The 51,729-nt window shown below is 66.8% G+C and carries 56 protein-coding genes, 1 tRNA gene and 1 pseudogene (1 of these 58 running past the window's edge); 14 read left to right on the forward strand and 44 right to left on the reverse strand.

The features are described from left to right. From glmU to EXQ71_01400, 3 genes are all read right to left on the reverse strand, one after another. A protein-coding gene (glmU, locus tag EXQ71_01390) for a bifunctional UDP-N-acetylglucosamine diphosphorylase/glucosamine-1-phosphate N-acetyltransferase GlmU (GenBank protein ID MSO86157.1) crosses the window boundary here: on the reverse strand, positions 1–857 show its 5' portion. 193 nt of this gene lie to the left of the window's left edge; the window shows 857 of its 1,050 coding nt (coding positions 1–857); the start codon lies at positions 855–857; its stop codon lies off the left edge, out of view. A 123-nt stretch (positions 858–980) separates the two neighbouring features. Continuing rightward, positions 981–1,394 (reverse strand): hypothetical protein, encoded by a 414-nt coding sequence (locus EXQ71_01395; protein ID MSO86158.1) that lies wholly within the window; start codon positions 1,392–1,394, stop codon positions 981–983. Between the two features lie 53 nt (positions 1,395–1,447). Beyond that, positions 1,448–1,523 (reverse strand) — tRNA-Gln (locus EXQ71_01400). Between the two features lie 156 nt (positions 1,524–1,679). On the opposite strand from EXQ71_01400, the gene EXQ71_01405 reads away from it, so the two are divergent. Then, positions 1,680–1,781, forward strand: a complete 102-nt coding sequence (locus tag EXQ71_01405) for an AURKAIP1/COX24 domain-containing protein (GenBank protein ID MSO86159.1) — start codon at positions 1,680–1,682, stop codon at positions 1,779–1,781. A gap of 95 nt (positions 1,782–1,876) precedes the next feature. Here EXQ71_01405 and EXQ71_01410 read toward each other — a convergent pair whose 3' ends face one another. The 6 genes from EXQ71_01410 to EXQ71_01435 form a co-directional block, all read right to left on the reverse strand. Next, complete coding sequence (locus EXQ71_01410; protein ID MSO86160.1) at positions 1,877–2,509, reverse strand: 4-(cytidine 5'-diphospho)-2-C-methyl-D-erythritol kinase; 633 nt, start codon at positions 2,507–2,509, stop codon at positions 1,877–1,879. 105 nt (positions 2,510–2,614) lie between these two features. Further along, a complete protein-coding gene (gene rsmA / locus EXQ71_01415) occupies positions 2,615–3,640 on the reverse strand; it encodes a 16S rRNA (adenine(1518)-N(6)/adenine(1519)-N(6))-dimethyltransferase RsmA (GenBank protein MSO86161.1) in 1,026 nt (341 codons plus the stop codon). After that, positions 3,513–3,923, reverse strand: a complete 411-nt coding sequence (locus EXQ71_01420; GenBank protein ID MSO86162.1) for a resuscitation-promoting factor rpfe — start codon at positions 3,921–3,923, stop codon at positions 3,513–3,515. The genes rsmA and EXQ71_01420 overlap by 128 nt, the downstream gene beginning before the upstream one ends. 355 nt (positions 3,924–4,278) lie before the next feature. Next, a complete protein-coding gene (locus EXQ71_01425; protein MSO86163.1) occupies positions 4,279–5,037 on the reverse strand; it encodes a TatD family deoxyribonuclease in 759 nt (252 codons plus the stop codon). A 25-nt stretch (positions 5,038–5,062) separates the two neighbouring features. Beyond that, on the reverse strand, positions 5,063–5,851 hold the full coding sequence (locus EXQ71_01430) for an LPXTG cell wall anchor domain-containing protein (GenBank protein MSO86164.1): 789 nt from the start codon (positions 5,849–5,851) through the stop codon (positions 5,063–5,065). Positions 5,852–5,970: 119 nt separating this feature from the next. Then, positions 5,971–7,176, reverse strand: a complete 1,206-nt coding sequence (locus tag EXQ71_01435; protein MSO86165.1) for a DNA recombination protein RmuC — start codon at positions 7,174–7,176, stop codon at positions 5,971–5,973. Positions 7,177–7,271: 95 nt separating this feature from the next. Here EXQ71_01435 and EXQ71_01440 point away from each other — a divergent pair, with 95 nt between their 5' ends. Continuing rightward, entirely contained in the window at positions 7,272–8,387 is a 1,116-nt protein-coding gene (locus EXQ71_01440; protein ID MSO86166.1) for an amidase, read from the forward strand. Between the two features lie 39 nt (positions 8,388–8,426). Beyond that, positions 8,427–8,882 (forward strand): hypothetical protein, encoded by a 456-nt coding sequence (locus EXQ71_01445; GenBank protein ID MSO86167.1) that lies wholly within the window; start codon positions 8,427–8,429, stop codon positions 8,880–8,882. 9 nt (positions 8,883–8,891) lie between these two features. Here the strand turns inward: EXQ71_01445 and EXQ71_01450 are convergent, their stop codons facing one another. Further along, entirely contained in the window at positions 8,892–9,731 is an 840-nt protein-coding gene (locus EXQ71_01450; protein ID MSO86168.1) for a rhomboid family intramembrane serine protease, read from the reverse strand. A gap of 168 nt (positions 9,732–9,899) precedes the next feature. Between EXQ71_01450 and EXQ71_01455 the strand changes: the two genes are divergently transcribed. Continuing rightward, entirely contained in the window at positions 9,900–10,226 is a 327-nt protein-coding gene (locus tag EXQ71_01455) for a hypothetical protein (GenBank protein MSO86169.1), read from the forward strand. 102 nt (positions 10,227–10,328) lie between these two features. On the opposite strand, the gene treS is transcribed toward EXQ71_01455, so the two are convergent. From treS to EXQ71_01475, 4 genes are read right to left on the reverse strand one after another with little or no spacing between them, the layout of a single operon-like run. Further along, positions 10,329–11,999, reverse strand: a complete 1,671-nt coding sequence (gene treS / locus EXQ71_01460; GenBank protein ID MSO86170.1) for a maltose alpha-D-glucosyltransferase — start codon at positions 11,997–11,999, stop codon at positions 10,329–10,331. A gap of 8 nt (positions 12,000–12,007) precedes the next feature. Next, positions 12,008–12,814, reverse strand: coding sequence for an enoyl-CoA hydratase/isomerase family protein (locus EXQ71_01465; protein ID MSO86171.1), 807 nt, complete (start codon positions 12,812–12,814; stop codon positions 12,008–12,010). Between the two features lie 10 nt (positions 12,815–12,824). Further along, complete coding sequence (gene meaB / locus EXQ71_01470; protein MSO86172.1) at positions 12,825–13,763, reverse strand: methylmalonyl Co-A mutase-associated GTPase MeaB; 939 nt, start codon at positions 13,761–13,763, stop codon at positions 12,825–12,827. A 23-nt stretch (positions 13,764–13,786) separates the two neighbouring features. Beyond that, positions 13,787–14,077, reverse strand: a complete 291-nt coding sequence (locus tag EXQ71_01475) for a NifU family protein (GenBank protein MSO86173.1) — start codon at positions 14,075–14,077, stop codon at positions 13,787–13,789. Between the two features lie 120 nt (positions 14,078–14,197). Here EXQ71_01475 and EXQ71_01480 point away from each other — a divergent pair, with 120 nt between their 5' ends. From EXQ71_01480 to EXQ71_01495, 4 genes are read left to right on the forward strand one after another with little or no spacing between them, the layout of a single operon-like run. Next, complete coding sequence (locus EXQ71_01480) at positions 14,198–15,508, forward strand: hypothetical protein (protein MSO86174.1); 1,311 nt, start codon at positions 14,198–14,200, stop codon at positions 15,506–15,508. Further along, positions 15,505–15,702, forward strand: coding sequence for a hypothetical protein (locus tag EXQ71_01485; protein ID MSO86175.1), 198 nt, complete (start codon positions 15,505–15,507; stop codon positions 15,700–15,702). The genes EXQ71_01480 and EXQ71_01485 overlap by 4 nt, the downstream gene beginning before the upstream one ends. Before the next feature lie 26 nt (positions 15,703–15,728). Continuing rightward, positions 15,729–17,243, forward strand: coding sequence for an MFS transporter (locus EXQ71_01490; GenBank protein ID MSO86176.1), 1,515 nt, complete (start codon positions 15,729–15,731; stop codon positions 17,241–17,243). Between the two features lie 9 nt (positions 17,244–17,252). Then, positions 17,253–18,053 carry a murein L,D-transpeptidase gene (locus EXQ71_01495; protein MSO86177.1) on the forward strand — a complete coding sequence of 267 codons (801 nt, stop codon included), beginning with the start codon at positions 17,253–17,255 and terminating at the stop codon, positions 18,051–18,053. Between the two features lie 17 nt (positions 18,054–18,070). Here EXQ71_01495 and EXQ71_01500 read toward each other — a convergent pair whose 3' ends face one another. Genes EXQ71_01500 through EXQ71_01510 form a run of 3 tightly spaced genes read right to left on the reverse strand, consistent with a single transcriptional unit; the run spans position 18,071 to position 20,161 of the window. Beyond that, complete coding sequence (locus EXQ71_01500) at positions 18,071–18,667, reverse strand: dienelactone hydrolase (GenBank protein ID MSO86178.1); 597 nt, start codon at positions 18,665–18,667, stop codon at positions 18,071–18,073. After that, complete coding sequence (locus EXQ71_01505) at positions 18,664–19,359, reverse strand: hypothetical protein (GenBank protein ID MSO86179.1); 696 nt, start codon at positions 19,357–19,359, stop codon at positions 18,664–18,666. The genes EXQ71_01500 and EXQ71_01505 overlap by 4 nt, the downstream gene beginning before the upstream one ends. A gap of 49 nt (positions 19,360–19,408) precedes the next feature. Beyond that, positions 19,409–20,161 (reverse strand): hypothetical protein, encoded by a 753-nt coding sequence (locus tag EXQ71_01510; protein MSO86180.1) that lies wholly within the window; start codon positions 20,159–20,161, stop codon positions 19,409–19,411. Between the two features lie 74 nt (positions 20,162–20,235). Between EXQ71_01510 and glpX the strand changes: the two genes are divergently transcribed. Continuing rightward, on the forward strand, positions 20,236–21,228 hold the full coding sequence (gene glpX / locus EXQ71_01515) for a class II fructose-bisphosphatase (GenBank protein MSO86181.1): 993 nt from the start codon (positions 20,236–20,238) through the stop codon (positions 21,226–21,228). A gap of 12 nt (positions 21,229–21,240) precedes the next feature. Here glpX and EXQ71_01520 read toward each other — a convergent pair whose 3' ends face one another. The 20 genes from EXQ71_01520 to rpiB all read right to left on the reverse strand — a co-directional run bounded on the left by EXQ71_01520 (position 21,241) and on the right by rpiB (position 38,702). Further along, positions 21,241–22,062 carry a hypothetical protein gene (locus EXQ71_01520; protein ID MSO86182.1) on the reverse strand — a complete coding sequence of 274 codons (822 nt, stop codon included), beginning with the start codon at positions 22,060–22,062 and terminating at the stop codon, positions 21,241–21,243. A 154-nt stretch (positions 22,063–22,216) separates the two neighbouring features. Next, positions 22,217–23,440 carry a hypothetical protein gene (locus tag EXQ71_01525; GenBank protein MSO86183.1) on the reverse strand — a complete coding sequence of 408 codons (1,224 nt, stop codon included), beginning with the start codon at positions 23,438–23,440 and terminating at the stop codon, positions 22,217–22,219. Continuing rightward, complete coding sequence (locus EXQ71_01530) at positions 23,437–23,727, reverse strand: hypothetical protein (GenBank protein MSO86184.1); 291 nt, start codon at positions 23,725–23,727, stop codon at positions 23,437–23,439. The genes EXQ71_01525 and EXQ71_01530 overlap by 4 nt, the downstream gene beginning before the upstream one ends. A 20-nt stretch (positions 23,728–23,747) precedes the next feature. Further along, a complete protein-coding gene (atpC, locus tag EXQ71_01535; protein MSO86185.1) occupies positions 23,748–24,155 on the reverse strand; it encodes an ATP synthase F1 subunit epsilon in 408 nt (135 codons plus the stop codon). Next, positions 24,152–25,609, reverse strand: a complete 1,458-nt coding sequence (atpD, locus tag EXQ71_01540; GenBank protein MSO86186.1) for a F0F1 ATP synthase subunit beta — start codon at positions 25,607–25,609, stop codon at positions 24,152–24,154. Before atpD ends, atpC begins: the two co-directional genes overlap by 4 nt. Positions 25,610–25,626: 17 nt before the next feature. Continuing rightward, positions 25,627–26,595, reverse strand: coding sequence for a F0F1 ATP synthase subunit gamma (locus EXQ71_01545; GenBank protein MSO86187.1), 969 nt, complete (start codon positions 26,593–26,595; stop codon positions 25,627–25,629). A gap of 3 nt (positions 26,596–26,598) precedes the next feature. Continuing rightward, a complete protein-coding gene (locus EXQ71_01550) occupies positions 26,599–28,194 on the reverse strand; it encodes a F0F1 ATP synthase subunit alpha (protein ID MSO86188.1) in 1,596 nt (531 codons plus the stop codon). Between the two features lie 34 nt (positions 28,195–28,228). Beyond that, on the reverse strand, positions 28,229–28,759 hold the full coding sequence (atpH, locus tag EXQ71_01555; GenBank protein MSO86189.1) for an ATP synthase F1 subunit delta: 531 nt from the start codon (positions 28,757–28,759) through the stop codon (positions 28,229–28,231). Next, positions 28,753–29,472, reverse strand: coding sequence for an ATP synthase F0 subunit B (gene atpF, locus EXQ71_01560; GenBank protein ID MSO86190.1), 720 nt, complete (start codon positions 29,470–29,472; stop codon positions 28,753–28,755). Before atpF ends, atpH begins: the two co-directional genes overlap by 7 nt. Before the next feature lie 11 nt (positions 29,473–29,483). After that, a complete protein-coding gene (atpE, locus tag EXQ71_01565; protein MSO86191.1) occupies positions 29,484–29,684 on the reverse strand; it encodes an ATP synthase F0 subunit C in 201 nt (66 codons plus the stop codon). 81 nt (positions 29,685–29,765) lie between these two features. Continuing rightward, a complete protein-coding gene (gene atpB / locus EXQ71_01570) occupies positions 29,766–30,425 on the reverse strand; it encodes an ATP synthase F0 subunit A (protein MSO86192.1) in 660 nt (219 codons plus the stop codon). 95 nt (positions 30,426–30,520) lie between these two features. Further along, complete coding sequence (locus tag EXQ71_01575) at positions 30,521–30,970, reverse strand: ATP synthase subunit I (protein ID MSO86193.1); 450 nt, start codon at positions 30,968–30,970, stop codon at positions 30,521–30,523. After that, on the reverse strand, positions 30,970–31,263 hold the full coding sequence (locus EXQ71_01580; protein ID MSO86194.1) for an AtpZ/AtpI family protein: 294 nt from the start codon (positions 31,261–31,263) through the stop codon (positions 30,970–30,972). The genes EXQ71_01575 and EXQ71_01580 overlap by 1 nt, the downstream gene beginning before the upstream one ends. 153 nt (positions 31,264–31,416) lie before the next feature. Beyond that, positions 31,417–31,875: a hypothetical protein gene (locus EXQ71_01585; GenBank protein ID MSO86195.1), complete on the reverse strand. Its 459-nt coding sequence runs from the start codon at positions 31,873–31,875 to the stop codon at positions 31,417–31,419. Positions 31,876–31,925: 50 nt separating this feature from the next. Continuing rightward, on the reverse strand, positions 31,926–34,004 hold the full coding sequence (locus EXQ71_01590; GenBank protein MSO86196.1) for a hypothetical protein: 2,079 nt from the start codon (positions 34,002–34,004) through the stop codon (positions 31,926–31,928). Between the two features lie 10 nt (positions 34,005–34,014). Next, positions 34,015–35,352: a hypothetical protein gene (locus EXQ71_01595; protein ID MSO86197.1), complete on the reverse strand. Its 1,338-nt coding sequence runs from the start codon at positions 35,350–35,352 to the stop codon at positions 34,015–34,017. 4 nt (positions 35,353–35,356) lie between these two features. Then, the gene (locus tag EXQ71_01600; GenBank protein MSO86198.1) at positions 35,357–35,749 is read right to left on the reverse strand and encodes a hypothetical protein; all 393 of its coding nucleotides are present in this window, start codon (positions 35,747–35,749) and stop codon (positions 35,357–35,359) included. 137 nt (positions 35,750–35,886) lie between these two features. Beyond that, positions 35,887–37,002 carry an undecaprenyl/decaprenyl-phosphate alpha-N-acetylglucosaminyl 1-phosphate transferase gene (locus EXQ71_01605; GenBank protein ID MSO86199.1) on the reverse strand — a complete coding sequence of 372 codons (1,116 nt, stop codon included), beginning with the start codon at positions 37,000–37,002 and terminating at the stop codon, positions 35,887–35,889. A 3-nt stretch (positions 37,003–37,005) separates the two neighbouring features. Further along, the gene (locus EXQ71_01610; GenBank protein MSO86200.1) at positions 37,006–38,253 is read right to left on the reverse strand and encodes a serine hydroxymethyltransferase; all 1,248 of its coding nucleotides are present in this window, start codon (positions 38,251–38,253) and stop codon (positions 37,006–37,008) included. Further along, positions 38,250–38,702, reverse strand: a complete 453-nt coding sequence (gene rpiB / locus EXQ71_01615) for a ribose 5-phosphate isomerase B (protein MSO86201.1) — start codon at positions 38,700–38,702, stop codon at positions 38,250–38,252. Before rpiB ends, EXQ71_01610 begins: the two co-directional genes overlap by 4 nt. A gap of 170 nt (positions 38,703–38,872) precedes the next feature. Between rpiB and EXQ71_01620 the strand changes: the two genes are divergently transcribed. After that, on the forward strand, positions 38,873–40,369 hold the full coding sequence (locus tag EXQ71_01620; protein ID MSO86202.1) for a hypothetical protein: 1,497 nt from the start codon (positions 38,873–38,875) through the stop codon (positions 40,367–40,369). On the opposite strand, the gene EXQ71_01625 is transcribed toward EXQ71_01620, so the two are convergent. Next, positions 40,366–40,806, reverse strand: coding sequence for a cyclic nucleotide-binding domain-containing protein (locus EXQ71_01625; GenBank protein MSO86203.1), 441 nt, complete (start codon positions 40,804–40,806; stop codon positions 40,366–40,368). The genes EXQ71_01620 and EXQ71_01625 overlap by 4 nt on opposite strands. 47 nt (positions 40,807–40,853) lie before the next feature. Continuing rightward, on the reverse strand, positions 40,854–41,534 hold the full coding sequence (locus tag EXQ71_01630) for a threonylcarbamoyl-AMP synthase (GenBank protein MSO86204.1): 681 nt from the start codon (positions 41,532–41,534) through the stop codon (positions 40,854–40,856). Positions 41,535–41,583: 49 nt separating this feature from the next. Here EXQ71_01630 and EXQ71_01635 point away from each other — a divergent pair, with 49 nt between their 5' ends. Beyond that, entirely contained in the window at positions 41,584–42,642 is a 1,059-nt protein-coding gene (locus tag EXQ71_01635; GenBank protein MSO86205.1) for an alcohol dehydrogenase, read from the forward strand. Here EXQ71_01635 and prmC read toward each other — a convergent pair. The 5 genes and pseudogenes from prmC to EXQ71_01660 form a co-directional block, all read right to left on the reverse strand. Further along, entirely contained in the window at positions 42,639–43,502 is an 864-nt protein-coding gene (gene prmC / locus EXQ71_01640; GenBank protein MSO86206.1) for a peptide chain release factor N(5)-glutamine methyltransferase, read from the reverse strand. The genes EXQ71_01635 and prmC overlap by 4 nt on opposite strands. Next, complete coding sequence (gene prfA / locus EXQ71_01645) at positions 43,499–44,563, reverse strand: peptide chain release factor 1 (GenBank protein MSO86207.1); 1,065 nt, start codon at positions 44,561–44,563, stop codon at positions 43,499–43,501. The genes prmC and prfA overlap by 4 nt, the downstream gene beginning before the upstream one ends. 163 nt (positions 44,564–44,726) lie before the next feature. Beyond that, on the reverse strand, positions 44,727–45,767 hold the full coding sequence (locus EXQ71_01650) for a hypothetical protein (protein MSO86208.1): 1,041 nt from the start codon (positions 45,765–45,767) through the stop codon (positions 44,727–44,729). Between the two features lie 631 nt (positions 45,768–46,398). After that, positions 46,399–46,602: pseudogene (locus tag EXQ71_01655) on the reverse strand (50S ribosomal protein L31). Positions 46,603–46,682: 80 nt separating this feature from the next. Next, the gene (locus tag EXQ71_01660; protein ID MSO86209.1) at positions 46,683–48,416 is read right to left on the reverse strand and encodes a transcription termination factor Rho; all 1,734 of its coding nucleotides are present in this window, start codon (positions 48,414–48,416) and stop codon (positions 46,683–46,685) included. 189 nt (positions 48,417–48,605) lie between these two features. On the opposite strand from EXQ71_01660, the gene EXQ71_01665 reads away from it, so the two are divergent. Genes EXQ71_01665 through EXQ71_01675 form a run of 3 tightly spaced genes read left to right on the forward strand, consistent with a single transcriptional unit; the run spans position 48,606 to position 51,563 of the window. Then, complete coding sequence (locus EXQ71_01665; protein ID MSO86210.1) at positions 48,606–49,448, forward strand: ABC transporter ATP-binding protein; 843 nt, start codon at positions 48,606–48,608, stop codon at positions 49,446–49,448. After that, positions 49,442–50,260, forward strand: a complete 819-nt coding sequence (locus EXQ71_01670) for an ABC transporter permease (GenBank protein MSO86211.1) — start codon at positions 49,442–49,444, stop codon at positions 50,258–50,260. The genes EXQ71_01665 and EXQ71_01670 overlap by 7 nt, the downstream gene beginning before the upstream one ends. A gap of 52 nt (positions 50,261–50,312) precedes the next feature. Then, positions 50,313–51,563 (forward strand): CapA family protein, encoded by a 1,251-nt coding sequence (locus EXQ71_01675; GenBank protein ID MSO86212.1) that lies wholly within the window; start codon positions 50,313–50,315, stop codon positions 51,561–51,563. Positions 51,564–51,729 lie beyond the last annotated feature (166 nt).

Here is a 51,729-nt window from a genome sequence, read left to right on the forward strand (position 1 = left end):
TCGACACCCCGTCCAATGGTGGTGAGACCTTGGAGGATCGTGCCGGGGAACAACGTGACGTCGGCGGCGAGCACCACGGTGGTGTCGATGTAGGTAGCGGAGGGGTCCACCATGGTGACGCCCTTGGCCAGCCAGGCGGCGTTGATGCGACGGCGGAGCCCGGCTTCGGCATGGGCGAGTTGGGCACGGTCGTTGATGCCATGGGTCTCGTCGGGATCGCCCGCCATGAGCGTGACCACTCGATGGCCCGCGTCGGTGAGTACCTCCACCACATCGGTGAGGTAGTACTCGCCCTGACTGTTGTTGGGGTGCACCAGCCGCAGGGCAGGGGCCAGCAGACTGCGCCGGAAACAGAAGATCCCCGTGTTGATCTCGCGGATCTCAAGTTGCTCAGCAGTGGCGTCTCGGTGCTCCACGATCCTCGCCACGCGCTCGTCCTTACCCACCCGCACGATGCGGCCGTACCCGGTGGGATCTTTGAGATGGGCGGTGAGCATCGTGCAGGCCGCCCCGGATGCACGATGCTCGGCCACGAGGGTGTCGATGGTGGCGGGACGCAGAAGGGGGGTGTCGCCGGGCAGCACCAGCACATCGAGATCGTCGTCGAGATCGTCGTCGGGCAGACCGGTGAGGCCCACGGACACCGCGTCGCCGGTGCCCAGCTGGCGGGTTTGCTCCACGAATTCGAGCCGGAGGCCAGCACTGTCCTCGGTGAGTTTCTTGGTCACTCGCTCGGCCTCATGGCCCACCACCACCACGGCCCGACCGATCTCGGCGGCGGGGAGGGCATCGAGGACGTAGAGCACCATCGCCCGGCCACAGAGCAGATGCAGCGGCTTCGGACGGGTGGATCGCATGCGCGATCCCTCGCCAGCAGCCAGTACGACAGCGGATAGGTGGCGTTCACTCACCCCTCTGGTCTACCCCGCCCGGGCCACCCGCTCCCGTTCTATAGATCCCTCGGCACCAAAAACGGGCTTCTAGGGGGCGAATCGTTCCGCATCCACCACGCCAGGCACCACCTGCACATAAAAGCGGCCGTCGAAACCGTCGGCGCGCCGGGTGTCAATGCTCACTACCGTTCCGTCGGTCAGTTGGAGCGACACCGCATCCGCCGTGCCCGCCGACCGGCCGAACACCACCGTCTGGCCGCCGAAGGTGGCGTCTTGTGGCGTCAGGCTGCAAGCACCGGCCAGTTGCACGCCGTCGGCGTACAGGAACGTGCATGTCTCGCCGTCGACGTCGCGCTCGGCGGTTACCCGCCACTGCGTGGCCGCGAGCGCGCCCTCGTCGAGAGTCACGGACTTCTCGGCGTTGGGATCTTCCTGCTGGTTGAGGACCGCCCCGATGACGATGCCCACGACCACCACCACCGGGAGGAGAAGGGCGATCATCAAACAACCTGGGCCCGAGGGCGGCGCGCGCCGGGAGGGGTCGGCGGGATCCATGGCTCGGGGGGGAGGGATCGAACCTCCAACATCCGGCTCCAAAGGCCGGTGTTCTGCCAATTGAACTACCCCCGATCGGTGGCCTCAGGATACGCCCCGGGAACCCCAGTGCACGTTTCGGCCAGGATCACCGCCGCGCCGGAGCCCGCCGGCGCTTCGTTGCGGCGGCCGACGAGACGATGGGCCGGCGTTGGCGTCGACCATGGCGTCACCGATAGCGTGGCCAGCCTCATGGGTTCATTGATCAAGAAGCGCCGTAAGCGCATGCGCAAGAAGAAGCACAAGAAGATGCTGAAGCGCACGCGTTTCAAGCGCAGAGCAGCCGGCAAGTAGCCGACTCGCTCCCCCGCACAACCGATCTCGGTGACCGACCGCCCCTCCCACGGGGCGGTCGGCGCGCGTAGGGCCCGCTGGTGACCCCGGGGCGGTCAGGCCCGGATCGTATGGGCCACCACGAAACCGTCGCCTTCGTACGCTCCCTCCACGAACCAGGTGCTGCCGCTGCCGGTGAGCACTGGGGTGTGGCCGGTGGCGTCGCCGAGGCGATCGCGCCAGTAGGCGAGTTCGGGGGCCACGGCCAACGCGGCGGGTTCGAGATCGTTGGGGCCTTCCGCTCGCGGCCCCCCGAGGTTGTCCCAGGCCCGGTACACCGTGGCGGTGGCGCAGTACACCGGCGGGGTGAGCAGGGTAAAGGTGATAGGCAGAAACGCTAAGGGCTCCAGACATTCCCCCATGCCCGTCACCCGAGCCCGGCCGCCGAGCAGGCAAAACGGCACGTCGGCCCCGAGGGCGGCGGCGAGGGTGCAGTCCGTTTCACCGGCCCAGCGCAACACCGCGGCGGCATCGGCTGAACCCCCGCCCAGCCCGGCGCCCGAGGGGATGCGCTTGTCCAACCGCACTCGGGCGGTCCGCCCCACTGCCGCCAGGGCTCGTCGTACGAGGTTGTCATCCCCGGCCGACACATCGGCCCCACCCCCGATCAACTCCAGGCCATCGCCGTCGGTAAAGGTCAAGGTGTCGGCGAGGTCGATGGTGACCATCTCGGCCTCAATCAGGTGCATACCGTCGGGCCGTACCCCCACCACCCGCAGCGACCGGGTCAGTTTCGCAGGAGCGAGCACCCCCTCAGCGTAGAGCCGAGGGCGGGGCGGAGGGTAACGAGCGAGTCAGGGATTCGCCTCGGCGGCCAGGCGGAGCCAATCGGCAATCACGAGTTCTTCGGCGCGCGCCTCAGGACGGATACCAGCGATGGCGAATGCCTCCGGCGTCACCATCTCGGCCAGGGAGCGCCGCAACATTTTGCGGCGCTGGCCGAAGCCCGCTTCCACGAGGCTGAACACCACCCGGCGTTGGGCATCATCGCCGGCCGGCTCGTGCCGTCGGATCGCCACGAGGGCCGACTCCACCCGCGGCGGGGGGATGAAGACGCCGGGCGACACTTTTCCCACCACCTCGGCGTCGGCCCACCAGGCTCGGCGCACCGACGGGATCCCGTAGGCCTTCGTCCCCGGCGTGGCGGCCAGGCGCTCCCCCACTTCAAGTTGCACCATCACCAGCATGCGGTCGATGGCGGGAACGGTGGCGAGTAGGTCGAGCACTACGGGGGTGGCGATGTTGTACGGCAGGTTTGCCACCAGCGACCACGTTCCCTCGCCCAGTTGGGCGGGCCAGTCCATCTCCATGACATCGGCTTGCACCACCGTCGCCCCCACCGGCTCCACGACCGAACGGAGGATGGGCACCAGGCGACGATCGATCTCGATGGCGGTCACCACCGCGCCCGCCTCCACCAAACCAAGGGTGAGCGACCCCAGTCCGGCCCCGATCTCTACCACCCTGTCACCGGAGCGCACCCCCGCCAGCCGCACGATCTTGCGGATGACGTTGGCGTCGGCCAGAAAGTTTTGCCCCAGCGCTCGCGATGGCTCTACCCCACCCGTCGCCAGCAGCGCCCGAATCTCCGTCGGCGAGTGCGTCACGCTCTGAGCCTGCCAGAGTCCGGCCCGGCGCCCGGGGTTGAGTGGCGGCGGCCCCGATGGTGAGCCACGACAAGGGGCGCGGGGGTCAGAGGAAGCCGAGGGAGCGAGCGCACGTGGGCCACTGGGCCCAGCCGCCGCGTGCCTGCAGGACCATGCCGCGCTTGATCTGTTCCTCCCGCGACGCCTCGTGCGGATAACCCACACCACCCACATCAGCCCACATAGTCAGCGAGAACTGCAGGCCACCGAAGTAGCCGTTGCCGGAGTTGATCGCCCAGTTTCCGCCAGCCTCACACTGCGCCATCCGATCCCAGTTGGCCGGATCGTTCGGGTCGGCGGGGCCGGCGGTCGCCGGGGGCGTCGTCGTGGTTGGCGCGGGGGGAGCGGCCACGGTGGTGGGCGGGGCGGCCACCCGCGCCCGAACCGGCGCGGTGGGTGCGGGGGCGGTGGGCGGAGCGGGGGCCACCGTGGTCACGGTGGTGGAGGGCGCCGGCATGGTCGTGGTGGTGGAGGACGCTGCCAGGGCAGGCTCGAGGGCCACTGGGGCCGCGGGCACATCTTCGGTCTCGGCGGTGGCGGGGAGGTTGTCGATCACCAACAGCGGCAGCGCCGCGAGGGTGACGGCGAGGGCCAACGCCATTCGACTGCGCCGCACGCGCACCGCGGGGGCCCCTTCGCCGGCGTCGGGATCCATGCCCGGTTCGCCAGGGAGACCCGGAGGATTGACCCCGTCCAACTGAGTCGGGGGGCGACGAGGGAACTTTGCTGACATGACGTTCCAACATTACGCGCGCCCGTAACACAACCGCAAACTACCACCTTGTGATTTCTTGAACGACTGGTAAGAGGGGTCAGTCGGGGGGTAGCCGGTAGATGGCGTGGGCCGTTTCCCAGGTGGCAGCCGCAACATCTTCGGCGGCGAGGCCCTTGAGTTCGGCGATCCGAGCCCCCACCTCGGTGACCCACGCCGGCTGATTCCGCTTCCCGCGATGCGGTACCGGAGCAAGGTACGGGCTGTCGGTCTCCACCAAAAGAGCATCGAGGGGACACAAGGCGACCGCGTCGTGGAGGGCGACGGCGGAGGGAAAGGTAACGATGCCGCTGAAGGACAACACGGCGCCGAGATCAAGACAGCGGCGGGCCTCCTCGGGGCCGCCGGTGAAGCAATGGAAAACGGTGCGTTCGGGCACCCCCTCCGCCGCCAGGATGGCGAAGGTTTCCGACCACGCCTCCCGGGTATGGATCACCAAGGTGAGGTCGTGGGTGTGGGCCAGGGCGATCTGGGCGGCGAAGACCTCTACCTGCTGCGTCCGCGGGGAGTGGTCGTAATGGAAGTCCAGACCGCACTCCCCCACCCCCACCACCTCGGGTTCGCCCAGCAGTGCCTCGAGCCCGTCGATTCCGCCGCTGGCCTCGTGGGGGTGCACTCCCGCAGTGGCCCACACCACCCCGGGATGGCGCCGGGCGGTGGCGAGGTACGCGCGCGACTGCTCCACGTCACACCCCACGGTGATCAACCGTTCCACTCCGGCGACCCCGGCCGATGTCACCTGCTGGGCGGCCACCGCCGGGTCGAGATCAAGGTGGCAGTGGTCGTCGATCCAGCGCATCAGGCAAGGGTAGGACTTCGGTTCCCTAGCGATGGGGCCCAGGGGGTGCCGTGGCGCGCCTCAGCCGGAGACTGACCAACCCCGCCAAGATCAAAACCCCTCCCATGATGGTGAGGGGCAGCGACCCGCTCGGCCCCGTGGCGGGCAGGGAGCGGGTGATCACCAACGCCAGCACGCCCACCGAGGTAGGGGGGCTCTGCTCGATCACGAGCGCAGTACCAATCTCGATTTGCTCTTCGGTGGCGGTGGTCGGGATGGTGGTGGTCGGGATGGTGGTGGTCGGGATGGTGGTCGTGGGGGTGGAGGAGGAGGTGGCCCCGCAGGTGTGGCTCAGCACGATGGATGACTCCGGCGAGTCAGGGGTGTTGTAGGAGGCGGCGTCGTGCACCACCCCGGACCAGGGGGTGTACACGTAGGCATCGTGCCTGCTCGGATCAGCGATGAAATTCTCGGCGGGACTGAAGGTGGCCCACTGCTCGGTGGTGCGCGCGGTGAGGCCCGCCAACGTCACCTCGTGGCCGTCCAGGGTGAAGGCCACATCGAGCGAGGCCACCTCGGCGGGAGCGTCCAGGATGAAATGCCAGGCGGTCCATCCCGCCACCACTGCCGCCGAGGGACATTTCTGCGAAGTCTCCAACGAGGACGCCGCAACCCCTCGTTGACCGATGCCGAGGTACGAATGGTAGCCAGGCCCGAATACCGGCGGGGCCTCCGCCGAGGCCGGGACCGCCCAAACCCCCAGCACAGTCAGGAGTAAGCCCACCACCAATGCCGCTTGAGCGAGGGGTACTCGAGCAGGGACTGCCACGGCCACGCGCCAACCTCTTTCATTTCACAAGAACACATACTGCGATCGACGATAGAAACTTGGTGCCTCCCCGTCAACAGCCAGGCGGGTGGGCGCCGCCGAGGCCAGTGGGCAACCAGGGTCGCTCATCCTACCTCCGCCATCCCCCACGGATCGTCGGGGTTGAGGGGCCCGAGCTCGATCGACGGCACGGGAAGCTCTCGTTCTCCCCGCAGACCATCGATGCGGCTGAGTTGGCGTTCAAGTTGGCGACGCCGCGGGCCGGCCACGTCTTCGAGGGCCCGCTGGGCGAGATCGAACCGTTTGGAAACCCCATCGAGGGCCTCGGAGAACTTCGTCCATTGTTCGCTGAACCCCACCAGGCATCGAAGGATCTCGTCGGAGGTCCGGGTGAGTCGGGTTTGTTCCACCGCCTGACGGATCACGGCGAGCACCGCAAACAGACTGACCGGAGAGCACAACACCACCTTCTGGCGCAGGGCCACATCGATCAGATCCGGGTCCTGATCGTGGATGAAGGCCCACACGCTCTCGTTGGGGATGAACAGCAGCACTTCGTCCAGCGTGATGTCGGGATCGATATAGCCGCGGGTAGACAGTTCCTTCACCCGGTGACGGACATCACGCAGGAACGCCTTGGCGGTGGCCGCCCGCTCCCCGTCGGTACCGGCCTCCAAATGTCGTAGGTAGTTGTCGATCGGAAACTTCACATCCATGTGGAGCACCCGCTCCCCTGGGAGCAGAAACGTGACATCCGGAATGGCACCACCGGCGATCGCCGTCTGCTTTTTATAGGTAACCCCCTCCACCATGCCGGCTAGGCGCAACACGTCGTCAGCCATGCGCTCGCCCCACTGGCCGCGCGCTTTTGGGCTAGCCAACGCCTCGCGCAGATGCCCGGTGGTCTCGGCCAGCCGAGTGGTAGAGGCGGTAGCCGCCTGGAGACCGGCCACCAGTTGGCCGTGCTGCTGGGCCCCTTCCTGCTGCAGGCGAGCAACCACATCGCCGAGGCGTTCCAACTGGGCGGTAAGGCCCTCCACCCGCTTCTCGAAGGCGCTGGCGCGCAGATCCAACTGGCGGCTGCCGCTTTGCATCGAATCCCCCAGTTTTTCGCCAGCCATTTGCGCGGCCATGCCGGCCGCCGAGGTAACGGTGTGCTCGCGCTCGTGGCCGAGGGTGGCCGCTAGAGCAGCCGATTGCTCCTCGAGGGCGGCGGCCAGACGGGCATCGGCCTGATGGGCACCGGACCGGGCGGCCGCCAGCCCCACGACCAGTGCCACCCCAATCACCCCCAGCACGCCCAACAGGACCAAAACGACAGAAAGTTCCATAGGCGCAGTATGGGCGGCGGGTGTGACAACCCTGGCCGGTCTCCTCTCCGGGTTGGTGGGTAAGGCCGCCGCTCGGGCGCGTAAAGTGAGCCGGAATGGCTACCTGGATACTGCGCCTCGACGATGAGCGCAGTGGCGTACGGGTGGCGATCAAAGATCTCATCGATGTGGCGGGCGCGCCCACCACCGCAGCGTGCTCGGCGGTGGCCTCTACCGCCGCCGCCGCCACCCAGGATGCGGAATGTCTGGCGGGGCTGCGCGCCGCGGGGGTGGCCATCATCGGAAAAACCAACCTCCATGAACTGGCCTTCGGAGGCACCGGAGTGAACGCCGCTTTCGGCACCCCGGTGAATCCATTCGACCCGGCGTGCATCCCCGGCGGCAGTTCCAGCGGAAACGCCGTCGCGCTCGCCCATGGTGAGGTGGATATCGCCATCGGCACGGATACTGGCGGTTCGATCCGCACTCCCTCGGCGTGTTGCGGCACCGCCGGCCTCAAGACCACCTGGGGCCGTGTCTCCACCATCGGCGTCTGGCCCCTCGCCCCCTCACTGGACAGCATCGGCCCGATGGCACGCGATGTGGGCGGCCTCGTGGACGGCATGGCCCTGCTCGAACCTGGCTTCGCCGCCGGGGCGACCACGACGGTGATCGGGCGAGTTCGGCTCCCCGGGGTGGATCCGAACATCGAGACAGCCATCGACAACCTGCTCGCCGCCGCCGAAATCACGGTGATCCCCATCACCCTGCCGGGCTGGGACGCGGCGATCCAGGCCGGACGGGACATTCTCCAGTACGAAGCGTGGCAGCAAGACGGGCCCCTGTACGACCACCATCGGGCCGGGTTGGGCCCGGACATCCAAGCGCAACTACGCCAGGCCCAGGCCGTGACCGGGGCTACCTATCGCAAGGCGCTGGTCCACCGCACGCGGTGGCGCTCTGAATTAGCCGCCGCCTTCCAGCAGGCACCCGTTCTGGCGTGGCCCGCCATGGTGGAGTTCCCACCCCTCCTCGATGCCCCCACCCCCAATACCCGCGGCGCGAGCATCGGCGTCAACCTCGCCGGTCACCCCAGCCTCGCCCTTCCCATTCCCGCCGCCGGGCGTTTCCCGGCCAGTCTGCAACTCGTCGGCCCCGATGATACCGAGGGTCGACTGTGCGGCACCGGCTTGGTGCTCGAAGCCGCCGCCGCCACCGTGCGCTCCGCCTGAGGGCCGACACCGGCAACCACCGCGGCACGACCGGCGGAGATGGTGCGCCGATACCCTTGCAGGGTGACCCACATTCGTATCGGCACGATCCTCGACGCTTCCCCCGAGGCGGTATGGGCCGATGTCAGCCAGATCGCCAGCCACGTCGACTGGATGGCCGACGCCATCGCCATTCGTTTCACCTCGCTTACCACCGCCGGGGTGGGAACCACCTTCGAGTGCAAAACCAAAATCGGTCCGTTCAAACTGACCGACGTGATGGAGATTACCGAGTGGGAACCGGCGCGGGTGATGGGGGTTCGTCATTCCGGGGTGGTCACCGGCACCGGTCGCTTCACCCTGCAGCCGGTAGCAGGGGGCGGCACCACCTTCGAGTGGAGCGAAACCCTGGTGTACCCGATCTGGCTGGGCGGCCCAGTGGGGGCCTTCCTCGCCGCCCCGCTACTCCGCTGGGTATGGCGTCGCAACCTCTCCCGCTTGGCCGCCCGCTTCTAAGCCCGCCCGCTACCCCGCGCCGGCGAGGACGATCGAGGCACTACCGGCCACCAACCCAATGGCCACCACTGCACCCACGATCACCGTGGGGTCCTTCAACACGCGCGGACCAAAGTCGGTGAGGACCCAACCGGCGAGGAAACCCACGATCAGGCCACCCACATGCCCCCCCACGGAAATGTTGGGCACGGCAAAAGTAAAGACGAGGTTCAACATGATGGTGGCACCCAGCCCGGAATCCATGATGCTGATGCCCCGGGCGCGGAACACCGCCACCGCCACGCCCATGAGCCCGAACACCGCTCCTGAGGCTCCCACCGTGAAACTGCTGGGATCGATGATCATCACCCCGAGGGCCCCCCCGAGCATCGCCACGAAATAGAGGAGTACGAACCGGCCTCGGCCCACAACTGGCTCGAGCAACTGCCCCAATCGATAGAGCACGAACATGTTGAACGCCAGATGCAAGAAGTCGGCGTGCAGGAACCCCGAGGAGACCAGCCGATACCACTCGCCGTTGGCCACCCCGAAGGCCGATAGCCCCTCCCCCCCCGAAACCAGGCCACCGTTGCGGATGAACGCTCCCTTCGTAGTGCCGCCGGAACCTATGCCAACGAGGTAGACCATCACGTTCATCCCGATCAGCATGAAGGTGGCCACCGGCCTCGGCGGCCTCAGGGAGCGGGCACTGATCACCTTCTGGGCGCCCTGCTTCGTGCATTCGGGGCAGTGGAAGCCCACCGATGCCTGATGCATGCAGTCGGGACAGATCGGCCGATCGCAGCGCTGGCAGATCACGCCCGCCCGACGATCCGGGTGGCGGTAACAGGTCTGGATGGCGGTATCCACGAGGGTGAACGCTAGTGGGAGGGCCCCGCGACGAGGTGTCAGGACCACGACGGCAGACGCATTGCGAGACTGTGTCGGGATCGACGCCGAATCTTCATGCAACCTTTCGGTCCATTTGGAGTCTGAACCGGCGAGTGGAGAAGTCGTCACCGCCCTTAGGAGGTCGGAATGTATAGCTTCGCAATCGTGGTCATGTTGGCCCTCGCTACCTTGAAACTGGTCGACTTTGTGGTCGACAACGTGCCGGGCATCGAGCGCTTTCGCTCACTCGGTACCTTCGTAGTGGCCATCGGCGCCGTGTTGATACTGGACTACTCGCTCTTCGAAGGCTTCGGCATCGAGGTGCGCGACGAGCGCACCGGCCTGTGGATGACCGGGTTCCTCGTGGCGGGCCTGACCGTCGCCTGGCGAGCCATGTTCACCTGGCTCACCCATGAGCGGGCCGCCGGAGACGAGACCCTCGGCGTGCAGTCGCCCATCCGTCGCGTCGCCTAACGCCACTACGGGTTGCTCCCACCCGAAGGGCGGATCGCAGCAGCGGTCCGCCCTTCGGCGCGTTCGGGACCCGCAGCCAGGAAAGACTTGGTGGCCCCGTTGTCACCTCGTGGCGGGTGATCCGGGATGGTCCAGAATGAACCAGTACCAACCGTGCGGGGCCAGCGTGATGACGTAGGGCAATGCACCAATAGGCGGGAAGGCCACCCCGCCCGTGACCTCGACGGGAATCTGACCGGCCCAGTCGGACAGCATCAACTCGCCGAGTTGCCGAAGCCGGCTGAGGTTATGAACGCACAGCACGCTCTGGTGCTCGTCGCGCCGCAGATAGGCCAGGACCGCCGGATTGTCAACGGGCAGCACCTCTAGGGAACCAGTGCCCAACACGGGATACTCCCGACGCACCTGGAGAAGCCGTCGCAGCCAATGCAGGAACGACGACGTATCGCGTTGCTGGGCCTGCACGTTCACCGTGGCGAAGCCATAGACCGGATCCTCCACCGCCGGTAGGTAGAGCTGTGTCGCCTCCGCTTTGGAAAAACCCCCGTTGGGGTCCGGCGTCCACTGCATCGGGGTGCGCACCCCGTCTCGGTCCCCCAACAAGATGTTGTCGCCCATCCCGATCTCATCGCCGTAGTAGAGCACCGGACTCCCCGGCAGCGACAACAACAGGGCATGGAAGAGACGGGCGAGGGTTTCGTTATTGTCCAGCAGGGGGAACAAGCGGCGGGAAATGCCCACGTTGCGGCGCATACGCGGGTCACTGGCGTACTCGGCGTACATGAAGGCACGCTCCTCATCAGTCACCATCTCGAGGCTGAGTTCGTCGTGGTTGCGCAGGAAGATCCCCCACTGGCCGCCATCGGGAATCGGCGGAGTCGCCGCCAAGATCTCGGTAATGGGATGACGGTCCTCCCGCCGCACCGCCATGAACAGGCGCGGCATGAGCGGGAAGTGAAAGCACATATGACATTCATCGCCGTCGCGGCCGAAGTAGTCCACCAACTGTTCGGGCCGTTGGTTGGCTTCGGCCAATAACACCCGGCCCGGGTAGTGCTCATCCACCAGCTGCCGGAGGCGCCGCAAGTACGCATGGGTTTCGGGGAGGTTCTCGCCGTTGGTGCCGTCCTGCTCGAAGAGGTACGGCACGGCGTCGAGGCGAAACCCATCCAGGCCCAAATCCAGCCAAAACCGCACGACGTCGAGCATGGCATCGGCCACGTCGGGGTTGTCGTAGTTGAGGTCGGGCTGATGGTGGAAGAAGCGGTGCCAGAAGTACTGTCCCCGCACCGGGTCGTACGCCCAGTTCGATGTCTCCGTGTCTACGAAGAGCACTGAGGCATCGCCCCAGCGGCGGTCGTCGTCGCCCCACACATACCAGTCGGCCTTGGGGTTGGTCTTGTCCTGTCGGCTCTCCTGAAACCAGGGATGCTGGTCAGAGGTGTGGTTGATCACCATGTCGGCGACGACGCGCATCCCCCGCTGGTGCGCTTGTTCGATCAACTCACGAACATCGTCCATGGTTCCGTAATCGGGTAGCACACGATAGAAATCGGCGATGTCATAGCCACCATCGCGCAGAGGTGAGGCGAAGAACGGAAGCAGCCAGAGGCAGTCGATGCCGAGCCACTCGAGATAGTCGAGCTTTTCGATCAGGCCGCCAATATCACCAGAGCCGTCGTTGCCGGAGTCGAAGAACCCGCGCACGAATACCTCGTAGAAAACGGCTTGCTGATACCAGCGCGAGTCGATGGGCTCGATGGGGAGCGTCATGGCTGGCTTCAGGTGCCGGTGAAGTGGGCGTGCCCGGGACCGAACTCCAGGAACGACTGCACCCCGATGCGGGCATCGTGGGTACTGAACACCTCGGCGAAGAGTTGCTGCTCGAGGTCAAGGCCACCGTGGAGAGTGATGTCCAGGCCCCGGTCGATGGCCCGTTTGGCGAATCCTTGGGCCACCACTGCTCCGGTAGCCAGGGCGGCGGCGCGCGCCACGGTCCGGTCGAATACCTCGGCGGACGGCACCACCTCATCCACCAAACCCATCGCCAACGCCTCCTCGGCCCGCACCTGTCGCCCGGAAAAGATCAGGTCCTTCGCCCGGGCCGGGCCCACCAATCGGGCAAGGCGTTGCGTGCCGCCACCCCCGGGAATGATCCCCAGGAGGATCTCCGGTTGTCCAAGTTTGGCCTTGTCGCTGACGATCCGGAAGTCGCAGGCGAGCGCCAACTCGCAACCCCCGCCGAGGGCGAATCCGGAAATAGCGGCGAAGGTGGCCCGGGGAATGTCGGCCACCGCGTTCAGTGCCCTCAGGAAACACTGCCCGATCAACTGGGCTTCGGCCCGGGTGATGACCTCCTCAGGCGCTTCCACCGAACGGAACTCAGAAATCTCGGCCCCAGCGGCGAAGATGCGGTCGCCCCCTGTGACCACCACCGCGCCGGGCGGATCGTCCCGCAAGGCCGAGGCGGCAACTTCCAACTGATGGAGTAACTCCATCGACAGGGCGTTGACTTTAGGGTTGTCGAGGCGCAAGACGGCGACGCCGTCGTCTCGGCGCTCTACGGTGACAAGGGGCAGCGGCGACATAGCCGGGACGCTACTCGGGGACAAGCAGTTGCCCGGCGGCGGTCCACGGGTCGATCGTTCGATTGACCACGGCTTCGGTCAGCTCATCGAGCGCCACCCCGGCGGTGGCCTGGGCCCGCTCGAGCAACAGCGCCATCAGAATACGGGTGAGTTCGGCTCCCACTCGGGCGGCGCGACGCGACGCCAGGGTGTTAGTCGCTTCAAGGTGGGCGCGGTGGGCCCCGATGGCCTCCCATAATTCATGTACCCCACCACCGGTGAGCGCGTGGGTAGTCACCACTGTGGGTCGCCACCCGCCGGCGTCGGTGAGATCCAGCATCCGTTCGAGGTCGCCGCGGGTTTCCTCCACCCCCGGGCGGTCTGCCTTGTTGATCACAAACACATCCGCAATCTCCAACAGACCGGCCTTGTTGGCCTGCACGGCATCGCCCCAGCCAGGGTTCACCACCACCACGGTGGTGTCGGCGGCTTCAGCCACCTCCACCTCCACCTGCCCAACACCCACGGTTTCGATCACCACCCACGGCCAACCCACGGCGTCGAGCACTCGCACGGCTTCGAGGGTGGCCAGGGAAAGACCGCCGAGATGCCCGCGAGTGGCCATGGAGCGGATGTACACCCGCCGATCGCTGACATGGTCGGCCATGCGCACCCGATCCCCGAGGATGGCTCCGCCCGAAAACGGCGAAGAAGGATCTATCGCCAGCACGGCGATGGACTCCCCCGCCCCCCGCGCCTCCATGATCAACGCATTGGTAAGCGTGGACTTTCCCGCGCCAGGCGCGCCCGTGACCCCCACTGTGTAGGCCTGCCCGGCCCACGGATGGGTGCACCGTCCCACCTCCCGAGCCACCGGGCCGCCGCGTTCCACCAACGTCAGCAAACGCGCCAACGCAGCGCGGTCGCCGGACCGGGCGCGTTGGACAAGGTCAGCGGGATCATCGGCCATGAGTGCCCAACGCTACCGAATCGTCAGAGCGACACGGGGGTGCCATCGGCGAGGGTCTCCCCAATGTTGACCACCTCGGTAACGCCTTCCACGCGGTCCTTGAGGATCCGCTCGATGCCCGCCTTAAGGGTGACGGTGGAAGCGGGGCAACTCACGCAGGCCCCTACGAGTTCGACCTGCACGATCCCGGTGGTGGCATCGGCGCTATGCAGGAAGATGTCGCCGCCGTCGGCCTGAATGGCCGGACGAATAGCTTCGATAGTGGTTTGCACCTTCTCTTCAAACACAGGGACTCCTTCAAGGGCCAGAGCCATGATCGCGCCGCGGAGCAGCACCGAACCACTTCATGAGGGTCAACACCTCCAACCCGCTCCCTGTTCCCGCTCCCTGTTCCCGCTCCCTGTTCCCGCTCCCTGCCTCGTAGGGTCTTGCCCATGTCTTCCCGCCGCGTCCCCCCTGGTGCCCGTCGCGGCCTTCTCTCCCGAGCCGTATTCGGGTCGCTCACCACGGTGGGGGCCGTGGTGATGATGGCCGCGCCGGCAAGTGCCCACAACGCCGGGGGGGATGCCCTCCCCGAGCCCCTACTCCTGGGCTATGGCGGCGCGGCCGCCCTGGTGATCACCGCATTGGTGTTGTGGGCGTGGTGGCCTTCGGCTCGTCTCGCCCGTTTCCACCCCGCCGAAGCCCGGCCCGCCCCCGATACGCCACTCGCCGGCGGGGTGGCGGGCATCCTCTTGTTGGCCCTGGTGCTCGTTATCGCACTGGCCGGTGTCAATACCCAGGCCGGCAACCCCACCCCATGGGTGGTGGGGGTTGTGTTCTGGGTGGGCCTGCCGCTGAGTTGTGTGCTCTGCGGGGATGTCTTCCGCTGGGTCAACCCCTTCGCCACCGTGGTCCGACTACTTCCCCTCGGTACCCGCCAGCCTGCCGAAAGAACCGCTCCCCCGTGGGTGGCGGCGGCCTTCCTCTTCAGCTTCATCTGGTACTTCCTCGCCTACTACCGCCCGGGGTCACCGCGGGCGCTAGCGATGTTCCTGCTCCTCTACTCGGCGGCGGCGTTGGGGACCGGTTGGCGATGGGGGCACCGATGGCTCGCCACCGGAGAGGGTTTCGGCGCGCTGTCGTCCACGGTCGCTCGGGTCTCACCCTGGGGTGCTCGGGGGCCGCTGCCGCCGGGAATCGCGCCGCTCATGACCGTGTGGCTCGGGGGCGTCACGTTCGACCTGCTGGCGGAATCGAACCGTTGGGTCGACTTGCTCGGCTCCAGTCGGGGCTGGGGGCGGACCCTGCTCGACACTGCCGGGCTGGCCTGGGCGACCCTCATGGTGGCGGCGCTCTATCTCCTGGTGGTGTGGGTGGCCGAACGGGGTCAGACCCTCCGACTCGCCGCACCCCTGGGGGTGGCCCTCATCCCCTTGGCCACCGGATGGTTCCTCGCCCACGATCTCTCGTTGCTGCTGACGGAGGGACGGAACGCCCTCATCCTTGCCTCGGACCCGCTCGGGCGAGGCAACGACCTCTTTGGGACCGTCAACGGCACCATCGACTACGGGTTGCGAACCCAGAGTTGGCTTCGCTGGAGCGAGTTGGCTCTGGTGGCGGTCGGCAATCTGGCGGCGCTCGTCGTGTTTCACGACACCGCCCTGTCGCTCGTGACCCGCTCCCGTGCGGCACGCGCCACGGTGGTCACGGCGGCCGCACTGAGCACTACGATGGGCGCCGGTGTCGTAGTGGTACTCGGGTGACGGTATCGGTGGCGCGTTTGACGCTCGTGCTGGGCCACCAAGGTGGCTGGGACGAGATGGGGATGGTCCTTGCCCCCGTGGCGCTCTTCGCCGTGCTGCTGGCCATCACTAACCGTCGCGCCAACCGCTTCGGCGCCGAAGCCGAGGCCGAAGCCATCGAATTACCTCCGCCGGACGAACCCGCACCCCGCTAAGTTCCCCTCCCGTTCCCCACTTGCCGTTGACCCTCCTCCTTCGCACCATCCCGCCGCCGGGCCTCGACCTCGCCCGCCAACCGCGCCACGACGTGGTGGTGGAGATCGCCGACGGCGCGGACCGGTTCGTCGCCATCTCAGGACCGTTCACGACCTACGAACGCATGTTGCACACCGGGGCCGATGCCACGGTGGAAGAACGCATCAACTACGAGGTGGCCCCCCTCGTCTGGGGGCCATTCCCGTGGCTCTATCGGCGCGCCCTCGCCGGCCAGGTCATCCCCGGACACCGGCCCTGGTGGTTCCCACCGGAGACCACCAATGCCCGCACGGCCACCGTGATGGGCAGCCTCACCTTGCTGGCGGTGATGCTCGGCTATCTGGGTTCGGCACTCACCCAAACCATCACCTTCGCCGCCGACGAGTTCGGAGCCGGCCGGCCCGCCCAGGGCGCCACGCTGGCGGCCGTGCGCATCGGGGTACTCGGCGCCCTAGCCCTCGCCGCCCTCGCCGACCGGCGCGGTCGTCGTCGGGTGCTGCTGTGGGCGACCACCGCCGCCTGCGGGCTCTCCGCTCTGAGCGCCTTTGCTCCCAATCTCCTGACGCTGGGCATCTTGCAGGCACTGGTGCGGGGCGCCGTCACCGCCTCGGTCATCCTGCTCACCATCGTGGCCGTGGAGGAGATGCCCTCGGGATCGCGAGCCTTCGGGATCAGCCTGTTGTCGGTCACCGGCGCGCTGGGGGCGGGTCTGGTGCTCTTCGCCCTCCCCCTCGCGGATACCAGCGCAACGGGATGGCGCGTGATCTTCGTGCTCCCCCTGCTGTTCCTCCCGGTGCTCCTGCGTATCGCCCGCGTGCTGCCGGAGAGCCAACGTTTCACGGTTCCTCATGCCCGTGCTGGCATCAAGGGCCATGGCCGCCGCCTGGGGTTGCTGGCCGCCTCAGCGTTCCTGCTCGCCTTGTTCACGGCACCGGCTTCACAGTTGATGAACGAGTTCCTCCGCAACGAACGCGGCTTCAGCGCGGCCCGCATCAGTCTGTTCCTCTTACTCACCAATACCCCCGGGGGGATTGGCATCGTGATGGGCGGTCGACTGGCCGACACCCGCGGCCGTCGACAGGTTGGCGCCATCGGCACCATTGGAGGGGTGGCGTTCACGGTGGCGATGGTCCTAGCCCAAGGTTGGCCAATGTGGGCGCTGTCGGTGATGGGATCCATAACCGGGGCGATGGTGGTACCCGCGCTCGGTGTGTACGGACCCGAGCTTTTCCCTACGTCACTGCGGGGCAAAGCCAACGGCATCATCACCATCGTGGGGGTGGGAGGCAGCGTGGTCGGCCTCCTGGCCGCCGGTGTGCTCTCCGCCCGGTGGGACGGCCTGGGCCCAGCCCTTATGGTCCTGGCCATCGGTCCGATGATGATGGCCGCATTGGTGTTGGCGGCCTATCCGGAAACGGCCCACCGCGAACTTGAGGACATCAATCCGGAAGATCAGATTTCCGCGCTGCCCCGCTCCCTGGGGGGCGACACCCAGCACTAACGTGAAGGGGTGGGCATCCATTACTTCCATGGTCGAGCCACCCTCCGGCGCGTACCCCTCGCCGCTCTCCTTTTCTTCGGGGCCTGTGCCGGTGAGCGCCCGGAACTCGGCCAATTAGGCACCACCACTACCACTACCGCCACCGTGGTCACCGAGCCCACGGCGGGGATCACCATCCCGGCCGTGGCCGCTCAGGCCCAGGGAACGTCGATTCAGATTTTTGACGACGCCACGATCGCCACCCCCACCGAGCGGTTCAAGGCCGGCGTGATCACCACTGCCGAGGCCACCTCCGCGCCGGGCATCCCCATCGTGTTCCTGGTGAAGAAGGTGGTGCCGGTGAAGGGCCGATACGAGGTGTACCTGCCCCTGCGGCCCAACGGCAGCACGGGCTGGGTAGACGCCGACGACGTCGAGGTGTCGAGCATCAACAACCGCATTGAGGTGAGCCTCACCGATCATCGGCTGCGGTTGTTCGCCGGCGATGAGATTGTGTTGGATGAACCCGTGGGTGTGGGTCGCGCCGATCGGCCCACCCCGGGGGGGGTCTACTACGTGAAGGAACTCCTCCGGCCACCGAATCAGAACGGTCCGTACGGCACCTACGCCTACGGACTGTCGGGCTTTTCTGACGTGCTCACAAATTTCAACGGGGGCACCGGTGTAATCGGTATCCACGGCACCAACGATCCCGCTGCCCTGGGCACCGACGTGTCGAGTGGGTGCATCCGTCTCGACAACAAGGTGATCAGCAGAATCGTCGAGGAGATCGGCATCCCCCTCGGCACCCCCGTGGAAATCCTCCCCTAACCCCGATCGGTCGAGACTCACGCGAGCGTGGCGGAGCTCCACGAAGCGCTGATCCACTGAGCGACCGTGGCTGCGATAAAGGAGTCCTCTCCTCGGAGGTCATGACCCTTACCCTCCACCCACACATGGGTAACGGGCCCGGGGATCACGGCCGTGTGATGCTCGAGTTCGGCGGGAGTGCCGAACGGGTCCCTGGTACCGGAGAGAAACAAACACGGCATCGCCAGCGCGGGAAAGTGTTCGACGCGGAGGCGATCCGGTTTTCCCGGCGGGTGCAACGGGTAGGAGATGAGCACCAACGCGGCGGCGAGCAGGCCATCGGCCGCCGCCATCGAGCAGATGCGTCCGCCCATGGATCGACCGCCCAGCACGATGCGCCGCCGCGCCACCCTTGCTTCCTGAGCGAGCCGAGCGGCTTCCTCCACCACACAGGCCAGCAACGCCGGGGCGCGATCAGGAGCCCGACGGCCTTGCCGCCGGTAGGGAAAGTCGCGTCGGTGCACCGGCAGGGGCGCTAACGCGTGTTCGATCGCCACCAGGCTGGGGTGATCGGCTGAACTTCCTGCCCCGGGGAACAACAGCGCCGCCCCCGCCGGGGCCTTGGGGGGGGTCATGAAGCCAGGAGGATCCGGCGCGCCTCGGTGAGATCGGCGATCCGTTGGGCGGCATCGCCGTGATCACCCCCATGGTCGGGGTGAGCGCGGCGCACGAGATCACGAAACTGGTGCTGGAGGGAAGACCGGCTGGGCACCTCAATGAGGTCGAGAATCCCCAGCGCCCATTGGACCGGATCCTGCCCGGCGCCCTGGAACCGGTGGTGGCCTCGCTCCCCGCCCGACAGGTAGCCCACGAAGCGCCCGTCGAGGGCACCCGACCACCGCATACCCAAGCGGATGCCATCCATCACTCGACCTAGCGGGCCCGGTGACAACTGGCCCGCCGAGTAGACCGCCGCCAGGATGTGCTGAGCGGCCGCCCCCTTTTCGGCAAACTCGAACTCGATGTCTTTACCGCCACCAATGAGTTGATGGACGCTGCGGGTGAGGCCCACGCGATCCTGCTGGAACCGGTACCGCAGGCGGGGTTGCGGGATCCGCATGCCCTCTTGGAGTTGACGGGTCAGGCGATCGAGATCGTCGAACAGGTCGGGGTCGAGTTGGGGTATGAAGTTGGCCACGATCCCCGCCAGGAGCAGGCCGCCGTAGCCGGGGGCGGGGGCAACGGGAAGATGCTGCTGCCCGAGGGCCACCCGGCGGGTAGGCGCGATGGGGCGCGAGTGGAAGATCTCCAACTCGGCCAGAATCACCCGCTCAATCTATCGGCCGCTGCCCGATGGGCCTCCGGCGAGCGCCACGCTAGATAACGGGACGGAGGTGGTCCCGCAGGGCCCCGGCGAGTGCCGCCACTTCATCTTCGTCGGCCTCGGGAGTCTCCATCAGAGCGACCACCGCCTGGGCCTGGGTCACCACGCCCTTCCACCAGGGGGCATCCATACCGTAGGGGGCTCCCTGCACCACGGCCTGACGCACCGCCACCGGCAGAGCTTTGCGTCCGGCCTGGTCGCTGGGATCATTGGCCAGGCGATCGGCAGCCACGAACAGTTCACTCATCACATCGATGCCGCCATCGGCGGGAAGCACAATGGCAAGGGGGTCCAGGACCACCGTCACCAGTTCGTCGGTGCGCTCTTCATGCATCACATCCACGAAGAGTTCGTTTTCATCGAGTTGGTACGAGATGCCTTCGGCCTCCAGGAAGTCCATCAGTTGTTTGCAACTGTCGTCGTCCCACTCCGTGAGGTCGTAGCCAACCGTCCCCGATGCCACCTCGGCTTCGGCATCGTCGAGGTCGGCCTCCACCTGATCCATCACTCGTTCGGTCCAGGCATCGTCGGCACTCGCCACCACCACGGTGGCCCCTTCCCAGCGGTGGGGCACCCCGAGTGTCTCCATCCGTTCCCGGAGAATGTGGCGGTCCTGCTCACTCCACTCATCGAGCACGTATTCGGTCTCCGACGGGGGTCCACCACCCATCTCGCCCATCCCCGCGATGGAGACCTCCCCTCGCTCTTCGTCTTCTTCGCCACCACCCCGCGCCAACAGTCCCATCCCCATAGCCTCGCGCAAGTGGCCCAGGAGGTGGTGCCGCTGAAGCCAACCGCCTCCGTCTTGTACCCTGAGGCATGACCGAGAAGCAGCGCCCCGACCGGAACCTTGCCCTCGAACTGGTGCGCACCACCGAAGCCGCTGCCTTAGCCGCCAGTCGCTGGATGGGCCGAGGCGATAAGAACGGTGCCGATGGGGCCGCCGTCGATGCCATGCGGATCGTGCTCGACACCGTCCCGATGGACGGCATCGTCGTGATCGGCGAGGGTGAGAAGGACGATGCCCCCATGCTCTTCAACGGGGAGCGTCTGGGCGATGGCAGCCCGATGTCCACCGACATCGCCGTGGATCCCATCGATGGAACCACCCTCACCGCGCTGGGCCGCGGCGGCGCCATCGCCGTGATCGCCGTGTCCGAGCGGGGCACCATGTTCGATCCGGGTCCTTGCATGTACATGGAGAAGATTGCGGTGGGTCCGGATTGTGTGGGCGTGATCGATATCACCCGCACCGCCACTGAAAATCTCATCGCAGTGGCCAAGGCCAAAGGTTCCGCCGTGCGCGACCTCACCGCGGTGATCCTCGACCGCCCTCGTCACGAGGACCTGATCGCCGAGGTGCGCGCCGCGGGTGCCCGAATCCGCCTCATTCCCGATGGCGACGTCGCCGGCGCCATCTCCACGGCGTGGGATGATTCCGGGGCCGACATCCTGCTCGGCATCGGGGGTACCCCCGAGGGCGTGATCACCGCCGCGGCCCTCAAGTGCATGGGCGGCGAGCAACAGGGCCGCCTCTGGCCCCGTAACGACGAGGAGCGAATGGCGGCCATCGCCAAGGGCTACGACCTCGCCAAGGTGCTCACCATCGAGGACCTCGTGGCCGGAGACAACTGCTTCTTCTCGGCCACCGGAATCACCGATGGCGAACTGCTCAAGGGCGTGCACTACGACAGTCGGGGGGCTACCACCCAGTCGCTCGTGATGCGGAGCAAGTCCGGCACCGTCCGCCAAGTCAACGCCCGCCACCGCCTGGCCAAACTGAGGAACTACGCCTCCATCGACTTCGAGTAGTCCTCAGGGGCGCTAGCCACCGGTGATGATGGCCTGACGTTGCTCTACGTCATGCTGCGCCGAGGCCCGGGCCTCCAGGCCCGCGAGCGGTAGCCAGGGACCGCCATCCACGCGATATTCCGGCACCAGATGAATCACGGCGACCACCGGGTAAGACCCGTGGCGCTGGTAGCCATGCTGCACCGTGGAGGGGACGGGATAGGTCCGGCCCAGATCGCCGCGCCACTCGTGGCCGTCACCGAAGTTCCACACCACCAAGTTTGAGAACATCCGCACATCGATGGTGACACCGAAGGCGGTAATCGCCGGGCTCGTGGCGATACCGGTGAATCCGTCGATCCAGAACCAGGACCTCAGGCCCACCAGACCGCGAATAGCCGGGTTCACCCCGATACCGACCTGGGGCACCAGCACGTCCTTCACATACCGCGACGCTTCCGCGGCGGCCACCGCATCCAAATCCACGATGTCCGACGTAGCCACCCAGATCCCGCGGAGGGTGGTGCCGTTGCAGACAAGCAACGCGAACTGGTCATCGGGATTCCGCTGCGGACTCACCGGCAATCCGTAGGGCGCCTCGGACAGGTCCGGTGCGAAGATCACCGTCCACGTGCAGCCCGACAACGGGCCCGAGGGGCCGGAAGGTCCCCCGCCTGATACCGCCCCCACGCGATACGACCCACCACTTTTGATCACCGTCACCCGCACCCCGCCATCAATGGTGCCGGCGCCGGCCTCGGCGTTGCCGCCGCTCTCCTGCGCTCCCGCTCCCCCGGCCACCACCAGTAGGAGAGCCACCGCTACCGCCAGGCACGCCGCCCGCGGGCGTGTCATCCGGCGACCCGAGGCGCGCCGGTGGATCTACCCGCCGCCGCCCATCCTCGAGCGACGGCGCGGCCCGCTCGCGTTACTGACGCCGCCCACACGCGGCCAACGATAGAACCAGTCCGGCTTTGGGCGCAACGGTCGCCGCCCCCTTTGCGGGCGGCTAGGGCACCCGCCAGGAGGTGCTCTGACAGTTGGCATTACTGGCCGCCCGCACCACCGCCGCCGGCGAGGACGGGTCCGGCCAGGGAGCATCGCGTCGGTCCTCCATCCGACAGCGCACGTCGGTGAGGACAATCCCACTCGTCACATCGGGCGCCCAACGACCCGAGCGGGCGTTGTTGACCACATCCGGGGTTGCCACCGTGAAGCCCAGCACACCGGCACTGAGTTGGGCCACCAGCAGGGCCCCGATCCAGCGGCGGGTGAGCAACGGCGAGGACCCCACCCAGAGAGCCAGCGCCGCCACGGCCGGCAGGAGATGGAGGGGCTTGAAGGGAAAACGGAAGAACAGCACTTCGGTCAGCACCCCCATGATCACCGCGAAGCGCACCACCATTGATGACGGCCACCGCCGCAAACCGTCGAGGAGACCTCGGGCGCCAACGATCAGCACCACGCCGGCGAGCAGACCGACCACCGCCAGATTCTTCGTGGCCCACCGACCGAGATGGCCCACGAAACCCGCGGTGGCGAGTTGGTTGGTGACAAAGCCCATCGTGCGATCCGCCTCCAGCCACGGAGGCAGGAAACACATCACCCCCACCACCCCAAACACCACCAGGGTGCGGGCCGTTTCCGCCTTGCGCACCCGATGCGGTGGGCGACCCGTGTATTGCGCAACGATCCAGGCCACCACCACGAGCAGCGTGGAGACCCGGCATCCGAGGGCCAGGCCCCACAACACTCCCGCCGCCACTGGCCGAGAACGCTGTGAGGCCACCGCGCCCGACAGCCCCAACCCGAGTGCCCAGGTGAAATCCCCCAGACTGGTGGCGGCAATCCAAAACCACGGGTTGGTAGCCAGCACCAACATGCCCCCGGTCCCCCAGCGGGCGCCGTCGGCCCGCAGGAGGGCCTGGATACACCACAGGCACAAGAGGGCGAACCCCAAACTGGCCAGGTTCACGAGGACCGAGCCACCGATGCGCTCCAACACCCCCGTACCCGCCTCGTACACCGCCGACCCCGGGCCCCGAGACATCTGGTAGCGGCCGTCCTCCACCAACGAACGACCCGACCGCAACACATTGGGCACGTCAATTTCGGTACCGAATCCCGCCAGGGTAAAGGGCAGGTAGACCGCTCCGCAGATGACCAGCCACGGTCCCGGCCGGTCGAACCACTCGAGGGTGGGAGGACCGGTGGGGCGGGGGACGTTGATCATTGTGGCCCCCCACCGGGAAGCACCGAGCGCTCCCAGCGCCAAACGACGCTGGAGGCATCGAGTGGCCCCAACCGCCGCGACTGCGGGTCCACGCCGACCGCCGCCCGGCGCACGGCGGCAAAAACGGTCGGAAGATCCCTCTCAGCCACCTCGATCGGGGGTACCAGGGTGAGGTGGGGCTCGATACGGCTCCGGACCTGATCCCCGAGAGCCCGGCGCAGGCCGTTTACCCAGGGAGCTACGGGTTGGGGTATCACTAAGACAACCCCGAGCCGCTGGCGAGCCACGGCTCAGGATACCGCTCGTGCTATCGGCCGGCGTTGACCGACGCGGTGGCAGTCTCGATACGCACCCGGGCCCGCCGCAACGCAGCGTCAACTTCGACGTCGTGCTCCGACCGTAAGGAGGTCTCGGCCCGCTCGGCCGCCGACCGGGCCCGATCGATGTCGATCATGCTGGCCACTTCGGCCACGTCAGAGAGCACCGTCACCCGATCGTGGCTGACCTCCACGAACCCTCCGTGGACGGCGATGATCTCTTCGGTGCCATCCTCGCCATGCACCCGCACGGTGCCGATGTCGAGGGCACCCACGAAGGGAGCATGGCCCGTCAGAAAGGCAATTTCACCACCGCCGGTGGTGCGCGCAATCACGTGATGGGCGTCACCGGTCCACAGGATGCGCTCGGGCGACACGACCTCGATGTGCAGGGTCACTTCAGGAGCTCGGCGGCCTTGGCCCGAACGGAGTCGGCGCCACCGACGTTGAGGAACGCCTGCTCCGGGAGATCATCGAGGTCGCCGTTGACCAGCTGCTCGAAGGAATCCACCGTCTCCTCAACCGGGGTGAACACACCATCGAGACCGGTGAAGTTCTTGGCCACGAACATCGGCTGCGACAAGAACCGCTGAATCTTGCGGGCCCGCGCCACCGTGATGCGGTCTTCTTCGGAGAGTTCATCGAGCCCCAGGATGGCGATGATGTCTTGCAACTCCTTGTACCGCTGGAGAATCTCCTGCACGCGGCGGGCCACGTTGTAGTGACGTTCGCCCACGATCTCGGGGGCGAGGATGGTAGAGGTGGACGAGAGGGGGTCCACCGCCGGGTAGATACCCAGAGCGGCGATATCGCGCGACAGCTCGGTGGTGGCATCGAGGTGGGTGAAGGTGGTGAACGGCGCCGGGTCGGTGTAGTCATCGGCCGGCACGTACACCGCCTGCAGGGACGTAATGGAACGGCCTCGGGTGGAGGTGATGCGCTCCTGTAGCTCACCCATCTCGTCGGCCAGGGTGGGCTGGTAGCCCACGGCGGAGGGCATACGACCGAGCAGGGTGGACACCTCGGAACCGGCCTGCACGAAGCGGAACACGTTGTCGACGAACAAGAGCACGTCCTGGTTCTTCACATCGCGGAAATACTCGGCGATCGTGAGGGCCGCCAGAGCCACTCGCAGGCGAACGCCCGGCGGCTCGTCCATCTGGCCGAACACCAACGCCGCCTTGTCGAGCACGCGGGTAACACCGTCACCCATGATCGTCTCGCCCATCTCCAAGAACAGGTCGGTTCCCTCTCGGGTGCGCTCGCCCACGCCGGCGAATACCGAAACACCGCCGAACTGCGACGCCACCCGGTTGATCATCTCGGTGATGAGCACGGTCTTGCCCACGCCAGCGCCGCCGAAGAGGCCGATCTTGCCGCCCTGCAGGTAGGGGGTGAGGAGGTCGATCACCTTGATGCCGGTGGGGAACACGATCTTTTGCGGCTCGAGGGTGTCGAAGTCCGGGGCGGGACGGTGGATGTCCCAGCGGTCCTCGATCTTGCTGGCATCGAGTTCCGCCACGTCGAGGGGCTCACCAATCACGTTGACCACGTGCCCCAGCACGGCATCACCCACGGGCATCTGCATACCGTGACCGGTGTTCGTGACGATGGTGCCGCGCACGAGACCATCGGTGGGGCGCAGGCAGATCGCTCGCACCCGGCTATCGCCGATCTGCTGGGCCACTTCGGCCCGCACCGGCAGCGGCTTGCCGTCGATGATGATGTCGAAGGCGAGCAGCGTGTTGATGGCAGGAACGGCGTCGGGTGGGAACTCAACGTCGATCACCGGGCCGGCGATAGCAACGACGCGGCCGTCTTTCAAGAGGGGCTGGTGGTCGGTCACAGTCATGGCGATGTCTCCGGGGATCAGTTTCGGATGAGAGAGGACGGGCCGATGATGGCCACGTCGAGGGCGTTGTCGGCGAGGAGGTCGGAAGAACCGGACTGACCGCCGCGCAGGGCTTCGGCACCACTGACGATCTCCATGATCTCGGTGGTGATGGCATCTTGGCGGGCCCGGTTCATGATGCGGCTGAGTTTGGTGATGAGTTCTTCGGCGTTGTCGGTGGCGGACTTCATGGCCCGCTGCTGGGCGGCGAAAAACGACGCTGAGCCCTCCAAGAGAGCGGCGTACAGACGGGCTTCGGCGTAGCGGGGCAGGAGCCGATCGAGGATCTCGCCCGGACCGGGCTCGAACTCGTAGTCCGCGGTGGGTCCTTCGGTCTTCGGGGCAGCATCGAGAAGATCGGTTTCCAGCGGCATGAAGCGCTTGAGTTGCACCCGCTGCACACCGGCGGAGATGAACTGGGTGTAACACATCTCCACCGCGTCGTACTCGCCGGCTTCGAAGCGCCGCACGACGGCGTCGGCTACGAGGCGAGCGTCTTCGTAGGTGGGCTCATCCGAGAAGCCCACGAAGGCATCGTCGATCTCGAACCCGCGAAAACGGAAGTAGCCGGTGGCTTTCTTGCCCACCGTGATGAGGCGAGTCTGCCGACCCTCCGCCTTGAGGCGCGCCATCTCGCGCTCCACGGTGCGGATGACGGTGGTGTTATAGCCACCACAAAGACCACGGTCGCCCGCCACGGCAACAAAAGCCACCGTGGAAATCTCGTCACGCTGCTGGAGCAGCGGTGAACCGCCGCCGGCTCCGGCCGCCGCCAGGTTCCGAATCACCTCGGTGATCTGCTCGCTGTAAGGACGCGCCGCATTGACCCGCTGCTGGGCTTTGAGGATCCGACTGGCGGCGATGAGTTCCATCGCCTTGGTGATCTTTTTGGTCGACTGCACCGACTTGATGCGTCGACGCAGGATCCGCTCAGCACCACCGGCCATGCGCTACTCCGATGCCTCGCCGGACAGCACGGCATCGGCCGCCACCACCGCGGGCACGGTGATCTCCACGACCACGGCGGAACCGTCTGACACCTGGAACTGATCGGCAAATCCCTGGAGGGCCGCCTCAAAGGCACCGATGTCGGCGATATCGCCGGTGGTCTTGATGCCATCGAGGATTCCGCCATGACGAGCGTGGAACCACTCGAGAAGCTCCTTCTCGAAGCGGGTCACGTCTTCCACTGGCACCGGATCGAGATAGCCGTTGGTGGCGGCATAAAGCGACACCACCTGCTCCTCCACGGGCATGGGGCTGTTGAGGTTTTGCTTCAGGAGTTCCACGAGGCGATAGCCGCGGTCGAGGGCGCCCTGCGACACCTTGTCGAGTTCGGAGCCAAAGGCGGCGAAAGCCTCGAGTTCACGGAACTGCGAGAGGTCGCCCTTGAGGGTTCCCACCGCCTTTTTCATGGCCTTGATCTGTGCGGCACCCCCCACGCGCGACACCGACTGGCCGGTGTCGAAGGCGGGGCGTACCCCGGACTTGAACAGGTCATCCTGGAGGAAGATCTGCCCATCGGTGATCGAGATCACGTTGGTGGGGATGTAGGCGGAGATGTCGCCGGCCTTGGTCTCAATGATCGGAAGCGCCGTAAGCGAGCCGGCACCGTTGGCGTCGGAAAGCTTGGCGGCCCGTTCCAGCAGGCGACTGTGCAGGTAGAACACATCGCCGGGGTAGGCCTCGCGGCCCGGCGGGCGGCGCAGCAGGAGCGACACCTGGCGGTAGGCCTCCGCCTGCTTGGACAGATCGTCGTACACGATGAGGCCGTGCTCGCCGTTCTCCATCCAGTACTGCCCCATTGCACAACCGGCATAGGGGGCGAGGTACTTGAAGGGGGCGGGGTCGGAGGCACCGGCGAGGACCACCACGGTGTAGTCCATCGCGCCGTACTGCTCGAGGGTGGCCACCGTATTGGCCACGGTGGATTCCTTGAGTCCGATGGCCACGTAGATGCACTTCACGCCGAGGCCGCGCTGGTTGATGATGGTGTCGATCGCCACGGTGGTCTTGCCCGTCTTGCGGTCGCCGATGATGAGTTCGCGTTGGCCACGGCCGATCGGGGTCATGGCGTCGATCGCCTTGATGCCCGTTTGGAGCGGCTCGTGCACGGGCTTGCGGCCGATGATGCCCGGGGCCTGAATCTCCATGCGACGGTCGTGAACGTTGGTGAGCGGGCCCTTGCCATCCACGGGGATACCCAGCGCGTCGACCACCCGACCGAGAAGACCGTCGCCCGCCGGTACCGACAGGATCTGTCCGGTGGCCTTTACGGTGGAGCCCTCCCGCACCGCCCCGCCGTCGCCCAGAATCACGGCGCCGATCGATTCCTCGTCGAGGTTGAGGGCCAAGCCCCGGATGCCCCCTTCGAACTCGAGGAGTTCGTTCACACCCACGCCCGGCAGGCCGGAGACGGTGGCGATCCCGTCGCCCACCTCGATGACGCGGCCGACCTGAGCGGCCGCCGTGGAGGGCGAGAAGCCCTCGAGGTTTTTCTTCAACGCAGCGGCGATGTCCGCCGTGTTGATGGTCAGCTCTGCCATCTGGGGTCTCTTCCTTGGTCGTCTTGGTGCGAGTTCAGAACGCGGTCTGGAGTTGTTGGAGGCGGGTCTTGACCGAACCGTCGATCACCGTGTCGCCCACCTGGGCTACGAGACCGCCCAGTACGGACGGGTCGATGATCACCTTCAGCTCCACTTTCTTGCCGGTGGCCGCCTCGAGGGCGACTACCAAACGCTGCTTCTGGTCGTCGGTGAGCTCGATAGCCGAGCGCACCTCGGCGAGTTCCTTATTGCCCTCCGCCGCGCTGAGCCGTACCAGCTCATCCACGATGGCGGCGAGGTCGCGGGCCCGACCGGTTCCCACCACCATCGACAGCAGGGCAGTGGTGATCGGGTTGGCCCGACCGCCGAGAAGATCCTCCACGATTTGCTGACGCCGGCTTACCGGCAACGCCGCATCAGTGAGGGTGGTGCGGAGTTCGTCGTTGGTCTCCAGTACCCGGGCGAAGCGAAAGAGCTCGTCTTCCACTTCCTCGAGGCTGCCCTCAGAGCGGGCCACTACCAGCAGAGCGCCGGCGTAGGCGTGCGACCGGCCCTGACTCACGATGCGCCAACCGACGCGATGTAGTCCTCGATGAGCTGCGTCTGGGTAGCGGGGTCGAGGTTCTTGTTCACGACGGCCGAAGCGGCCCCTACGGCAAGCGTGGCCAGTTCACCCTTGAGATCGGCAGTGGCTTGCACCTTGGCCGCCTCGATGTCGGTGGCGGCCCGGCTGCGGGTCTCGGCCAGTTCGGTTTGCAAGCGAGCGGCGGCGTCTTTCTTGAGCGCCTCCGCCGTTTGGCGGGCTTCGTCGATGATCCGGCCCGCCTCCGACTGGGCATCAGCCATCTGCACCCGGTAGCCATCAAGAAGCTCGGCCGCTTCGGACTTGGCCTGCTCGGCGGCATCGAGGTCGGAGCGAATGCGATCGGAGCGATCGTTCATGCCCTTCTTGATCGACGGGAAGGCGTACTTCCGCATCAGGAGGAACAACACGAGGAACGACAGCGAACCCCACACCAACTCATCGGTGGCGGGGAAGATCGGACTCGGTGCCTCGTGGCAGTCTTCCGGCGACCCGCCCTCCATGAGGATTGCGATGCACTCGGCGTCGAACCCGGAGGCACCGTTTTGCTCGGCGATTTCCTCGGCCTCTTTCGTGATCTCCTCAACCTGCTCCTCGCTGAAGTCCCCCTCAGTGGCGTACGCCGAGGGAGCAACGGCCACCAAGCCCACTGCGAGCAGGCTGCTGGCAAACATGACACGGGTGCGGATTCGCACGGTTGGCCTCCTCAGCCTGCGATGATGAACGCGAGAACGAAGCCGAACAGCGCGAGAGCTTCGGTGAAGGCGATGCCGAGGAACATGGTGGTACGCACCATGCCGGCGGCCTCCGGTTGACGAGCCATGGCGGTGATGGCATTACCCACCACGATGCCGATGCCGATGCCCGGGCCGATGGCCGCGCCACCGTAAACGATGCCTCGGCCAATGGCCGTTAGGCCAGCCTCAAGTTCGCCCGGGGCTTGCTGTGCGAGAAGTTGCAGCACGGTTGTTCTCCTTGGTTCTTTCTCTTAGTGCTCGGGATGCATGGCGCCACCGATGTACACGGCAGCGAGGATGGTGAAGATGTAGGCCTGGAGAAACGCCACCAGGATTTCGAAGGCGCTGAGGAACACCAGCAGCGCGAAGGGGAGGGCGGCACCCAGCTTGGTGGCCTCCCAGAGGGCCTGGCACAGCACCGCGAAAGTCACGAGGAGAAGATGCCCGGCGATCATGTTGGCGAAGAGTCGCACCGCGAGGGAAAGGGGGCGGGTGATCAGGATCCCCATCAGTTCGATGAAGAACACCAACGGGAGGATGGCCTTGGGCACACCGGGGGGGATGGTGGCCGAAATGAAGTACTTGATGGGACCTTGGCTCATGATGCCGGTCACGTGGTAGACGGCCCAGACCACTACGGCCAGCATCGCCGGCACGGCGATCCGGGCGTTCACCGGCATCTGGATACCGGGCATGAGGCCCCAGATGTTGCACGACAGGATGAAGGTGAACAGCGTGAGTAGGAACGGCGTGTACTTCAGGCCGTCGGGGCCGATCGTCTCCATGATGATGCCGGTCTCAACGAAGTCGACGGCAGATTCGGCAACGTTTTGAACCCCGGTGGGCACCAGTGCCTGCTTGCGGGAACCGAGAAACAGCACCGAGAACGACAGGGCGGCCGACACCCACATCAGGATGATCACCTTGTTCACGGCAAAGGCGCCGCTTCCGAACAAGGTGGGCCACTCCACCACGTGGGAGATAGGCGGGAATTCCAACCCAAGGATCACGGGACGACAGCCTCCTTGTCAGCGGTGGGCTTGAGGCCGGGGTAGGCCAACGAAGCCGAGACGTATTGCAGTTCCCAGAACAACAGACCCAGATGGGTAACGACCAGGCTGATCCCGAGCGCCACCATGTTGACCCAGGGCTCGTTGCGCAGTACGAGCAGCACGACGCACAACAGGCCCATACGCAGAGCGAAGCCGCCGAGCGAGACGGCCATGAGGGCCATCGGGGACACCTTGGCCGCCCAGGAGAGTCCCGCGGCGGCCAGAAGGAGGTTCAGCGTCACCAACGCAATCGCCACGGCCGCCGAGGCGGTGCCCTGCGGCCCCCAGATGACGGTGGCGACCAACAAGATCACCGGAGCGAACCAGACGCCGCGCTTCACCATGTCCAAGACCAGTTCGCGCTCAACCGCTGGAGTCGGGGAGAGCGGGAGGTCGGTGGCCATCATGCCCGTTCCCGATCGATCGTGGGGGCGAGCAGCTCTTGTTGCTGACGGTCCATTCGGGCGGCGTAGACGGCGAACTGCTTCCACACGATGTAGCCCAGCGTCACCAAGAACAACGCCAGCGCGAAGAGGGGGAAGGTGCCGAGCTGCCGGTCGATCCACCAGCCGAGGAGGCCCATGAGAATCGGGGACACGACCAGCTCGACGGCGGTCGACATGGAGTTGCCGAAGCCATTGTTGAGTTCGCGCTTAGCGGAAAGATCAAACACAGTTGCTTCGGACCCCAGGACCATTCGGTGCGTCTTACGACGAACGCTTGTGAAGAGATTCGCAATCTAGAACCCACAGCTCGGGGCCGACAAATCCAGCTCCCCCGCGGGCCAAGCCGGACCTTAGCCGACCCGCGACCAAAACTTCGGAGGGAGAAAAAACTGTCGTTGAGCGGGTCAGGGCGAAGCCGGTGCCGGCAGAGCAAAGGTAAGCGCGATCTGCTCGGCCAGGGAGGTGACACCCTGGGCAAAATCGGCCACCGGCGTGCCGGCCGCGGCGGCCGCCGCGAGGTCAGCCAAGGCGGCATCCGTGGTCGCCGACGCCCCTTCGGGCAACCAGATCGCCGCGCCGTAGGCCTCATCGAGTTTCGCGCCCGCCCGATCAAGGGCATCCACGATGGTGCCAGTCGACTCCCCCCCCACCCCGGCGAGGGACTGTTCGTACTCAATCGGTAGGCGCTCCAGTGCCGTGGTGGCCTGCGCGGCGCGGGCCTGCACTGCTTGCACTTCGCCCGACAAACTCGGCGAGCCCGCCCCGCCGGCGACATACCCCAGCGCCAACCCCACCACCAGGGCAGCACCGGCAATCACCAGCACACGGCGGCGGCGAGTACCGGCAGAAACGTACAGGGCCATGGGCTAGGGCTCCTTCGGGAGGCAAACGAACGGCGAACCACCAGGCACCATCATGGGCAGATAACCACCACGACGGCTGGACCGGCCTCGTGGTCTACCGCGGCTACGGCGGCGGCGAGATCCCGTGGCGCCACCTCGGTGGCCCGGTTGTCTTGGATCAGCCAGGCCGTGGGCAGGGTGGAGACGAAACCCCGCCGCCGAGTGGCCTGGCCTACGAGTGCCACCAAATCCTCCGCGCCGGTGCCACCGGCGGCGGGCAGCACTCCCCCTCTTCCCGCGACCACCGGATCGCCGAAGCGATCCAGCACCACGGTGGGCCGCTGGGCCACCGGCTCGTCATCGGTGCCGGTAGCCACCCAAAAACGCCCCACCGCCACGGGGGCTGCCGCGCCCAACTCGGCAGCGATGGCGGTGGCCTCACCGGCATCGATGGGCGAACGACCGGGCAGAGCACCGGCTGCCAGTCCCACCATGCCCGTGGCCACCGCCCGCAACGCGGCACGGTCGCCATCGAGTTCGATGCGCACATCAATGGAATCTGCCTCCGCCCCCGCCGCCACCGCCGCCTCGGTGGCTTCCCGGGCCAACGCCGCCTGATCGCTCGGCTGCGGGTTCGTGATCGATCGTTCCCGCTCCACCCGCACCAACGACAGTGCGTCACCCACCGCCGAGATGACCTCAGCGAGGTCGGGCACATGCAACCGCCACCCGAGGCGAGCGGCCACATGGCGGCCCAGCCCGCCCGCGCCGCCCCCCACGGCCACCAAAGTGGGGGCGCTCAGGCCGTACTCGTGGGCCACCGCCAGGGTCAGCGCACCCACCGCATCGGCCGCCGTGTTCAGCACGTGGCGAGCGAGATCGTCGCCACTCATCTTCACCTGCGGCCCGGCGATGGCGAAGCCCGCTCGGGCTGCCTCGCCATCGGCATGTTCCCCCGCATAGTCACCCGGCTGCACCACGCCGAGAGCCACGGCGGCGCAGGTGACGGTGAGGGCCACTGCGGTGCCGTCGGTGAGTTTCAGCACGAGACAGTCAGCGGGGTCTTCGGGCCGGGGTGCATGGAGCATCGCCACCGCGCCCACCAAGGCCGGGGCGGGTTGATAGCAGCAGTACGGCAGGCCCGCGATGTGGGCGCTGCGCGGCCCGACACCGTAGAGACGCCCCTTACGGGCTCGGATCAGCGAGCCACCCGCCACTCCGATCACCCGCACGTCGAGAGCGCGCACGGCAGTGGCATGACTAGCCACCCGCACGTAGGACAGGGCGGGCTGGCCATCTTTGATGGCGGCCACGTTGCTCGATGTGCCTCCCACCTCGATAACGATGCCTTCGGCGACGCGGGTGTGGCGGAGCACTCCCGCCACCGACGCCGCCGGGCCGGAGTAGAGGGCGCGAGCAGGCTCTCGCCGCAGGCCCGCCGGATCAGTGGCCCCTCCGTCGCCTCGCATCACCATCACCGGGGCATGGATGCCCGCCGCCGCCACCCCCGCTTCCACGTGTTGCTCCGTGCGCATGGCGATGGGCAGGACCGAGGCGTTGAGCGCGGCGGTGACCGCCCGCAACTCGAGGCCGTAGAGGCCGGTCATTTCCGAGGAACCACAGGCGGGCAAGCCACGGTCGATGGCGGCTTCCACCGCCCGGCGCTCGTCGAGGCCCCCGTCGGTGGCGAAGGCCTCCGCCACGCAGATCGTGGTGGCCCCCCCGGCGCACAATCGGTCCAGCGCCGTCGTGAGCGCGGTGTCGTCGAGGCCATGGGTGATGTCGAGAAACTCGATCACGGTGGGCAAACGACGACCAGGGGCGAGTTCTACTTTGTCCAGGCGGGTGCGCTGGGCCGCTTTGCGCAGATCGGGCTGACGGCCCATACCGAGAACCCCCACCACCGCCACATCGCCTTCGAGGAGGGCGTTCACGGCCTGGGTAGTGGAGTAGGTGATGAGCTCGACCTCCGCCGCGCCGACCACGGCGGCCACCTGGCTCACCACCTCTACCACCCCGGCGGCGGAGCCGGCCCGGTCGTCATGGGTCGTGAGTACCGCCGCCCGCGCCGCGAGGGCGCCGGTGGCCGTGTCGATACCCACCGCCTTCGTGAAGGTCCCGCCAACGTCGACGCCAATCCGCACTCCCATTGACGGAGGTCTACACGGAGACGGGTTCGACCACCGCCGGCGGGGTGGCCGGGCGGGGGGTAACGGCGGCGTGACGGCGCTTCACGAACACCGTGGCGATGGCGCCGGCGACGTAGACCACAATGAGGGTTCCCTGCGCCACCACGCTGGGCAAGGTGGGGTAATACCCCGTGGCCTGGGCCAGATAGATCGGCAGGCTCGGCCAGGAGTTGAGAAAATGGAGGTTGATGATGGCGGCCTCTTGCAGTGCCCGCATCGCATTACCGATCACCGCCACCGACGTAGCCATGACCACCACGAGAGCCACCTGCAGGAATCGCTTCACCGGAAGTTGACGCCCCATCTTGAGCACCAGCCATCCCACCACCGCCAGCACCACGGCGGCGGTCGCCATGCCGGCGAGGATCCACGCCTGGAGGCCCTCGCCGTAACTAAACAGCGCTTGGTAAAAGAGCACCGTCTCGAAGCCCTCGCGATACACGGCGGTGAAGCCCACAAAGGCGAGGGAGGCCGCCGAACCAACCGACGCCGCCTTCCACACTCGGGCCTGGAGAAACTCCATACGGCGGCGCTGATCGAGACGGGCCAGGAGCCAGAACGAGACGTAGAACAGCATGGCTACCGCCAGGATGCCCACCACCGCTTCAAGCACCTCCCGGCCAAAGGGGAGAACGGCGAAGAGCGCATCCACCAGGAAGAAGGTGACCACGGTGGCCAGGACCGCCAACCCCACGCCGTAGAGAATCGGCCGACGGTGCCGGGCGTGCTCACTCGACTCGAGATAGGCGAGCAGCACCGCCAGCAGCAACACCGCCTCGAGGCCCTCGCGCAACAGCAGCGTGAAGGACTGACCAAAGGCAATCGCCGGGGCCCCCACCCCCTTGGTGGTGAGTTGGCGCTCGGCGTCGTCGATGAGGCCACGCAGTTCCACGATGTAGGCGCGGATCTCTCCGCTACTGGCATCGTCGGCTTGAATCAGGGCCCGTACCCGGGCGAAAATGTCCTCGACGGAGAACCGGAAGTCTTGTCCGGCCACGATGTCCAGGGGGGCTTCAAGCGCCTCGAAACAGTCGAGGTAGCCCGTCTTGGCCTCGGCGAAGGCCGCCGCTCGCTGCCCGCTGTCCAACAGGCGCAAGGTGCGGTCGATCGACAGCCGCACCTCGTGCAGTTGGTTGACCGTTTCCCGCTGCGACAGGGTGGCTTGCGTGCATTCGCGGGCCAACCGGGGCGAGGCGCCCGCCGGGGCGGTGCCGAGAACGCCGATAAGGGAACCCATGCCGGCGGCCAACACGAACCCCGCCACCAGCCGCCGCCAGGCGAGTGGAGGAGGAACGAAACGGGCGTGCATGCGCTCAGCGGTTCCCGTCGGTGAAGGAGGTAATGGCGTCGCTCTGATCAACCGCGCCCTGACCTACCCGATCGGCGTTGTCGCTTTCGATACCGTCTCGCATCAACCCCTGCGCCGTTTCGATGGCCTCGTAGGCATCAGGATCGGTGTCCTTCACGGTGCCCTCCACCTTTTCCCATTCGCTATGCATCTGTTCGTAGGCGACGAGGGCCGCGTCGTATTCGCCGGCGGTGGCCGCCACGACGGCGGCGGTACCCCCGTCGTCGACGGCGGCTAGCCCGGCGAGGGCATCCACCATCGGAACGGTCACCGATTCGGGCGCCGGGGTAGCCACAGTGCTCTCGACGGCGTCGGTACTCCCTTGTGAGCATCCCGCGCTCACTCCCGCGATGCTCACGAGGGCCGCCGCTAGAGCGACAGAGCGTAGGGAGCGGAGTTGGGGGAAGGCAGACATGAAGGGGGGTATCGCGCTGAGCGGCTCATATTAGGCATGGCTAACATTATCTGCAAATGACACCACATCCCCCCGGCGGACTAGTCGGACGCCCGGCGACTGCGGAATCCTGGAGAGAACAACGTGTAGAGGATGAGAGCGGCGGCCGAGATGGCAATCGGTACATAGAGATCACCGCGACCACTGGTATAGGTGGGGTACAAGGCGATCGAGGACAGTATGAGGGTCCAGGTCCACAGAATCAGCACGCTGCGACGTTGCCCATGACCCAAGCGCATCAAGCGGTGGTGCATATGGTCTTTATCCGCCACCGTTATCCCCGAACCCCGACGGGCGCGGCGGATAATCGAGAAGACGGCATCGCTGATGGGCACCCCGAGGATCACGAGCGGAATGAACAGCGGGGCAAAGAAGAAGAACGTCTGGCCCGAGAACTGCGCATCGGTATTGCCCCCCACGCTGATAGTGGCGGCGGCCATGAGCAGCCCGAGCAACAGCGCCCCCGCATCGCCCATCATGATGCGAGCGGGATGGAAGTTGTGGGGCAGGAAGCCCAGGCAGGCGCCCAACATCGCCGCCACGATGACCGGCCCCACGTTGTCGGGGCTGATGGCCCCCACACCGTTGAGACGCTCGCAGTACAAGAGCAGAGCGGCCGAGCCGATGGCCATGATCCCCGCCGCCAGTCCGTCCAGCCCATCGATGTAGTTGATAGCGGTGGTCATCCCGATGACCCACACCACCGTCAACAGCGCCGACATATCCGGGGAGAGGGAGATCAGGCCCACAAAGGGGATGCGGAAGAACAGGATCGTCACACCCGCCACCGACAGCACACTGGCGGCCAGCACGGTCCCGGCGAGTTTGGCCGGCGGGGATACGTCACGCAGGTCGTCAACCTGCCCCACCACAAAGATGAGTATTGCGGCGATCACCACGCCGAGCGGCACGGTGGAGGCCGCAAAGACGGCGTCGAACCTGGTCCCCTGCCAGGCCACCGCCATGCCCACCAGAAAACCCAGGAGAATGCCAGCGCCACCGAGAATGGCCATCGGCTGGGTGTGTATGCGCCGGGCGTCGGGCATCACCACTGCGCTGGTCCGGAAGGACAACCAGCGGAAGAACGGCGTAACCGCCAGGGTGGTCAGGCCCGCCGCGGCGATGACGGGGAGAAAACCCGTCAGATATTCACCCATGCATCAGGCTGGGTACGGCATGAACTTGGAGCACAGGGCCTGCACCTCATCCTTTATCGCCGCCAGTTCGGCTTCGTCTTCCCGGCCCACCAGCGTGCGGTGAATGAGGCCCGCCACCGTCACCATTTCGGGCTCGGCCATCCCCTGGGTAGTCACCGCCGGCGTGCCGATGCGCAGCCCCGAGGTGATGTAAGGCGGACGCGGATCCTCAGGAACCGTGTTCTCGTTGAGGCTGATACCGGCTCGATCGAGGGCGAGTCGCGCCTTTTTGCCCGACAGGTCGGGGTCGAAACTGCGGAGGTCTACGAGTACGAGGTGGTTGTCTGTTCCCCCCGACACCAACCGCAGGCCGTGCCCCACCAGCGCCTCCGCCAGCGCGCTGGCGTTGCGCACAACCTGGGCGCTGTACTGCCGGAACTCAGGGGTGGCGGCCTCGGCGAAGGCCAGCGCCTTGGCGGCAATGACGTGGTCGAGCGGACCCCCCTGGAGGCCGGGGAACACTGACTTGTCGATGGTGTCGGCCAATGCCTCCGTGCACAGGATCGCTCCCCCGCGCGGCCCTCGAAGGGTCTTGTGGGTGGTGAAGGTCATGATGTCGGCGCCGTGATCCATCGGGTTCGGGTGCTGTCCGCCCGCGATGAGCCCCGCGATGTGGGCGGCGTCGAAGAGGAAGATCGCACCCACCTCGTCGGCGATCTCTCGAAAGGGCTGCGGATCGATGATGCGGGCGTAGGCGGTGGCGCCCGCCACGATCAGCTTGGGACGCTCGGTCAGGGCGATGTCGCGCACCTGATCCATGTCGATCCGCTCGTCACCGGGGGTAACGCCGTAGGAGACGAAGTTGTACAACTTGCCGCTGGCGTTCACCGGGGAACCGTGGGTGAGGTGACCACCCTGGTCGAGGCCGAGGCCCAGCACCGTATCGCCCGGGATCAACAAGGCGAGATACACCGCCATGTTGGCGTTGGCCCCCGAATGGGGCTGCACGTTGGCATGGGGCGCGTTGAAGAGGGCCTTCGCCCGGTCGCGAGCAACGTTCTCGACCTCGTCGATCACCTCGTTGCCGCCGTAGTAGCGCTTGGCGGGGTAGCCCTCGCTGTATTTGTTCGTGAGCACCGAACCGGTGGCCTTGATCACCGCGGGTGAGGTGAAGTTTTCGCTGGCGATCAACTGAATGGTGGTGTTCTGACGCTCCACCTCACGATCGATCAGCGTAAGAATCTCGTCGCCGGGGTTGCTCGGCCAACTCATGGGCTGTTCTCCTCAGTTTCAATATCGGCGATCAGGGCTAGGCGAGCCTCGTGGCGGCCCCCGGAAAAAGGCGTTAGCAACCAGAGTTCGAGGATCTCGGTGGCCAGACCAAAGGCCACGATGCGTGCCCCCATGGCCAGCACATTGGCATCGTTGTGCTCACGGCTCAATCGGGCGGTGTACAGATCGTTGCAGAGGGCGGCGCGCGCGCCCCGGACCTTGTTGGCGGCGATCTGCTCGCCCTGACCGGACCCACCGAGAACAATGCCGCGCTCCGCTTCGCCAGCCACCACCGCTCGGCCCACCGCCGCGCAGACAGGGGGATAATCCACCGCTTCGGTGCCGTGCGTGCCCAGGTCGATCACCTCGTGTCCGAGGCGGCGGAGATCGGCCACAAGATGGGCCTTGAGTTCCACCCCGGCATGGTCGGCACCAATGACAACGTTCATGCCGCTCCCCTGGTGGCCAACGGTGGCGGTGTCATCGTCACCCCGCGCGGGCCGGGCATACGCCTCGGCGGCAAGGGGATTCGATGGTTGGGGCAGAGCAGGCGCGCGTCGATGGTCTGATTGTAGGTGCGTAGACCCGCGCCAATAGAGTTGACCGTTGGGTCAAGTTCTTGGGAGGAACACCCGTGGTCGATCCCCGTACCCCCGTCCTGATTGGGGTGGGCCAACTGAGCCATCGTGTCGACAGGGGCGAGGCACCCCTCGAGCCCGCCGAAATGATGGTGCACGCCCTCCAGCGGGCGGGCGAAGACTCCGGCGCCGGATCGGCTGCTCTCACCGGAGCCGATGCGCTGCACGTGGTCGGGCTGCTGTCGTGGCGCTACCGCGATGCCGGCCGCCTCGTGGCCGAGCGACTCGGCGCCACCCCGAAGGACACCTCCGTGACGGGCAATGGCGGCAACGGGCCGCAGTCGCTCGTAAACCAAACCTGCCTCGACATCCAGGCTGGCCGGGCCGATCTCGTGCTCCTCGCCGGGGCCGAAGCGTGGCGCACGCGCATGGCGGCGCGACGATCCCAAACGGAACTCCACTGGACTACGCAAGGTGAAGAGGTGCCCCTGGCGCGCCAATCCATCGCAGAAGTGGAGATGTGGGCGCCGGGTGAGCAGGCCCGGGGCGTGGTGATGCCGGTGCAGTTGTACCCCCTGTTCGAGCAGGCCTTCCGGTTGGAGCGGGGCCGAAGCATCGCCGCCCATACGGTGGCTATCTCCGAACTGTGGGCCGGATTCAGTGCGGTGGCCGCCACCAATCCCCACGCTTGGGTGCAGCGGCAGTATTCCGCCGAAGAGATCCGCACCGTCGGGCCCGACAACCGGATGATCGGCTTCCCCTACACCAAATTGATGAACTCGAACTCGTCGGTGGAGCAGGGTGCCGGGCTGATCCTTTGCTCTGCCGAACGGGCCGAGTCGCTCGGCGTGGCGCGCGATCGGTGGGTGTTTCCCCTCAGTGGCACCGACACCCACGACCATTACTTCGTGTCCCACCGGGAGCGACTCGGTGCCTCCCCCGCCATGCGCATCGGCGGACGGGGTGCGCTCGACCTCGCCGGGGTGGGCGTCGACGACCTGGCCCACATCGATCTCTATTCCTGTTTCCCCTCGGCGGTGGAGATCGCGGCCGCAGAGATCGGCATCGGCACAGACCGGCCCCTTACCGTTACCGGCGGGCTGTCCTTCGCCGGCGGACCGTGGAACAACTACGTGATGCACTCCATCGCCACGATGGCCACCGTGCTGCGCCACGATGCGGGCGGGGTCGGCCTCGTGTCGGCCAACGGCGGGTTCATCACCAAACACGCCTTCGGGGTGTACAGCACCGAACCGCCCGCCAGTGCGTTTCGCCACGCCGAACCGCAGGCCGCGGTGGATGCCCTCCCCTCCCGCGTGCTCTGCGACGACCCCGATGCGTGCATCACCGTCGAAGCCTGGACGGTGATGCACGATAGGGAGGGTGAGCCAGCCTCAGGCATCATCGTGGGTTTGCTCGACGACGGCCGCCGCGCGTGGGGCACCACCACCAACGCCGATCACCTCCGCACGATGCTGACCACCGAGATGGGTGGCCAGCAGGTGCACGTGCACCCCGATGGGGCCGTGGACCTCTAGGACTCGTCGGCGCTTTTGTTCTGGGCGGCGCGAGCCTGTAGCACGGCCATCACGTGATCACGGGCGTCGGGCATCTCATCGAGCAACTCCCGGAAGTGCTCAATGTCGAAGGACAACAAACGCATCGGACCCTGCGCCACCACCGAGGCATTGCGGGGCCGGTGGCCGATCAGGGCCATCTCCCCCACGATAGAACCCGACCCAATGGTGGCGAGGTGATCGGGACCACTGAAAATACCCGCCTCACCGGAGATCACGAAGAAGCATTCCAGCCCCACGTCTCCCTGATCCATCAGCACCGCCCCGGCCTCGGCATCCACGGCTTGGCCTAGGGCCAGGAAACGAACGAGGTCGGGCTCGGTCATCTGGGCGAATATCGCGAGGTGACGTAGGTCCTCGATTGTCGCTGCGTCAACCTTGTCGGATGACATCGGCATCCCTCCGTGTTCATGGTGCGGCGGCCATCGGGCCCGGGGTAAGCAATCTACTGGCCCGAACCGCTAGTCGCCGCCGCCAGTTGCAGCACGTGCTCCGCCTCTACCGCCCCGGCCCGCAGCACCGTCCAGGGCCAGGTCGTGGTATCCACCACGGTGGAGGGTGGCGCGTTGAGGAGCGGGCCGTCCACCACCAACGCCACGCCCGGTCCCAGGGCCTCCCCGGCCTCCCGGGCGGTGGCCGGGGTGGGCAGGCCGTGACGATTGGCACTGGTAGTAGCGAGCGGCCCAACCCGGGCCGCCAGGCCCTGAACGAAAGCGTGATCGGGCACGCGCAGCCCAATGGTATGGGTGGGTGTGCCCAGGGCCAGATCCAGCCCCGCTCGCCGCGGCACTACCAGGGTGAGCGCACCCGGCCACCACTGTGCTGCCACCGCGCGCACCGCCGCGGTACCTCCCTGATCGGCCCAGGTGAGGGCCTGGGCGGCATCGGCGCACAACACCGCCACCGGCACGCCCTCCAAGCGCCCCTTCAGGGCAAACAACTTGGCGGTGGCGGTCGCGTCACCCGCCCGAGCTGCTACGCCGTAGACCGTGTCGGTCGGAAGCACCACCACGCCGCCGGCTTCCAACGCCGCCACTGCGTCATCCAAAGCCGCCACCTCAACTCCAGCCGTCGGGCCGCTTTTGGGAAGCGGAGGGGCACAACAGGGGATGGAGCCAGAGCACAACCGTGCACCCTACGCGCTGCACGGGAACGGGCGAATAGGGTCGACGGTCATGCGGGCTGTGGTCATGCGCCGAGGAACCCTGGTGGTGGACGAGGTGGACGAGCCGCGCCCTGCCCCCGGACAGGTACTGGTCCAGACCATCGCCTGTGGAATCTGCGGCTCTGACCTCCACGCCCTCGCCCATGCCGACGAGATGGTGAAGATGTCGCAGGAGGCCACCGAGGCGCTGCCCGAAGGCATGCGCCCGCAGATCATGGACCCCACCCGAGACGTCGTCATGGGGCACGAGTTCAGTGCCGAAGTGCTGGCCGTGGGCGAGGGCGGGGGCAACGTCTCAGTGGGCGACATGGTGGTGTCGCTCCCGATGGCCTTTGGTCCCACCGGTCTGCATGCCCTGGGTTATTCGAACGAGATGCCCGGTGGCTACGGCGAGCGGATGGTCTTGTCCGACCTGGCGTGCCTGAAAGTACCCAACGGCCTCGACCCTCGCCATGCCGCCCTGACCGAGCCGATGGCGGTGGGCCTCCACGCCGTCAATCGCTCCACCATTACTCCCGGCCAGGCGGCGGTGGTACTCGGCTGTGGCCCCGTGGGACTGGCCATCATTGCTGCCCTCGTGGCGCGGCAAGTTGAGCCCATCGTGGCGGCCGACTTCAGCCCCACCCGCCGAGACCTGGCGCTCGCCATGGGGGCACACGTAGCGGTGGACCCGCGCCACGAGCCCGCCATCGAAGCCTGGCGGCGACTGGGAGCCAAGGAACCGCTGCACCTGTACGAAGCGGTGGGGGTGCCCGGCATGATCGATCAAGCCATCCACGATGCCCCACGCGGCGCCCAGATCATGGTGGCCGGGGTGTGTATGGAGACCGACACGATTCATCCGATGCGAGCCATCGCCAAAGAGGTGACCATCCGCTTCGTCCTCGGCTACGACCCCAGCGAGTTTGGGGCCTGCCTCACCGCGATTGCCGAGGGCACCTACAACGTGTCGGGGATGATCACCGGAACCGTTGGCCTCGACGGGGTAGCGCAGGCGTTCGTGGACCTGGCCCACCCCGATGGGCATGGCAAAATCCTCGTCGAACCCTCACTCCCCAACCGGGGTTAGCGGTACGCCACCAGGGCGCGGGGACGACCGGCGAGATCGGGATGCACCGTGGCGTGTCCAAACCCGTTCTTCGTCGCCAACTGCACGACGGCGGGTCCTTGGGTCTCTCCAATCTCCACCACCAGGACGCCCGCCTCGGTGAGCCATTCCCCGGCACCGTTCACGATCACTTCGATGTGTTCGAGACCCCCGGGCCCGGATACCAGTGCGTCCCGTGGCTCCCAGTCCGCCACCTCCGCCGGGAGCAGTTCCGATGCCGCCACGTAGGGCGGGTTGGACACGATCACGTCTACTCGCCCCCGGATCTCTGACGGCAGGGCGGCGTACCAGGAGCCGGCCTCCAGCCGCACGCCGGCGGCCCGGCGGCCTAGCGCAGCGAGGTTGGCGCGAGCCACCGCCAGCGCGTCGGTGGAAACATCAGTGGCCCACAGTTCGATGTGGGGCCAGCACTCCGCAGCCAGCGACAGGGCGATAGCCCCCGAACCGGTACCGAGGTCCACGGCGATCGCCGGCCCGTTCACCGCCGCGACGGCATCGAGCGCCAGAGCCACCACCCCCTCGGTCTCGGGGCGCGGGATCAGCACGCGAGGATCTACCAACAAGTCGAGAGTGCGGAACCCCCAACGGCCGAGCACGTATTGCAGCGGCTCCCCCGCTACCCGGCGGTTCACCATGTCCGTGAAGTGCCGAGCCTCGCGGTCGGTGACGGGCTCGTCGAGCGCACCGGCTTGGGCGGCGGCGGTGCGCCCGGTGGCTTGCTCGATGATCCAGCGGATCTCCTGGTCGGGATCATCTACCAGGGCATCCCGCAGACGCTGGCACCCTTGGGCGCGCCACTCTCGCCAGCCCACCGGGCTCATGTTCCCTCGCTGAGCCGCCGCGTCTGCTCGGCCGCCATCAGGGCATCGATCACGTCGTCGAGTTCACCGGCGAGCACCTTGTCGAGTTTGTGCAAGGTGAGTCCGATGCGATGGTCGGTGACGCGGTTCTCTTTGTAGTTATAGGTGCGGATCTTCTCCGACCTTCCACCCCCGCCTACCTGAATCTTGCGGGCGCCCGAGAGGGCGGCGGCCTGTTTGTCCTGCTCCAGTTTGAGCAGGCGGGCCCGCAGCACTTGCAGGGCCTTGGCCCGATTCTGAATCTGACTCTTCTCGTCTTGCATCGCCACCACCAGCCCAGTGGGCTTGTGGGTGATGCGCACGGCGGAGTCGGTGGTGTTCACACTCTGTCCACCCGGACCCGACGAGCGATAGACGTCGATCTGCAGATCGTTGGTATCGATGGCCACATCAACCTCCTCGGCCTCGGGCAACACGGTGACAGTGGCCGACGACGTGTGGATTCGGCCCTGACTTTCCGTCACCGGCACCCGCTGCACCCGGTGGGGACCACCCTCTTGATGGAGGCGCGGCCATACGCCGTTCCCCTTCAGCAGGAACGTGATGTCGTTGAACCCGCCCATGTCGGATTGGTCCGAACCGAGCACTTCGAGCCGCCACCCCATACGGGCGCTGTAGGCCTGGTACATCTCGAACAGGTCCCGGGCGAACAGGTTGGCCTCTTCGCCTCCCTCCGCGCCCCGGATCTCCACGATCACGTTCTTACCTTCGTTAGGGTCCTTGGGCAGCAGGAGCGTTCGTAGCTCGGCCTCCAGGCGCTTGATGTCGGCCTCAGCCTCGGTGACTTCCACCCGCATCACCTCGCGGTCCTCGCCGTCGAGACCGGTGAGCATCTCCTTGGCCGTCTCGAGATCTTCGCGGCGTTGCCGGAGTTGCTGCGCCGTCTCCACAATCGGACCCAACTCGCGATAGCGCCGGGCCACGTCCTGGTAGCGGCTCTGGTCGGCCAGCAACTCGGGGTCAGCCAGGCGCGCCTCCACCCCGATGAACTCACGCTCCAGGTCGGCTAACCGTTCCATCATCACTGGCAGGGTACGGCTGTCGGGGTCCCGGCACGCGTTCCCGGGTCATTGCTATCCACGGCAGGGCGGGAACGGGGGGTTCCTTGTTTGGCCCCCGGCGGGGCGCGGCCGGGCCCGGTGCCGTCGCTCCAACGATCTTGGCGAAGCGTGTAACGGCCTCACTTCACCCGCCGGAGGGCCGATTCGCGCTCTGGGCGCCGTCGAAGTCAGGCGCGCCGTCGCCGGGGAGCGCGATCACCTCGGCGGGATGGGCGAGCCGATCGGCTAGCGCACGGGTCACAGGGTGGGCGTCTCGTTCGGGGACCACGAGGAGCAGACGGGCGTCGGGCGACAGCGTCAGACGGGCATCGGCCGCCGCGGGCACTAGGTCCAGATGAATCCCTACCGAGCAGGCCACCACCACCGTCTGGCCGTCGTTGTCGATACCCACAGCCACGGCGATGGCCGGATCCCGCAGGTTGGGCCGGGGTTCGGCGGGCGGTGCGGCATGTAACTCCCTCAGGCCCACGCGACCGGGATCAGCCAGCAGCGCGGCGCGCAGCCACCGCTCGGGGGCGAGTTGGTTCAGTGGGTGGCGCTCGGCGCCCACTCGACGCGCCCCTCGCACGATCTCGATCACCCGGGCCAGTTGGGTGTCGGGCGGGAGGTTGCCGTGCAGCATCCCGGTGAGTTCGCGATCCGCACGGCCCACTCCCACCTCGAGGATGGGTTCGTCGATCGGTGTGCCCGAGGTGGTGGTGCCGTGGGAGATGCGCGCCACCTCCAGGCCCAAAACCTCGGCGCGCACAATGCCTTCCTCCACCACCATCTCCACATCGGCGTCCAGCAAGAGTTGGGTCAGGGCCGGGGCGGGCTGTGGTGCCAGGATGGCCCGGGGGGACGCCGCTATCGCGGGGGCGAGTGCGGCACCCTCGATCTGCCACACGGTTGGGGCCGCCGCGAACAACTGCGCCCGTCGGGCCACGATCCCGGCCGCCGTTTCCACCAGGAGGTGCAGCGTGGTGAGCGACCGGCGTTCAGCCCACACCAGGGCGGGACCCAAGGCCGCCAGCGGATTCACCGCAAGGAGCACCCACCCACTGGCGCCCTCTACTAGTGCCGCCCCGCCGGCAAACTCGGCCGCTATCGGGGTGGCATCACCCCATTGGGCACGCACTAACGCCCGCGCTTGCGCGGCGAGCAGTTCCGGCGCCGGAACGCTCATCGAGGGTAGATCAGGCTTCGTCGGAGGAGACGGTGGCTTCGTCTTCGGCCGAAACCTCCAACACCGCCTCAACTACCTCGGCATCAACCACCACCGCGTCTACGACCTCGGCATCAACCACCACGGCATCAACCACCACGGCATCAACCACCTCGTGGCCGACGACCACGGCGTCCACGACCACGCCGTCCACCACCGTCTCCACCACCGTCTCCACCACGGTCTCCACCACGGTCTCCACTGCCACGACATCCACCACGACATCCACCACGGTCTCGGCGGCCACGACATCCACGATCACGTCGTGGCCGTCCGTCACCACGAGGGCTTCTACGTCGGTCTCCGCAACGAGGCCTTCCACAACAGCCTCTACCACGACGGTCTCCACCACGGTCTCCACGACGGTCTCCACCACGGTCTCCACCACCACGGATTCGACCACGCCCTCGACCACGGCCTCCACCACCATGGCATCGACCACCTCCGAATCAACCACCACGGCATCGACGACCACCGAATCAACCACCACGGCATCCAGTACTGCCGCATCCACCACCGCGGCATCGACCTCGACATCGCTCACCACCATTGCGACGGGGGCCTCCACCACCGATGCTTCGGTGCCTTCCGGCTTGCGGCGCTTGCCGTAGCGGCGCTCAAAGCGGTCGATGCGGCCACCGGTATCCACCAGTTTTTGCTTGCCGGTGTAGAACGGGTGACATTCGCTGCAGAGCTCAGAACTAAGGCTCGCCCGGGTGGAACGAGTCTCGAAGGTGTTCCCACAGGAACACTTGACCGTAGCGATCACGTAGTCGGGGTGGATTTCAGCACGCATGGGGTTTCTCCGAATGTCTCTGGCGAGGGCTTGGGGATCCTACCGGTGCCCATCGGCCACCGCTACCTGAGGGGCTGGGCTCAGCTAGCGCCGGCCTTGGCCACCTCGGCGAGGAACTCCTTGTTCGTTTTGAAGGTCTTCATTCGTTCTGTCAACAACTCCACGCCGGCCTCACCGCTCATGGTCGACAGCACTCGGCGCAGTTTCCAGACCTGCTGCAGTTGGGTGCCCAGGAACAGCAGTTCCTCATGGCGGGTAGAGGAGGCCTCGATGTCTACGGCGGGGTAGATCCGCTGTTCGGCCAACCGCCGGTCCAGACGCAACTCCATGTTCCCGGTGCCCTTGAACTCCTCGAAGATCACCTCGTCCATCCGGCTACCGGTCTCCACCAGGGCCGTAGCCAGGATGGTGAGGCTGCCGCCTTCCTCCACATTTCGGGCCGCGCCGAAGAACTTCTTGGGGGGGTACAGCGCCGCCGTGTCGATACCACCCGACATCACCCGCCCGCTCGGGGGGGCGGCCAGGTTGTAGGCCCTGGACAGGCGAGTGATGCCATCAAGGATCACCACAACATCGCGGCCGTCCTCCACCAGGCGCTTGGCCCGCTCGATGACGAGTTCGGCCACCTGGGTGTGTTCCTCCGCCGGACGGTCGAAGGTGGAAGCAACCACTGTGGACGTGTCGTTCTTGAGCCACCGTTTCATATCGGTGACCTCCTCCGGGCGCTCGTCGACGAGCAGCACGAGCAGATGCACCTCCGGGTGATTCATCTCGATCGAACGCACGATCTGCTTCACCACGGTGGTCTTGCCCGCCTTCGGCGGCGACACGATGAGACCGCGCTGGCCCTTCCCAATGGGAGCGATGAGGTCGACAATCCGAGCCGTCATGTCCTCGGCGGCCCGGGGCAGTTCCAGGGTGAGTTTGCTGTCGGGGAACAAAGGGGTGAGATCGTCGAACGAACGACGATCCCGGGCCTTCTCGGGGTCGTCGCCATTCACGAGATCGATCCGCAAGAGCGCGGGGTTCTTCTCGTTGCGGAGGGCGGGGCGACTGGCGCCTTTCAACTGATCACCACGGCGGAGCCCCAGCTGACGGGCCTGCTTTACCGAGACGTACACGTCGTCTTTGGAGGGCAGGTAGCCGCTGATACGAAGAAAGCCATAGCCCTCGTCGCGCAGGTCGAGATAGCCCTCCACATCGATGGGCTCGCCGGTGTACTCCTCAACCACTCCTGAGCCTTGGCCCGACCCGGAGGACTGGCCATCGCCCTGCCCCCGATTGCGGCCCCGGCGGCGACGACGGCGATTGCTGCTCTCGTCGTCCTCGTTCTGGTTATCACCGGCCTCACTCGATGGCCCACCGCTGTTGCCGTTGCCACTGTTACCACCGTTGCCGTTGCCATCGCGACGCTGGCTACCCCCGCGACCCTGGGCGCCGTTGCGACCCCCGCGATCAGGGGAGCCCGGCGGGCGATCAGCGGACTCGAATCGAGCCGCCGGCCCCGTCTGCGTCGAGACGGCCGGGCCGCCGGTGGCCCCGTCTCGGCTGGGAACCTCGGTGGACCGCGGCGAACGGGCCCGCGGGACCCGGGCGGCGGACTCAGGGGCGGCGGACTCAGGGGCGGCCACCACCGGTACTGCGGCGTCGGGGCCTGAACCTACGCCAGCAAGATCGAGGATCATGTCCACGATGTCGGCTTTTTTGACGCGGGCCTTCGGCTCGCCGCCGAGAGCCTTGGCGATCGTGAGGAGTTCATCACGGTCTTTCCGCTCGAGGGCGGAACGTTCTAGGGCAGTGGAATCCACGCTCATGCGAGTGGGTACCTCATGGGTTCAGGGAAATCGCCGGATTGACAGGAAGGTGTGGACCAAGACAAAGGTGCGCCAAGGCCGCGATGTTCGCTTCAGTGGGGCCATCGAGCCGCCCATACCGGAACATCGGTCGGTGTCGACTTCGCGTTGCGCCCCCGCGGAACCATGTCAGGCTAGCCCCATGACCTCATCGGGCCACAACCCGACGGAACCGCGTCGGGAACAGAGCAGACTCCCGTGCTGATCCAACCTGTGCTCGAAGCCCGCGGCCTCACCAAGTCCTTCGGTGAGATCAAAGCCGTAGATGACGTAGACCTGTGTATCAATCCCGGCGAGCGGTTGGGCCTCCTCGGCCCCAACGGCGCCGGAAAGACCACCACCCTGCTCATGCTCCTCGGTGCCATCACCCCCGATGCCGGCTCCATCACCATCGGGGCGCATCACCTTCCCCGGGGGCGGGCGGCGGCCATGAGCGAGGTGGGCTTCGTGGCCGGCTATCTCCCCCTCCCCGACCGGCTCAGGGTGCGCGAAGCCCTCTCGATCTTCGCCGGCTTCTACGGGATGAACCGCAAGGCGGGCGACGTCGCCGCCGCCGCCGGATTGGAGCGATTCGGCATCAGCCACCTCGCTGAACGCATGTGCATGGAACTGTCTTCCGGACAGCGCACCCTGGTGGGCATCGTGAAGGCCATCCTTCACTCCCCCACGCTCCTCGTGCTCGACGAACCCACCGCCAGCCTCGACCCCGACGTGGCCTACCGGGTGCGCCGCGGCCTCCTCGACGTGGCCGCCCACGACGGCACCGCCTTACTGGTCACCAGCCACAACATGGCCGAGGTGGAACGGCTGTGTGAGCGCGTGGTGTTCCTGGCGGCCGGGAAGGTGGTGGCCGACGGTTCACCCGCCTCCGTGGCGGCGGCCTTCGGCCACGGGAACCTCGAAGGCGTCTTCCTCCACCTCGCCGGCACCGTGGTGGCAGAGGACCAGACCGACAACCGCGATGGAACTACGGATCAGGAGGCGCCGTGGTAACCGCCGCCAACGACCGCCTGCCCTTCTCGTGGCTCCGGGTCCGCACGGTCGTGCGGCGACACCGCTACGTGCTGTTCCGCAGCCCCCACCGCTGGTTCGACCTGGCCTTCTGGCCGGTGTTCGACGTGCTGCTCTGGGGGTCGCTCGGGGCCTTCGTGGCGCAGCAAAGCCCCACTAGTCGCTCCACCACGCCCTATCTGCTGGCCGGAATCATGCTCTTTCAGGTGTTGATGCAGAGCCAAGTCGCGGTGGCCACGGGCTTCATGGAGGAGACATGGACCCGCAACCTGCTCAACGTGATGACCACGCCGTTGCGGGAAATCGAATACGTGATCGGACTGGCCTTGATGGGAATGCTCAAGTTGCTCGCCGCCATGACCACCGTGAGCATCACCGCCTTCGCCTTCTACCGATTCGGCCTCGGGGAGGTGGGCTTCGGCCTCATCCCGATCGTGGGGGTGCTGCTCCTGGTGGGCTGGTCCACGTCGATGCTCGTGATCGGCCTGCTGTTGCGCTACGGCCAGAGCGCCGAAATCCTCGCCTGGGCCACCACCTTTGCGATCCTGGCGGTGTCGGGCGTGTTCAACCCGGTGGAGTCCATCCCCGGGCCGATCCAACCCATCGCCAAGATCCTCCCCACCACCTACGCCTTCACCGCCGCCCGCGATCTCCTCGACGGCGGCGGGGTGCCGTGGGCCACCCTCGGCTGGGCCGCGCTCAGCGGTGTCATCCTCGCCGGCTTGTCGATGATCTACGTGCTGCGGATGCTGAAGGTCTTCCGAACCCGAGGCTTTGTCACCCGGTATTCCTAATCCCGAGCCGCCTGTCCACCACTCAGAGGGCTCGAGGCGTGATCCTTCTGTCATGGAATCTTCGCCGCCGCGACATCTACGCGCCGCCACCCCCGCCCCCGGGGGCGGCCGCCGGATCGGGCTGATCGTGGTGGTGATGCTCGCGCTGGCGGGCGGGGCGGGCGTCGCCGTGGCCCAGACCACCCGCGGAAGGGCGCAACCCACCAACGCCGCCGCGTCCTCGACGGTGCCCCCCACCACGGCCACCACCACGACCACGGTGGCCCCCCCGCGCACGGCCACCATTGCCTTCGGCGGTGACGTGCTTATTCATTCACCCGTGTGGAAAGCCGCCGCCACCCCCAATGGCTACGACTTCTCCCCCATGTTCGCACCTCTCTCGCCGGTGCTCACCGCGGCCGATGTGGCCATCTGCCATCTCGAGGTGACCCTGGCCCGACCCGAGGAGCCGCTGTCGAGCTATCCCCGGTTCCGCGCACCGGCCGCCCTCGCCACCGACCTCGCCGAGGCGGGGTTCGACGGCTGCTCGGTGTCGTCCAACCACGCGCTCGACTTCGGCGCCCAGGGGGTAGTGGCCACCCTTGATGCCCTTGATGCCGCGGGCCTGCAGCACGTGGGCACGGCGCGAACGCCGGAGGAGAACCAGCTGGCGGCGCGCTATGACGCCGGTGGCATTGCGGTGGCGCAGCTGTCCTATGCCTATGGGTTCAACGGGTTCACCCGACCGGCGGGCCAGGAATGGCTGGCGGATCAGATCGATCCCGCCCTCATCTTGCGGGATGCCGCCGCCGCCCGGGCCGCCGGCGCCGAGGTGGTGATCGTGTCTCTGCACTGGGGCAACGAGTACAACCACGACGTCACCGCCGCCCAGCAACAGGTGGCTGATGCGCTCGCCGCCGTGCCCGGCGCGGTGGACCTGGTGGTGGGTACCCACGCTCATGTGGTGCAACCGATCTCCAAGGTGGGATCGATGTGGGTGGTGTGGGGCATGGGAAACCTGCTGTCGAGCAACTCCACCGGATGCTGCCCAAAGGACACCATCGACGGCTTGGTCGTCACCGTAGGCATTGGTGATCTCGGTGCACGCGGCGCAGGAGCGGGTGTCACATCGGTGGCCGTGACGCCCACGTGGAACGAGCGACGCAACTTCCGCGTCCTGCCCACCGCCGCCACTGTCGCCGATGGCACCGCCCCGGATCTCGTCGCGGAGTTGCGGGCGTCCTACGCCCGCACCATGAGCGCGGTGCTGGCCCTCGGTGGGGCCGAGGTGGGGGTGGTTCCCGTGCCCGCTATGCCCGGCTGAGGGCTGGCGGTACCACGCCCTCGCCGGCCGTGAGGCGCCGGGGGCTACGCCGAGGGGACGAGGCGAGCCATCAACTCGTGGCCGGGAACATCCACACAGTGGGCCGTAGCGGGCTCGCTGTAGGTGCCGCCGGGCCCGTCCACGGCGGAATCCACGAGAAGATAGG

The organism is Acidimicrobiia bacterium (genome assembly GCA_009694375.1).
Taxonomy (GTDB): Bacteria; Actinomycetota; Acidimicrobiia; order Acidimicrobiales; family VFJN01; genus VFJN01.

Bases quoted from the DNA above. Each gene is read 5' to 3' on its own strand.
- EXQ71_01625 (MSO86203.1), bottom strand. From the start codon at position 40,806: ATGCCGATGTCATCCGACAAGGTTGACGCAGCGACAATCGAGGACCTA.
- EXQ71_01580 (MSO86194.1), bottom strand. From the start codon at position 31,263: ATGGTCCTGGGGTCCGAAGCAACTGTGTTTGATCTTTCCGCTAAGCGC.
- EXQ71_01610 (MSO86200.1), bottom strand. From the start codon at position 38,253: ATGAGTTGGCCGAGCAACCCCGGCGACGAGATTCTTACGCTGATCGAT.
- EXQ71_01405 (MSO86159.1), top strand. From the start codon at position 1,680: ATGGGTTCATTGATCAAGAAGCGCCGTAAGCGCATGCGCAAGAAGAAG.
- glpX (MSO86181.1), top strand. From the start codon at position 20,236: ATGACCGAGAAGCAGCGCCCCGACCGGAACCTTGCCCTCGAACTGGTG.
- EXQ71_01480 (MSO86174.1), top strand. From the start codon at position 14,198: ATGTCTTCCCGCCGCGTCCCCCCTGGTGCCCGTCGCGGCCTTCTCTCC.
- EXQ71_01550 (MSO86188.1), bottom strand. From the start codon at position 28,194: ATGGCAGAGCTGACCATCAACACGGCGGACATCGCCGCTGCGTTGAAG.
- atpB (MSO86192.1), bottom strand. From the start codon at position 30,425: ATGTGGGTGTCGGCCGCCCTGTCGTTCTCGGTGCTGTTTCTCGGTTCC.
- EXQ71_01525 (MSO86183.1), bottom strand. From the start codon at position 23,440: ATGATCAACGTCCCCCGCCCCACCGGTCCTCCCACCCTCGAGTGGTTC.
- EXQ71_01465 (MSO86171.1), bottom strand. From the start codon at position 12,814: ATGTCGCCGCTGCCCCTTGTCACCGTAGAGCGCCGAGACGACGGCGTC.
- EXQ71_01635 (MSO86205.1), top strand. From the start codon at position 41,584: ATGCGGGCTGTGGTCATGCGCCGAGGAACCCTGGTGGTGGACGAGGTG.
- EXQ71_01440 (MSO86166.1), top strand. From the start codon at position 7,272: ATGGCTACCTGGATACTGCGCCTCGACGATGAGCGCAGTGGCGTACGG.
- EXQ71_01420 (MSO86162.1), bottom strand. From the start codon at position 3,923: ATGCCGGCGCCCTCCACCACCGTGACCACGGTGGCCCCCGCTCCGCCC.
- EXQ71_01445 (MSO86167.1), top strand. From the start codon at position 8,427: ATGGTGCGCCGATACCCTTGCAGGGTGACCCACATTCGTATCGGCACG.
- prmC (MSO86206.1), bottom strand. From the start codon at position 43,502: ATGAGCCCGGTGGGCTGGCGAGAGTGGCGCGCCCAAGGGTGCCAGCGT.
- EXQ71_01575 (MSO86193.1), bottom strand. From the start codon at position 30,970: ATGGCCACCGACCTCCCGCTCTCCCCGACTCCAGCGGTTGAGCGCGAA.
- treS (MSO86170.1), bottom strand. From the start codon at position 11,999: ATGACGCTCCCCATCGAGCCCATCGACTCGCGCTGGTATCAGCAAGCC.
- EXQ71_01500 (MSO86178.1), bottom strand. From the start codon at position 18,667: ATGACCCCCCCCAAGGCCCCGGCGGGGGCGGCGCTGTTGTTCCCCGGG.
- EXQ71_01455 (MSO86169.1), top strand. From the start codon at position 9,900: ATGTATAGCTTCGCAATCGTGGTCATGTTGGCCCTCGCTACCTTGAAA.
- rpiB (MSO86201.1), bottom strand. From the start codon at position 38,702: ATGAACGTTGTCATTGGTGCCGACCATGCCGGGGTGGAACTCAAGGCC.
- EXQ71_01475 (MSO86173.1), bottom strand. From the start codon at position 14,077: ATGGCTCTGGCCCTTGAAGGAGTCCCTGTGTTTGAAGAGAAGGTGCAA.
- EXQ71_01660 (MSO86209.1), bottom strand. From the start codon at position 48,416: ATGAGCGTGGATTCCACTGCCCTAGAACGTTCCGCCCTCGAGCGGAAA.
- EXQ71_01675 (MSO86212.1), top strand. From the start codon at position 50,313: ATGGAATCTTCGCCGCCGCGACATCTACGCGCCGCCACCCCCGCCCCC.
- EXQ71_01520 (MSO86182.1), bottom strand. From the start codon at position 22,062: ATGACACGCCCGCGGGCGGCGTGCCTGGCGGTAGCGGTGGCTCTCCTA.
- EXQ71_01510 (MSO86180.1), bottom strand. From the start codon at position 20,161: ATGGGACTGTTGGCGCGGGGTGGTGGCGAAGAAGACGAAGAGCGAGGG.
- EXQ71_01435 (MSO86165.1), bottom strand. From the start codon at position 7,176: ATGGAACTTTCTGTCGTTTTGGTCCTGTTGGGCGTGCTGGGGGTGATT.
- EXQ71_01650 (MSO86208.1), bottom strand. From the start codon at position 45,767: ATGAGCGTTCCGGCGCCGGAACTGCTCGCCGCGCAAGCGCGGGCGTTA.
- meaB (MSO86172.1), bottom strand. From the start codon at position 13,763: ATGGCCGATGATCCCGCTGACCTTGTCCAACGCGCCCGGTCCGGCGAC.
- EXQ71_01585 (MSO86195.1), bottom strand. From the start codon at position 31,875: ATGGCCCTGTACGTTTCTGCCGGTACTCGCCGCCGCCGTGTGCTGGTG.
- EXQ71_01595 (MSO86197.1), bottom strand. From the start codon at position 35,352: ATGCACGCCCGTTTCGTTCCTCCTCCACTCGCCTGGCGGCGGCTGGTG.
- EXQ71_01590 (MSO86196.1), bottom strand. From the start codon at position 34,004: ATGGGAGTGCGGATTGGCGTCGACGTTGGCGGGACCTTCACGAAGGCG.
- atpD (MSO86186.1), bottom strand. From the start codon at position 25,609: ATGACTGTGACCGACCACCAGCCCCTCTTGAAAGACGGCCGCGTCGTT.
- EXQ71_01545 (MSO86187.1), bottom strand. From the start codon at position 26,595: ATGGCCGGTGGTGCTGAGCGGATCCTGCGTCGACGCATCAAGTCGGTG.
- EXQ71_01425 (MSO86163.1), bottom strand. From the start codon at position 5,037: ATGCGCTGGATCGACGACCACTGCCACCTTGATCTCGACCCGGCGGTG.
- rsmA (MSO86161.1), bottom strand. From the start codon at position 3,640: ATGTGGGTGGTGTGGGTTATCCGCACGAGGCGTCGCGGGAGGAACAGA.
- EXQ71_01395 (MSO86158.1), bottom strand. From the start codon at position 1,394: ATGATCGCCCTTCTCCTCCCGGTGGTGGTGGTCGTGGGCATCGTCATC.
- EXQ71_01410 (MSO86160.1), bottom strand. From the start codon at position 2,509: ATGCACCTGATTGAGGCCGAGATGGTCACCATCGACCTCGCCGACACC.
- prfA (MSO86207.1), bottom strand. From the start codon at position 44,563: ATGATGGAACGGTTAGCCGACCTGGAGCGTGAGTTCATCGGGGTGGAG.
- EXQ71_01605 (MSO86199.1), bottom strand. From the start codon at position 37,002: ATGGGTGAATATCTGACGGGTTTTCTCCCCGTCATCGCCGCGGCGGGC.